At 39.4% G+C, this 45,614-nt stretch carries 39 protein-coding genes and 5 pseudogenes; 28 read left to right on the top strand and 16 right to left on the bottom strand.

Annotated features, from left to right (window positions below):
* Positions 1–1,526: 1,526 nt before the first annotated feature.
* On the bottom strand, positions 1,527–1,910 hold the full coding sequence (locus tag ACFIK6_RS03865) for a cell division protein ZapA (RefSeq protein ID WP_375641847.1): 384 nt from the start codon (positions 1,908–1,910) through the stop codon (positions 1,527–1,529).
* A 12-nt stretch (positions 1,911–1,922) separates the two neighbouring features.
* Positions 1,923–2,198 carry a DUF4164 domain-containing protein gene (locus tag ACFIK6_RS03860; RefSeq protein ID WP_005774573.1) on the bottom strand — a complete coding sequence of 92 codons (276 nt, stop codon included), beginning with the start codon at positions 2,196–2,198 and terminating at the stop codon, positions 1,923–1,925.
* Positions 2,199–2,532: 334 nt separating this feature from the next.
* On the opposite strand from ACFIK6_RS03860, the gene tkt reads away from it, so the two are divergent.
* The 6 genes from tkt (at position 2,533) to ACFIK6_RS03830 (ending at position 10,538) form a co-directional block, all read left to right on the top strand.
* Complete coding sequence (tkt, locus tag ACFIK6_RS03855) at positions 2,533–4,539, top strand: transketolase (protein ID WP_375641846.1); 2,007 nt, start codon at positions 2,533–2,535, stop codon at positions 4,537–4,539.
* A 202-nt stretch (positions 4,540–4,741) separates the two neighbouring features.
* Positions 4,742–5,749 carry a type I glyceraldehyde-3-phosphate dehydrogenase gene (gene gap / locus ACFIK6_RS03850; protein ID WP_375641845.1) on the top strand — a complete coding sequence of 336 codons (1,008 nt, stop codon included), beginning with the start codon at positions 4,742–4,744 and terminating at the stop codon, positions 5,747–5,749.
* Between the two features lie 525 nt (positions 5,750–6,274).
* A complete protein-coding gene (locus tag ACFIK6_RS03845) occupies positions 6,275–7,468 on the top strand; it encodes a phosphoglycerate kinase (RefSeq protein ID WP_375677405.1) in 1,194 nt (397 codons plus the stop codon).
* A 149-nt stretch (positions 7,469–7,617) separates the two neighbouring features.
* Positions 7,618–8,649 carry a class I fructose-bisphosphate aldolase gene (locus tag ACFIK6_RS03840; RefSeq protein ID WP_375641844.1) on the top strand — a complete coding sequence of 344 codons (1,032 nt, stop codon included), beginning with the start codon at positions 7,618–7,620 and terminating at the stop codon, positions 8,647–8,649.
* A gap of 676 nt (positions 8,650–9,325) precedes the next feature.
* Complete coding sequence (locus ACFIK6_RS03835; protein ID WP_375641843.1) at positions 9,326–9,742, top strand: hypothetical protein; 417 nt, start codon at positions 9,326–9,328, stop codon at positions 9,740–9,742.
* A gap of 628 nt (positions 9,743–10,370) precedes the next feature.
* On the top strand, positions 10,371–10,538 hold the full coding sequence (locus ACFIK6_RS03830; protein ID WP_375641842.1) for a hypothetical protein: 168 nt from the start codon (positions 10,371–10,373) through the stop codon (positions 10,536–10,538).
* Positions 10,539–11,729: 1,191 nt separating this feature from the next.
* Here the strand turns inward: ACFIK6_RS03830 and ACFIK6_RS03825 are convergent.
* Complete coding sequence (locus ACFIK6_RS03825; protein WP_375677387.1) at positions 11,730–13,520, bottom strand: ABC transporter transmembrane domain-containing protein; 1,791 nt, start codon at positions 13,518–13,520, stop codon at positions 11,730–11,732.
* Positions 13,521–13,707: 187 nt separating this feature from the next.
* Here ACFIK6_RS03825 and rpmE point away from each other — a divergent pair, with 187 nt between their 5' ends.
* From rpmE to ACFIK6_RS03800, 5 genes and pseudogenes are all read left to right on the top strand, one after another.
* Positions 13,708–13,929 (top strand): 50S ribosomal protein L31, encoded by a 222-nt coding sequence (rpmE, locus tag ACFIK6_RS03820; RefSeq protein WP_015856961.1) that lies wholly within the window; start codon positions 13,708–13,710, stop codon positions 13,927–13,929.
* Between the two features lie 314 nt (positions 13,930–14,243).
* Positions 14,244–14,525: an ATP-binding cassette domain-containing protein gene (locus tag ACFIK6_RS03815; protein WP_375677404.1), complete on the top strand. Its 282-nt coding sequence runs from the start codon at positions 14,244–14,246 to the stop codon at positions 14,523–14,525.
* Positions 14,526–14,622: 97 nt separating this feature from the next.
* Positions 14,623–14,869 (top strand): annotated as a pseudogene (locus tag ACFIK6_RS03810) (ABC transporter); the annotation flags it as partial.
* A 928-nt stretch (positions 14,870–15,797) separates the two neighbouring features.
* Positions 15,798–15,965: a hypothetical protein gene (locus ACFIK6_RS03805; protein WP_273790483.1), complete on the top strand. Its 168-nt coding sequence runs from the start codon at positions 15,798–15,800 to the stop codon at positions 15,963–15,965.
* The gene (locus ACFIK6_RS03800) at positions 15,925–17,616 is read left to right on the top strand and encodes a hypothetical protein (protein WP_375677386.1); all 1,692 of its coding nucleotides are present in this window, start codon (positions 15,925–15,927) and stop codon (positions 17,614–17,616) included. Before ACFIK6_RS03805 ends, ACFIK6_RS03800 begins: the two co-directional genes overlap by 41 nt.
* A 249-nt stretch (positions 17,617–17,865) precedes the next feature.
* Here the strand turns inward: ACFIK6_RS03800 and ACFIK6_RS03795 are convergent.
* The 9 genes and pseudogenes from ACFIK6_RS03795 to ACFIK6_RS03755 form a co-directional block, all read right to left on the bottom strand.
* Positions 17,866–18,480: pseudogene (locus ACFIK6_RS03795) on the bottom strand (inositol monophosphatase family protein); the annotation flags it as partial.
* 8 nt (positions 18,481–18,488) lie between these two features.
* Positions 18,489–19,280, bottom strand: coding sequence for an inositol monophosphatase family protein (locus tag ACFIK6_RS03790; RefSeq protein ID WP_273790481.1), 792 nt, complete (start codon positions 19,278–19,280; stop codon positions 18,489–18,491).
* An 11-nt stretch (positions 19,281–19,291) separates the two neighbouring features.
* Positions 19,292–19,867 (bottom strand): elongation factor P, encoded by a 576-nt coding sequence (efp, locus tag ACFIK6_RS03785; protein ID WP_015856958.1) that lies wholly within the window; start codon positions 19,865–19,867, stop codon positions 19,292–19,294.
* 478 nt (positions 19,868–20,345) lie between these two features.
* Positions 20,346–20,681: pseudogene (locus ACFIK6_RS03780) on the bottom strand (helix-turn-helix domain-containing protein).
* 352 nt (positions 20,682–21,033) lie between these two features.
* Complete coding sequence (locus ACFIK6_RS03775) at positions 21,034–21,432, bottom strand: hypothetical protein (protein WP_375630925.1); 399 nt, start codon at positions 21,430–21,432, stop codon at positions 21,034–21,036.
* 614 nt (positions 21,433–22,046) lie between these two features.
* Positions 22,047–22,415, bottom strand: coding sequence for a helix-turn-helix domain-containing protein (locus ACFIK6_RS03770; protein WP_273790479.1), 369 nt, complete (start codon positions 22,413–22,415; stop codon positions 22,047–22,049).
* A gap of 607 nt (positions 22,416–23,022) precedes the next feature.
* The gene (locus ACFIK6_RS03765; protein WP_375641838.1) at positions 23,023–24,066 is read right to left on the bottom strand and encodes a tetratricopeptide repeat protein; all 1,044 of its coding nucleotides are present in this window, start codon (positions 24,064–24,066) and stop codon (positions 23,023–23,025) included.
* Positions 24,067–24,430: 364 nt separating this feature from the next.
* Positions 24,431–24,796 (bottom strand): helix-turn-helix domain-containing protein, encoded by a 366-nt coding sequence (locus ACFIK6_RS03760; protein ID WP_273790477.1) that lies wholly within the window; start codon positions 24,794–24,796, stop codon positions 24,431–24,433.
* A 371-nt stretch (positions 24,797–25,167) separates the two neighbouring features.
* Entirely contained in the window at positions 25,168–25,533 is a 366-nt protein-coding gene (locus ACFIK6_RS03755; RefSeq protein WP_375641837.1) for a helix-turn-helix domain-containing protein, read from the bottom strand.
* A gap of 500 nt (positions 25,534–26,033) precedes the next feature.
* Here ACFIK6_RS03755 and ACFIK6_RS03750 point away from each other — a divergent pair, with 500 nt between their 5' ends.
* Positions 26,034–26,222, top strand: coding sequence for an antitoxin (locus ACFIK6_RS03750; RefSeq protein ID WP_375641836.1), 189 nt, complete (start codon positions 26,034–26,036; stop codon positions 26,220–26,222).
* The gene (locus tag ACFIK6_RS03745; RefSeq protein ID WP_375641835.1) at positions 26,200–26,508 is read left to right on the top strand and encodes a type II toxin-antitoxin system RelE/ParE family toxin; all 309 of its coding nucleotides are present in this window, start codon (positions 26,200–26,202) and stop codon (positions 26,506–26,508) included. Before ACFIK6_RS03750 ends, ACFIK6_RS03745 begins: the two co-directional genes overlap by 23 nt.
* A gap of 281 nt (positions 26,509–26,789) precedes the next feature.
* Here ACFIK6_RS03745 and ACFIK6_RS03740 read toward each other — a convergent pair whose 3' ends face one another.
* Together ACFIK6_RS03740 and ACFIK6_RS03735 are read right to left on the bottom strand one after the other, a co-directional pair.
* On the bottom strand, positions 26,790–27,530 hold the full coding sequence (locus ACFIK6_RS03740; RefSeq protein ID WP_375641834.1) for a TIR domain-containing protein: 741 nt from the start codon (positions 27,528–27,530) through the stop codon (positions 26,790–26,792).
* Between the two features lie 310 nt (positions 27,531–27,840).
* Positions 27,841–28,503: a thiamine phosphate synthase gene (locus tag ACFIK6_RS03735; RefSeq protein ID WP_375641833.1), complete on the bottom strand. Its 663-nt coding sequence runs from the start codon at positions 28,501–28,503 to the stop codon at positions 27,841–27,843.
* 365 nt (positions 28,504–28,868) lie between these two features.
* Between ACFIK6_RS03735 and ACFIK6_RS03730 the strand changes: the two genes are divergently transcribed.
* The 4 genes and pseudogenes from ACFIK6_RS03730 to ACFIK6_RS03715 form a co-directional block, all read left to right on the top strand.
* Entirely contained in the window at positions 28,869–30,011 is a 1,143-nt protein-coding gene (locus ACFIK6_RS03730) for an OpgC family protein (RefSeq protein ID WP_375677385.1), read from the top strand.
* A gap of 181 nt (positions 30,012–30,192) precedes the next feature.
* Positions 30,193–30,711 (top strand): DUF1465 family protein, encoded by a 519-nt coding sequence (locus tag ACFIK6_RS03725; protein ID WP_375641831.1) that lies wholly within the window; start codon positions 30,193–30,195, stop codon positions 30,709–30,711.
* Positions 30,712–30,740: 29 nt separating this feature from the next.
* Positions 30,741–30,896, top strand: coding sequence for a hypothetical protein (locus ACFIK6_RS03720; RefSeq protein WP_375641830.1), 156 nt, complete (start codon positions 30,741–30,743; stop codon positions 30,894–30,896).
* Positions 30,897–31,023: 127 nt separating this feature from the next.
* Positions 31,024–31,282, top strand: a pseudogene (locus tag ACFIK6_RS03715) (DUF1465 domain-containing protein); the annotation flags it as partial.
* A gap of 523 nt (positions 31,283–31,805) precedes the next feature.
* Here the strand turns inward: ACFIK6_RS03715 and ACFIK6_RS03710 are convergent.
* Positions 31,806–31,928, bottom strand: coding sequence for a hypothetical protein (locus ACFIK6_RS03710; RefSeq protein WP_375641829.1), 123 nt, complete (start codon positions 31,926–31,928; stop codon positions 31,806–31,808).
* 578 nt (positions 31,929–32,506) lie between these two features.
* Between ACFIK6_RS03710 and ruvC the strand changes: the two genes are divergently transcribed.
* The 8 genes from ruvC (at position 32,507) to tolB (ending at position 41,202) form a co-directional block, all read left to right on the top strand.
* Positions 32,507–33,022 carry a crossover junction endodeoxyribonuclease RuvC gene (gene ruvC / locus ACFIK6_RS03705; protein ID WP_375641828.1) on the top strand — a complete coding sequence of 172 codons (516 nt, stop codon included), beginning with the start codon at positions 32,507–32,509 and terminating at the stop codon, positions 33,020–33,022.
* Between the two features lie 13 nt (positions 33,023–33,035).
* Complete coding sequence (gene ruvA, locus ACFIK6_RS03700; RefSeq protein ID WP_375641827.1) at positions 33,036–33,650, top strand: Holliday junction branch migration protein RuvA; 615 nt, start codon at positions 33,036–33,038, stop codon at positions 33,648–33,650.
* A 13-nt stretch (positions 33,651–33,663) separates the two neighbouring features.
* A complete protein-coding gene (ruvB, locus tag ACFIK6_RS03695; protein WP_375641826.1) occupies positions 33,664–34,758 on the top strand; it encodes a Holliday junction branch migration DNA helicase RuvB in 1,095 nt (364 codons plus the stop codon).
* Between the two features lie 218 nt (positions 34,759–34,976).
* Complete coding sequence (gene ybgC, locus ACFIK6_RS03690; RefSeq protein ID WP_375656463.1) at positions 34,977–35,417, top strand: tol-pal system-associated acyl-CoA thioesterase; 441 nt, start codon at positions 34,977–34,979, stop codon at positions 35,415–35,417.
* Between the two features lie 1,681 nt (positions 35,418–37,098).
* Complete coding sequence (gene tolQ, locus ACFIK6_RS03685) at positions 37,099–37,812, top strand: protein TolQ (protein ID WP_375606538.1); 714 nt, start codon at positions 37,099–37,101, stop codon at positions 37,810–37,812.
* A 15-nt stretch (positions 37,813–37,827) separates the two neighbouring features.
* Positions 37,828–38,280, top strand: coding sequence for a protein TolR (tolR, locus tag ACFIK6_RS03680; protein ID WP_375641823.1), 453 nt, complete (start codon positions 37,828–37,830; stop codon positions 38,278–38,280).
* A gap of 94 nt (positions 38,281–38,374) precedes the next feature.
* Positions 38,375–39,838 (top strand): cell envelope biogenesis protein TolA, encoded by a 1,464-nt coding sequence (locus ACFIK6_RS03675; protein WP_375677384.1) that lies wholly within the window; start codon positions 38,375–38,377, stop codon positions 39,836–39,838.
* Between the two features lie 38 nt (positions 39,839–39,876).
* Positions 39,877–41,202 carry a Tol-Pal system beta propeller repeat protein TolB gene (gene tolB, locus ACFIK6_RS03670; protein ID WP_273723811.1) on the top strand — a complete coding sequence of 442 codons (1,326 nt, stop codon included), beginning with the start codon at positions 39,877–39,879 and terminating at the stop codon, positions 41,200–41,202.
* 1,071 nt (positions 41,203–42,273) lie between these two features.
* Here the strand turns inward: tolB and ACFIK6_RS03665 are convergent.
* Complete coding sequence (locus ACFIK6_RS03665; RefSeq protein WP_375677383.1) at positions 42,274–43,020, bottom strand: YebC/PmpR family DNA-binding transcriptional regulator; 747 nt, start codon at positions 43,018–43,020, stop codon at positions 42,274–42,276.
* Between the two features lie 369 nt (positions 43,021–43,389).
* Here ACFIK6_RS03665 and ACFIK6_RS03660 point away from each other — a divergent pair, with 369 nt between their 5' ends.
* The 3 genes and pseudogenes from ACFIK6_RS03660 to ACFIK6_RS03650 all read left to right on the top strand — a co-directional run.
* Positions 43,390–44,085 carry a DUF1013 domain-containing protein gene (locus ACFIK6_RS03660; RefSeq protein WP_375611764.1) on the top strand — a complete coding sequence of 232 codons (696 nt, stop codon included), beginning with the start codon at positions 43,390–43,392 and terminating at the stop codon, positions 44,083–44,085.
* 187 nt (positions 44,086–44,272) lie between these two features.
* Positions 44,273–44,794, top strand: coding sequence for a peptidoglycan-associated lipoprotein Pal (pal, locus tag ACFIK6_RS03655; protein WP_375656460.1), 522 nt, complete (start codon positions 44,273–44,275; stop codon positions 44,792–44,794).
* An 88-nt stretch (positions 44,795–44,882) separates the two neighbouring features.
* Positions 44,883–45,614 (top strand): annotated as a pseudogene (locus tag ACFIK6_RS03650) (tol-pal system protein); the annotation flags it as partial.

Genomic DNA, 45,614 nt, shown 5'->3' with positions numbered 1-45,614 from the left:
AAATCTCTTGCGTATTGCTTCTGTCTCTCAAGATGGAACGAAAGGGATTTGAGCCATTTACGCATGGTGTTTTTTCAATGCACCTTTGAACAGGCTTTAAAACAACGGGTGTGCGCTTCTTGTGAATGCCTCCATAGATCCATTATTCTTTTATTTTTCATCGTAAGATAGCAAGGTGTTGCGTTAGGTCGTCCAGTTTGGTGATGAAAGCAGAGGCGGTGATGTTGTCTGTTGATTTTTGTTTTAGTTCTGAGGAAGCTGCTTTTGCGGTAGGGCATTTAATGAGAGAGCCCCTTTTATTTCATTGAGGCATATTGGGGATTTTTTATTGATGTTTATACGAGCAAGATGTTCATTGATAATGAGAGTTCATTCTTTTGCTTTTTGAAGGAGAGCCTTGAAATTTTTCTCATTTTAAACTTTTGCAAACAGAATTGAATAAAATTAAAGTTATGTGCCTAAAAAATCATGCTGGTATGTCATGAAGAAAATGATGGGTGAATGTGTTTTTAAAAATATGCTTTGTCGGCACATTTAAAGCATATTGATTTATAATGATAATATAGCGTTCTTTATATTCTATCAAAATTCTGAATACCGTAAGATTGTCTTATTTTAAATTTGTGCATGTTTTGTCAATCATGACTATTTGCTTACAAGCGGGTGTGGGGGTATGGGTAAAAAACTGTACAAGAAAGGTGCCCCTCTTATGAATCGTTTTACGAGCCAAGGGGGCGCAATATTGGGGGTGTTCATAATGATGGTACCGGTTTGCTCTTTCTTTTATTAAGCACGGCGTTTTGAGAGCTGAGGAGAGAGTATAAGGATAAAGATGGCGGTAGGGAATGTTTTCAAGAGCTATTATTGTTATTTATGATGTTTGAAGTTGTATGAGATTAACATACTCTTCGGGTTTGGCTTTTTTCCTGCTCTAAAGGATGAAAATACTAAAGTTCACGCTGGTTTATAAACGATACGGCTCTTCTCGGTGGGTTCCCTCTAATGGATATTTCAGGTGCCAAGATTCCATGGTGCTTATATTATTAAATGGCGGTGTTTTACGGTATAATAGATAAGGTTATTTTTTAATATATCTTAAATCTGCTTGATATTATCTAGGGGGGCAAGGACTTTTAGTATGCATTCATAGGGAACATGAATATAGTTCTTTTTCTTGGAGGATGCTTTATTTGTTTGTTGCTGTTGTCATTTATGTGATTTTTTTTACAATGATGTTGGTTTTGGATTTTGGTTTTGTTATCTTGATGCGCTGTTAAAAGACATCTCATTTGAAATGTGGTGATATAAGGTTGCCTTCTTGATATAGGAAGTGTTTGTGCGGAGGTGAAATATGCAGGGTCGGGCTTTCTTGTTGAGGTTTAAGTGAATCCCATACGTCGTGAGTAGCTGGAATCCTCTCTATAAAAAACCGGACTATTTACAGATTGGTGTGGGTTTAAGAATTTTTATCCTGTGAGGTGTGGGCGGAAATTCAAATTTCTGGTTTATTACACGCTAATGTGCTTTTAGAAATCTTCCTGTTCCTGTTCTTGAATGTTTGTACTGTTTTGATCATCTTTGAGCAATTGGTTGGTGAGGTTTTCAATGCGTTGTGTGGTGTCACGCATAATTTTCCCCATGGTGCGGTCTCTTTCGTTGTGGAGTCGTAAAAGAGCATTGTAGTCTTCTTGTAATTTTTTATTTTCTCGTTTTATTTCTTCCATTTCATCGATAATCATTATGCCCGCCATAACCGATAAACGATGGTCGCCAATTTCACCAAAATTGTTCTTTAAATGTGTGATATATTGATCCAATTGAGCAGCAAGCGCAATAAGACGACGTTCTTGTCCTTTATCACAAGCCATGCGATAAATTTTACCATCAATGGTAACGGAAACAGTTTCCATACATTCAAACCTTTATCTATCAATGACGACACGAATTGTTTCCATTGCTTTAATAAGACGTTTGGAAACTTCTTTGTTTACGGACTCTAAGCGTTCAATTTGGGCTTCAGCTTTGTCAAGCGCTTGGGCAAGATGGCTGCGGTCAGCATTCATTCGTTGGATTTCTTCTTCCCATTCGTTATTTTTATCAATAACGGCATTGCGGTTTATTATGGTGATCTCTAAAGTTCTAAGTGCCTTTTCTAGGTGCTCTAGAGCATCTTGTAGAACTGTAGTCTCTTGGTTCATTGCTTTTATCCTTTGGGTAATTATATCCTTTATCAATGTGTTATGCAAAAACGAATCACTTTCACTCTTGTGTTGTGTGCATTTTATTTTTAAGTATGTAGGATATTTTAGCAAGCAAAGCAGGGGTGAGATATAAATTAAAAGCTGGATTTTTTGTGCGTATTGGCATAAATGACATGGATATACAGGACGCGTGAGGGGAATGTTATTAATGCTATTGAAGTGGTGGCAAAAAGTCTCACGCTAATGGTTAGAAAATAGTATTTCTTGAGAATTTTAAGAGAATACGGAAAAAGCAACAGAATAACGTATTTAACGAAATGGTCGATTATTCATGACAAACACCCACCAACAGAATCAGATGGCCAATGCTATCCGTTTTCTTGCTATTGATGCGATTGAAAAAGCAAATTCTGGTCATCCAGGCTTGCCAATGGGAGCAGCCGATATTGCTACGGCTCTTTATACACAATTTCTTGCTCATGACCCCAAAAAACCTCGTTGGCCTAACCGTGATCGTTTTGTATTATCGGCGGGGCATGGGTCTATGTTGCTTTATGCTCTCTTGTATCTTTCTGGTTATGAAGATATTGGCATTGAAGATCTTAAAAACTTTCGCCAATTAGGGGCAAAGCTTGCTGGGCATCCAGAATATGGGCATGTGGCAGGAATCGAAACAACCACTGGTCCTCTTGGACAAGGGTTGGCAAATGCCGTGGGAATGGCTCTTGGGGAGCGTTTGCAAAATGCCCGTTTTGGCGATCTTATCAACCATTACACTTACGCGTTGGTGGGCGATGGGTGCCTTATGGAAGGGATATCTCAAGAAGCGATTTCTCTTGCTGGTCATTTGAAACTCAATAAGCTTATTGTGTTGTGGGACGATAATAATATTTCTATCGATGGAGAGATTTCCCTTGCTGACAGTACTGATCAGATTGCGCGTTTTAAAGCATCTGGTTGGGAGACACATAAAGTCAATGGGCATGATCAAGCAGCAATTGCACGGGCTATTGAGGCGGCACAAAATTCTGATAAACCAACTTTGATCGCTTGTAAAACAACAATTGGTTTTGGAGCGCCAAATAAAGCGGGTACCAATAAAGTTCATGGAGCCCCTTTAGGCGCACGAGAAATCGCTGAAACCCGTATCGCTTTAGGGTGGGATGCTGAGCCTTTCGTTATTCCAGCTGATATTCTGGATAATTGGCGCTTGGCAGGGCTTAATGCTGCTAAAAGGCGGCAAAAGTGGGAAGCAAAATTTGCTGATCTTCCTGTCTCAGAGCGTGTGGAGTTTGAAAGATTGATGCGGGGCGATCTCGTGGGTGGATTTGATGGCGCTATTGATACTTATAAACAGAAACTCGTTGAAGAGTGCCCCGTTGTTGCTACGCGTAAAGCTTCGGAAATGGCTCTTGAAGTTATCAATGGAGTCGTTACTGAGACCATTGGTGGTTCGGCTGATCTAACCGGATCTAATAATACCAAAAGCAGCCAGATGAAAAGTATCTCTGCTGAAGATTTTTCAGGGCGCTATCTGCATTATGGAATTCGCGAACATGCAATGGGAGCTGTGATGAATGGTCTTGCCCTTTATGGCGGCTTTATTCCTTATGGGGGAACCTTTTTATGCTTTTCTGATTATATGCGTCCAGCTATGCGTTTGTCTTCTCTCATGGGGTTGCGGGTGATTTATGTCATGACTCATGATTCTATCGGTCTTGGTGAGGATGGGCCGACGCATCAACCCGTGGAGCATTTAGCTTGCCTGCGCGCAATGCCTAATCATCTTGTGTTCCGCCCTGCTGATGCTATGGAGACAGTGGAATGTTGGCAATTGGCTCTGAAAGCACGCGGGACGCCTTCTACCTTGGCCTTGAGTCGACAAAATCTACCGCTTTTGCGTCAAGAGTATGAAGAAGAAAATCTTTGTATGCTTGGTGCTTATGAATTTCTAACAGCTAGCGATGATGCTCAAGTGACGCTGTTTGCTTCTGGTTCAGAATTGCAAATTGCAGTAAAAGCACATGAAGTCTTAGAAGAAAAAGGCATCCCAACGCGTGTGGTTTCTGTGCCTTGTTTTGAACTCTTTTCTCAACAGTCTCTCTCTTATCAGCGTGCTCTCATTGGAGATGCACCGATTAAAATTGCCATTGAAGCTGCCGTCGCCCAAGGGTGGGACCGTTTTATTGGCTGTGATGGTGTGTTTATCGGTATGGAGGGCTTTGGGGCAAGTGGAACAATTGATGCCCTTTATGCACATTTCGGTATTACTTGTGAGAATGTGGTCGCCACTGTTGAAAAAGAACTTGGAAAGATCAAAGAAGAAAAGACAAAATGACGGTTTGTGTTGTCATGAATGGGGTGGTTTTAGGGCATCATATTCTGTGCAGTTTTGTGGATGATCTTGTGCATTATTGTGGATAAGTGGGTGAGTGATCAAGATATTGACATTGTGGGAATTAATGATTTTGGATTGGTGAAATACCCATTTATTGTTTTTTAAATGTTGTGCTTAAAAAATTGATGAGGAAACATGTGAAATGACAGTTCGTGTTGCAATTAATGGGTTTGGTCGTATTGGTCGCAATATTTTACGTGCACTTGTGGAAAGTGAACGGAAAGATATTGAAGTGGTCGCAATTAATGATTTGGGATCGGTGGAAACAAATGCCCATTTGTTGCGCTATGATTCAGTTCATGGGCGTTTCCCTGGGACCGTTAAGGTGGTAGAGGATGCCATTGACGTGGGGGGTGGTTTAATAAAGGTATGCGCAGAGCGCGATCCTGCTCTATTGCCTTGGAAAGATTTGGATATCGATATTGCTTTGGAATGTACGGGCATTTTTACTGCGCGTGATAAAGCAAGTGCTCATTTGGATGCGGGGGCAAAGCGTGTTCTTGTTTCTGCGCCTTCTGAAGGAGCAGATCTTACGGTCGTCTATGGAGTTAATCATCAATCTTTAAGCAGCGAGCATCGCGTTGTTTCAAATGCTTCTTGTACAACCAATTGTTTGGCGCCTGTAGCACAAGTTTTGCACAACACGGTGGGTATTGAAAAGGGCTTCATGACAACAATCCATTCTTATACGGGTGATCAACCTGTGTTGGATACAATGCATCGTGACCTTTATCGTGCACGTGCAGCAGCCCTTTCTATGATTCCTACTTCAACAGGAGCGGCAAAAGCTGTGGGATTGGTCTTACCAGAATTAAAGGGATTGCTTGATGGTGTATCGATTCGTGTTCCGACCCCTAATGTTTCTGTAGTTGATTTGACATTTATCGCTAAGCGTTCCACAACAATTGAAGAAATTAATACAGCTATTGCTGCTGCTGCACAAGGTTCTTTGAAGGGCGTTTTGGACACTACAGAAGAAAAACTCGTGAGTTGTGATTTTAATCATAATCCTCATTCAGCTATTTTCCACAATGATCAAACAAAAGTGATTGATGGTAAGCTCTGTCGCGTTCTAGTTTGGTATGATAATGAATGGGGCTTTTCTAACCGTATGAGTGATACGGCTGTGGCTTTTGCTAAGACAATATAAGAGGACCTCATGGTCCTCTTTTTATAGGGAAAAGCCTCATTTTTGTACGATTTTGAGAAAACATATAGAGGCTGTTGTTCTCATACGCTAGAGAGAAGAGACTATTGAAAAATTGATGATGTGTTTTGTTTTAATACTGTGTCAATACGTGCTTTTAAAAGCTGCATGAAAGAGTAAACTTTGAAAAAGTAAGATCTGAACGAGATACCCTTTGAGAAAACGTCAGAAAACAGGAGATGTAAACTCTTTTGCCTAGAAAGAAAAGGCAAGCTTTAATAGAGATAAAGTTGAGCCAATGCATTTGTTTGCCACAATTTGTTTGCCACAATGGGATATGAAGATTAAGAGCAATGGTGGGCTTTTGTACATTTGACGATGAAGCTTTGGCTTTTCAAGCAGAGGATGAGAGATAGGCTGTCGTAGATCTCTTGTAAAAGCAAAGAGGGGGATAAGTGGAAAGAAAAGTGGGCAGGGTTGTTGGATGCGTTTTTATTTGAAACAATCGAAAGTGAAGAGGAAGCAGTGATGGTGTTTCGTACACTTGATGATGTTGATGTTTTGGGCAAACGTGTTCTTGTGCGGGTGGATTTTAATGTGCCAATGGCGCAAGGCAAGGTCTGTGATACGATGCGCTTAGAGCGACATAAAGAAACAATCATTGAGCTACAAAAGCGTGGTGCTAAACTTATTCTGCTTTCTCATTGTGGTCGCCCCAAAGGAAAGGTAGAGCAAGAGTTTTCACTCCGTCCTGTTGTGCAAGTGCTGGAAAAGATCATTAATCAGCCGGTTGCTTTTGCTCCTGACTGTATCGGTTCGGCGGTGCAGGTTGCGGTTGAGTCATTACAAAATGGTGGTGTTTTATTGCTTGAAAATGTTCGTTTTTATGCTGGTGAAGAAAAGAATGATTGTTCTTTTGCGGAAGCTTTGGCTCATAATGGGGATCTCTATGTTAATGATGCTTTTTCAGTTTCTCATCGTGCCCATGCTTCGGTGGAGGGAATAACGCATTTGTTGCCTTCTTATGCAGGGCGCTCTTTGCAAGGTGAATTGCAGGCATTAGAAAAAGGACTTGGCAATCCAGCACGTCCTGTGGTTGCCATTGTGGGAGGAGCGAAAGTTTCCAGCAAGCTTTTTGTGCTCAATCATTTGGTGGAAAAAGTTGACTCTTTGATTATTGGTGGGGGGATGGCTAACAGTTTTTTAGCAGCGCAAGGTGTGTCTGTTGGGAAGTCACTGTGTGAACATGCATTGATGGAGACGGTAAAAAAAATTATTAAAAAAGCGCAAGAGTGTCAATGTACGCTTTTGCTCCCCGTAGATGCTGTCGTTGGATTTCGTTTTGAAAAAGATGCACCGCATCGTCTTTATGACATTGAGGATATTCCACAAGATGGCATGATATTGGATATTGGGACGCGCTCTATTGCGCATATCAATGCTGCGATAGATGAAGCTGCTACTCTTGTGTGGAATGGACCCCTTGGTGTTTTTGAGATGTCTCCTTTTGACAAGGGAACCATTGCCGTTGCACGCCATGCGGCAGAACGTAGTTTGACAGGAAAGTTGGTTTCAATTGCGGGAGGGGGCGATACAGTTTTTGCTCTTAATCATGCTGGTGTTGCCAATGATTTTACTTATCTCTCGACTGCTGGAGGAGCTTTTTTGGAATGGATGGAAGGTAAGGTTCTGCCTGGCATTCTTGCCCTTATGCAGGCTTAAAGGGTTTCTTTGAAGAGAAGGTTAAAGAAAAACTATACGGTCGTTTAAGGGTGTTTTGATAGTGTTGCGCATTTTTAGAAATTAAAAAAATATTTTTAGAAGTTTTAAGACAAAATGAAATTTTGAGACAAAATAAAGAGGAATTTTTTATGAATGAACGGCTTGAAGATATTGCACTTGCTTTGGTGCATGCGGGTAAAGGTATTTTGGCGGCAGATGAAAGTACGGCAACCATTGGAAAGCGTTTTGAAAGTATTGGTGTTGAATCCAATGAAGATAGGCGCCGTGCTTATCGTGAAATGCTTTTTAGTACAAAAGAAGCAATGGAAGGCGCTATCTCTGGGGTTATTTTATTTGATGAAACCATTCGGCAAAAAGCATCAACTGGGAAAATGTTGACGGATCTTATTCGGGATGCAGGCGCTTTGCCAGGGATTAAAGTTGATACCGGTGCAAAACCTTTATCCGCTTTTCCTCAAGAGACAATTACTGAAGGGTTGGATGGTCTTCGTGAGCGGCTAAAAGACTATTATGCTTTGGGCGCACGTTTTGCTAAATGGCGTGCGGTAATTGCTATTAATGAACACACTTTGCCAACAAGAGGAGCCATAAGACAAAATGCACAAGCTCTTGCACGCTATGCTGCCTTGTGTCAGGAGTTCAATATTGTGCCGATTGTTGAGCCGGAAGTGTTGATGGATGGATCATCGTGTGGGCATTCCATTGCGCGTTGTTTTGAGGTGACAAAAGCTGTTTTACAGACTGTCTTTAAAGAATTGTTTGAAGCTCGTGTTCTTTTGGAGGGGATGATTTTAAAGCCTAATATGGTGATTGATGGAAAGGATGCGCGCAAGGCTTCTGTTGAAGAAGTTGCTGAAAGGACCGTCCAAGTGCTTAAACAGACTGTTCCTGCCGCTGTTCCTGGAATTGCTTTTCTTTCTGGAGGGCAGTCTGATCAGGAAGCAACGGCGCATTTATCTGCCATGAATTCTTTGGGCGCATTGCCTTGGAAATTGACCTTTTCCTATGGACGAGCATTGCAAGCATCTGCTTTAAAAGCATGGGCTGGAAAAGATGAGAATATTGCTGTTGCACAGAAGGCATTTCGTCATCGGGCTTTGATGAATCATCTTGCGGCTTTGGGACAATGGACAACAGAACAAGAAAAAGCGTGCGCTTGAAGCACAAACCCTATACCTAAATGCGGAGAGGTTTTACATGTTTCTGCGTGTTTTTTTTGTGCCCTCATCATGATAAAAATGGCGAGGGCGTTTTAGGTTTGAAAGCTTTCTCAGAGAGTTTTCTCCTTGGACATTTTCAAATTCTTTAGTGGGTGTCCTCGAGATATAAGATCGCGGGAGAGGTGAGAAGTGTGCGATTTCGGGAAGGGGAGATGGGTTCTTTAAAGGAAATTTGTGAATGCACAGCATCTTAGTGTGTTATCGTTTATGAGGTGGCACTTATTTTGTGAGTGAAATCATAAAGCTAAGGCTGTTTTGAAGAGTTTGATTTTGTGATATTTTTTCTTTTTCATATTATCATTGCTTGTCATCGGTAGAATCCATTTTATTGCAGTTTCAAAGGTAGAAAAGCGGGTATATTGGAGAGTTTTGATGTCTGAGTGGATTTTGATATACAGCTTATGAAGTTTTTGTGCGTCAAGATAGCTTCCTCTGCAATGGGGGTAGTCTTTCTATTGACGAACGAATTGAATAACTCTTGCTAACAAAATAGATTTGCACCTCAATAAAGCACCTATTTTTTCATTAAAATGGATAAATTTTTCTTGTATTTTGTGATGATATAATTACAAATAGCTAATTTCACAGCGTTTTGTCTTAAAATATGGGGGGAGTTGTGGATAGTATATCTTCTAAGAATACAAGCATCAAAAGAAAAAATCGATACGCAGAACAGAGCTTTTCTGTAATTATGATGCGAAAATTGTGCCATATGGTGCGTGGGGTATTCGAAGGGATCTTTACAGTATTTACTTTCATAATTTTTATTATCTTGCTCAGCATACGTGGACCGGTTCATGCCGTACTAAGCTTCTTTGCGGGTGCGAGTGGATTAACGTGCTTTTTCTTTTTTGTCGGATACTACTTACAACGCCGCGAAGCAACAGCAGATGAAGCCGGTATATCGTTCGCATTACTCATGGCAATTGCTGAAGGCGTTTTTTCTATTTGCTGCCTGTCTGCTAGTTGGGGTTACGATGCTCTCTTATTCCGTTTAGCACCTCCTGGGTATGTTCTTATTCTCCCTGAATAAATAGAGTGCAATTCGTTTGCATACAAATCAAGATGAGAGGCTATCTGCCTCTCAAATTCTTAATAATCGCTCTCCAAAATCATAACATCAGACCCGCGTTTAATGAGAGGACTAACAAGCCGTGATCCTTAAGCTCAAGGCAATTCTTTAAAGGTTGCTGCGCCTAACGGCATCCTTGACCTTGAGATACCCAAACGGCTTATTTTGTTTTTCTCATGCGGCTTCTGAAATCATGATATAAGGGGAAAGCTTCTCATGCTGCCTAAATGGTACCTTATCGTGTGTTAAATGGAAAAATAAGAAAAAGCATCTTTATGTAATATAATCCAATTATGATTTTTTGATTTAAACATAAAGGACTTAAAGCCTTCTACAAGACTGATACGATAAAAGGGGGAAGGTCGCCTATACTGAGCAATTAGGGCGTATTTTAGGTGCTCTTGGTATAGCTATATTACCAAATGATTTTGAAGGACTCATCCTTTTAGCTCTATTCACTAAAAGGTTATTTTGAGGGTTCTTGGTTAATGATTGTAAAGGAAAATTAGCACGTAATATTTCGCTTTGCTAGTATAGATGCTGAATGAGTGGATTGTCTAGAGGATCATTGAAGAGGGAGTGCTAAAAAATGATGGAAAATCCTCTGCTCCTCGGTGAATTCATGGTTGAAGATATAATCGTAGAACTTGGCTTATCTGTTGCTAAAACAGCTGAACGGTTTGAAATGGTTAGGGTGTCAGTGCTGCATACGCTTGGCTCGCTATACAAAAAAATTATGATTTGGTGCAAGCTTTAAAACATAAATACCTTCGTCTTTGTACATGTTCCTATCATCGTTAACGTGCCTTCTTAAAGCATGACAAGGGTTGCTATAAAGTTGAGGGCTGTAAATATAATAAATGATGGCGTTGGTGGTGGTGTGAGAAGATGGTGTCCAATTAAAGTACTCTATCCTTATTTTATAGGCTATGACTGGAAGAGAGAGCTGGAGAGACAATTTGTGAGCAAAAAGAACGTGTTTTTAAGGTTGCGTATCTGCAAGAGCAGAGCAGTGGTCGTGGTGATATTTACAAACAATAAATTTGATAAAATTTTACGATTTTGCCAAAAGCCGATTTATTATAAAAGCTGTTGCTTATATGTGCTTACACAAAAGTTATAAGAACCCCAAAAGCGCTGAGAAAGTCTTTGCTCTTTTTCAATAATACGGATCTGCAAACAATATTCAAAAAGTGTTCGTTTTTTTGAAAGAGAATAAAAGGATACTCTTGCAGATGAGAGAAGCCTATTTGTTCATTACAATTTGTCATGATTTTCGGTAAACACTTTTGTTTATGGCAGTGATAGAGGGCATGAAAAATTTTTCATATTCAGTTTTTTTTAAGAATGTGGTCAGTCTTTAGGGTAGAGCTTGTGTCCCTAGAGCCTATCAAATGAGCCGCATAAGGGGCTCTCAGTAATCGAGCACCCAATTATTACTCTTTGTCAACAGCGTATATGCTTTCAGTGTGCCAATGTTGTGACAGCTCTTGGTACTTAAAGGGGTAAGAGAGGTGTTTTATTCCTTTCTTGTACAGTTTCACTCCACACGCCAACTCTGTTTGTGATGTGTAAGCCAAGAGATTTTTTTGACTCACTATAAGGGTTTGGCATGAGAAAATCCTATGCTATTCATGATCTCTCATAAAAAACAATGGATTATCTTTATAAATCAATGCGACGGTGCTGTTATGAAGAGAGCTTCTTGCACATCTTAATAGCTCATAGAGGTTAACTGGGTATCATTTTATACTCTGTACACAGATGAAGTATTTTTATAAAAATGCTCTATCTTGCACAGAAAAAGGAACAGTCCGTTAAGACTTTAAAAAGAAAAACACCTCAATGCTTGTCCCTCTTTTTTCTATAAGAGGTTCAAATTGATAAGCCTGTCTGAAAAGGAACGCTTTTTATGCCCTTAAAGATACTGCTCTTGTATCAAGATCACTTACTCCGGTGAAAATTGGAGTTTTGCGAGGTAAGCATAGACGCCATTTTTTGCCACAAGTTCTGCATGGGTTCCTTCTTCCACAAGAGCTCCTTTATCCATCACGAGAATACGATCAGCTTTTAAAATTGTTGCCAAACGATGTGCAATGACCAAGGTTGTACGATTTTGCATCAATCCTTCTAAGGCATCTTGCACCAACTTTTCACTGTTTGCATCTAAAGCAGATGTTGCTTCATCAAGCAGCAACAGGGGTGCATTTCTTAGAATTGCCCGTGCAATACCAATGCGTTGTTTTTGCCCTCCAGAAAGCATGGTACCACGTTCTCCTACTTGCGTATCCAAGCCATCTGGTAAAGCTTGAATAAATTCAAGTGCATTAGCCGCCTTAGCGGCAGCAAGGATTTCCTCTTCATGGGTATTTTCAGTTCCAAAAATAATATTATCACGCAATGTTCCATCAAAAATGGCGACATCCTGTGGAACATAAGAAATTGCGCTGCGTAAATCTTGTAAAGAAAGGCGATTAATTTCCATGCCATCTAACCGAATTGTTCCACTTATCGGGTCATAAAAACGAAGGATCAAAGAAAAAATGGTGCTTTTTCCTGCTCCTGAAGCCCCAACAAAAGCAACCGTTTCACCTGCTTTCACAGAAAAAGAAAGCGAGCGTAAAATCTTCTCTTGTGGTCTAGAAAGATAGGTAAAATCAACCTGATCAAAAACAAGTTCGCCTCGAACAGGTTGTCCTAATGATAAAGGATTTTTAGGAGCTACAATAGTAGGCTGTTCTTGTAACAATTCGGAAAGCCGCTCAGCGGCGCCTGCTGCTTGGATTAATTCTGCCCCAAGTTCCGATAATTGCGCAAAAGTAGAAGCTCCAAAAACCGCATAAAGGACAAATTGCCCTAATGTCCCGCCTGTCATCGTTCCATTCAAAACATCGCGCGATCCAATCCATAAAACAGCAACCACACTGCTAAAAACCAAAAAAATTGCAACCCCCGTAAAAAAGGAGCGTAAGATCACAGAAGCACGTGCTGTTTGAAAAGCACGTTCTATCAATTGTGAAAAACGTGTTGCAACGAGTTTTTCTGCGGTAAAAGCTTGCACAGTGCGAATAGCACTTACCTGCTCTGTAGCAACAGCATTGGCATCTGCGAGACGATCTTGCGCCGCACGGGTACGAGAGCGAACTTTACGTCCAAACACGACCAAGGGAATGGCCACAACAGGAATAGCAGCCAAAACCAACAAAGACAATTTAGCATTGGTGATCACCATCATCACAACGGCTCCGATCACGATAATCAACTGACGCAAAGCGGTAGAGGCAGTAGAACCCACAGCTAATTTTATTTGTGTGGTATCTGTGAGAAGCCTTGAAACAATCTCTCCTGAATGTGACCGATCAAAAAAAGCAGGAGAAAGTTTCATAATATGAATAAATACATCACGCCGTAAATCGGCAACAATCCGTTCTCCCAAGGTGATAACACAGTAATAACGGGCTGCTGAAGCAAATGCGAGAAACAAGGCTAAGATAAACAAAATTCCGAAGTAAAAATTGATATGTCCATGGCTTGAAGTAGAAAACCCATGATCAAACATTTGGCGGATAGCCACAGGCAAAGCTAATGTGACAAGAGCAGCAACAGATAACGCTAGAAAGGCAAAAATAAACAACCAACGATAGCGCAAAAGATAAGGAAAAAAAATTGCAAGCGAAGAGAATGAAGATTTCTTAGGGGAAGGCTTTGTAGATTTTTCTGAACGATAACGTAATGTCATAAAATTTTGCTCACTGTGTTGGATTTATAACACTTGATACAATGATGTATCTTGAACACTTGTTTTTTGATGCGTGCTCAGCTATAGGAATAAATACTTTAATCAATGTATCAAAAAGACAAAGAAAGCGCACTTAAAAAATCGAGCAAGTGCTATTTCATTCTATAAACGCAAAAGGTTTTTACGCATGAAAGCGAATATTCATCCCAACTATCACACAATTACCGTTGTTATGACGGATGGAACTCAATATAAAACGCGCTCTACTTGGGGAAAAGAAGGCGATACTCTTAATCTAGATATTGACCCAAGAACGCATCCAGCATGGACAGGTGGCTCCCAAACACTCGTAGATCGCGGTGGTCGTCTTTCTAAATTCAAAAATCGTTTTGGTAATATTGGCATGTAAAAGCCTCCTTTTTATGGGGTACAAGGGTTTTAAACAAAACGATTGCAAACGATGAGTTTTTGATCCTATCAAAGAGTGCACTTTAAATATTAATTCAAAAACGCATCCGACATAAACAGATGGGTCTATAAATCATTGTGGTTGCGTTTTTTAAATTCAAAAATCATTTTGAAATATACGCATAAATCCTTTCTTCCCTAGAGTATAAAGACTTGAAATAAAATAATTGCAAACTTTTCTTCTTTTTTGGAACTGAACATACCCACGGAGAGGAAGTATTTTCCGCTTCTAAAGCTGCCAATGCATTTGAATTTATTCAAGCTTTACCAGATGGCTTGGATACGCAAGTAGAAGAACGTGGTACCATGCTTTCTGGGGGGCAAAAACAACGCATTGATATTGCACGGGCGATTTTAAGAAATGCAGCCCTCTTACTGCAATCGAGAACCATCATTATATTTGCCAACTCGTGGATGTTGCTACAGCCCTTGGCACTTGAGACGATTTATTATAGGCATTTTAAGTCCTTTCTTAATAGTTTTTTTTTATTCACGCGGGCTCTCTCCGCTTGTAACGTGCAAAAGACATGGTTTTGATTGGTTCACCATGGAACAGGTTTGAAATGAGAGAATCTTACGGTATTCGGGATTCTCATTCAACATACAAAACAATGAATTATTATTATAAATCAAACTTTTGCTACTTGATGAAGCAAGATTTGCTTTAGATGCAAACAGTGAAAAGTTGGTGCAAAATGCCTTAGAAGGATTGATACAAAATCCTAAATCCTGGTCATTGCGCATCGTTTGGCAACAATTTTAAAAGCTGATCGTATTCTCGTGATGGATAAAGGCGCTTTTGTGGAAGAAGGAACACACAACTCATTATAAAAAATAATGTTTATGCGCATTTGGCTAAACTGCAATTCTCATCTGAGTAAGTGATCTTGATACAAGAGCAGTATTTTTAAGGGCATAAACAGCACTCTTTTCAGACAGGCTTATCAATTTGAAACTCTCATGGAAAAAAGAAAGGCAAGCATTGAGATGTTTTTCTTTTTTAATAGGCTGTTCTTTTTTTTTGCCTGAGATGAAGTATTTTTATAAAGACACTTCTGTGTATAGAATATAAAACGATATCCAGTTAAATCGCTATGGACTATTAAGATGAGCGAGGAGTTCTCTTTATAACAGCACTGTCACGTTGATTTATAATGATAACTCATTGTTTTTCATGAAAGATCTTACATGGAATTTCTCGTTTCAAATTTGATTATGTTGCATTAGTCAAAACCATGTCTCTTGCATATACCAAGCAGAGAGAGCTCGCGTGAAGTAAAAATACTTAAAGAAAGAATAAGTCTTCTTCATGAAGCGTCTCAAGTTTTAGGGGCTGTAGTAATATTGAGGGGATTAGGAAAGTGTATGATGATGTCGCTTTACTAAAAAAGAGCCGATAAATGAGTAGAAAGATGTTTTTTATCAATTTTATAAAACAAGGTGAGCACGCAGCCATGTTTTGCTGTGTTAGGCTTTTGAGTACTTTGAACCAATATTGTGGGAGTGCATTTTAAGAATTATAAAGCTCTTCTTAAAAGTGCATAAATCATTAGAGCAGTACAATTAAATACAAATTGTTTTATTTTACCAGAAAAAATATCTATATTTTGTGTATTGTTTTTATTAAAATATAATATGTAGTGATTTTCAAATCAGATGTACACACAATGATACAATATCGAGGGATCGATAAAAGAGCTGCGTTAAATATTGGTGGGAATAAAAGAGAGCAAGAATGGAAGAAGACATAAAATTGGCAATAGCTTTCATAATAGCTATAATTAAGGTCATTTGGAAATGGGGGAAAAAATGTGGGAGTGTAAGATGCGGCGTTATGATTTTCTGCATCATATGGATGGGGAAGTCGTGGTATTCGGGATACTCAGTGGATTTTTTGTTCGGTTTGGCAATGATAGTGTGTTGTGGGGGAAGCTTAATGCTTGCATTGGCAATTTATCAGAACAAGCATTTAACTGAACAACTTGAGCAAAAAAAGCAAGAGTGCGCTGAACATAAAGATATTATTGCACAAGGGGAACAGAAGTGTCTTCAATTGACTGACCAACTTGAGCAAAAAAAGCAAGAGTGCGCTGAACATAAAGATATTATTGCACAAGGGGAACAGAAGTGTCTTCAATTGACTGACCAACTTGAGCAAAAAGAGCAAGATTGCGTTGGATATCAAGATATTATTGCACAAGGGGAACAGAAGTGTCTTCAATTGACTGACCAACTTGAGCAAAAAAAGCAAGAGTGCGCTGAACATAAAGATATTATTGCACAAGGGGAACAGAAGTGTCTTCAATTGACTGAACGACTTGAGCAAAAAGAGCAAGATTGCGCTGGACATAAAGATATTATTGCACAAGGGGAACAGAAGTGTCTTCAATTGACTGACCAACTTGAGCGAAAAGAGCAAGAATGCGTTGGATATCAAGATATTATTGCACAAGGGGAACAGAAGTGTCTTCAATTGACTGACCAACTTGAGCGAAAAGAGCAAGAGTGCGCTGGATATCAAGATATTATTGCACAAGGGGAACAAAGGCTTGTTAAAAAAACTCAAAAAGTATCGCAGGAATGGTTGAAACAATGGGATGAGGGAGTAAGGCTATGGGAAAGAGACGTACTGGGGATAAAAAATCCTAGGGAAGATATGAAAGTCGGTGGAGATCGGCTTCCATTTGTAAAGGATATTTGTGTTCGAGGGGAGCACGAAGTGCGTTTATTGTACAAGCAAGCACTTGGAAAAAAACTTACTTATGAACATTACAAAAAAATATGTAGTCTCTTGGATACCTCGTATTTTAGGAAATTTTTTATAAAAGCAGTGCGATTAATGAGAAAGAATGGAATAACTCTGCAAAAGTTTGTAGATCCTCTTACGAAAAAAAAACGGAGTCAACCTACGATGTTATTACTTCATTGGTGGTTATATGTTCTTGATGATATGATTACAGCTGAATGCAAACAGCACCAAAAGGAAAACTTTACAGGGGAGGATGAAAAGAAAAAATTTACAGATACTTTGTGGGACAACATATCTATAAGTATAGAACACAAAGAGATAGAGAAAATGCTAAAGCTTTCGGAATCTTGGTCTGGTGAGTGTACTTTATTATTATATTGTAAAAAGAATGTGTTGTTGTTGTTGTGTGATATTTCCAGTGATTATAAGGAGGCAAGAGAAACGTTCATTTACTATAAGAAGCTTATTAAAACAGTGAAAAAAGGCTATGTTGCCTTTGATAATGGTTGCCATTCTGTCACAGTTAGAGATGTAATCAATACTTGTAAAGAGAATGACACAAATAGAGCAAAAGATCTTTCCATAGCTGAGGGGAATCCAACATTTGAAAAAGTTTACAAATTAGGAGCCAGAGAATGGATAAAAGCAGCAAATGAGACATGTGATAACCGATTGATCTTTTGGGAGAAGCTTGTTGAGGAAAAAAAATTAAAAGAAAAATTAAAAATTATCTTCGGTAATGAGAAGATAAAGGCGCTGAAAGAGGTTGTTGAAAAAGATAAAGAGCAGCTTGCAAGTGAAATGCAGAAAGCAATTTTGGAAAACAAAGATTTTTGTTACTATAAATCTCGAGAGTATTTCATAGACTATCTGAGATAATGGTTAAATGAAGGGGGGGGGAATGGCTGTATAAATCAATGGATTTGCTAAAATTTCTGTTGTCATGTAGAGGTGAAAACTATGAGAGGCATATGTGATAGCCCTTAGCAGAGAGGGGATATTTTAATTATAGTCAATCTTTTTTGCTGTGTAGGCGGTGATTTCTTAAGAGAAGTAGGGGAGGATGTTGGCTTCTGATGTCGTTGTTGCTTCTTGGGGCGTTTTGTTGTGATGATATTTTTTTTTGCGAAATATATCGCTGCTGCCTTCTTTATCAGTGACAAAACCACCGGTTTTGCGAAGCATCAGTATGCTGGTAGTTTTATCAAAAATGTGCAGATTATCTTCCCAAAAGCTATCGGTTTTTTCTGCGGCGACATAAGCTAAATTCGAGAGCAGCAGCACCAAAACGGCGAAGTTTGGCAACTTCCATCATTATATTGCGTAATTCAATAAGATAGGTTCCATGATTTGGACGACCAAAATGAGGCATTTCCCGTGGCAATGACACAATCTTCTAGTCTACGCCGTGCAGAAACGCGACAGCGTCGGTCATTGAAAAAAGCACCACATCCGCGTTCTGCGGTGAAGAGTTCATCATTCACGGGATTGTAAATGACACCACCAACGATTTTCCCTTGGCTTTCTAAGGCAATGGAAACAGCAAAAAAGGGAATGCCATGGAGAAAATTTGTGGTGCCATCTCAAAGGGTCAATAATAAAACGGTGTTGTGAATCTTCGCCAATGATTTCTTCTGACTCTTCCATCAGAAAACCAAATTTGAGGCGCGCTTTGCTTAATTCATTGAAAATAATTTTTTCCGCTTTGCGATCTGCTTGGCTGACGTAATCTGCTAGATCTTTTCTGAGGTTTAAATGCCTTTTTTGAGGGTTTTTTCTAATTTTAGGCGAATGTGTTCATTGCCGGCAATGATATTTTTTTTGCGGAATATATCGCTACCGCCTTCTTTATCGGTGACAAAACCACCTGCTTCACGAACCATCAGTATTCCAGCAGCCATATCCCAAATTTGCAGGTTATCTTCCCAAAAGCCATCGGTTCTTCCAGCAGCAACATAAGCTAAATCAAGCGCAGCAGCACCAAAACGGCGAAGTCCGGCAACCTCTGCCATCACATTACGTAATTCAATAAGATAGGCTCCATGATTTGGGCGACCAAAATGAGGCATGCCTGTGGCAATGACACAATCTTCTAGTCTGCGCCGTGCAGAAACGCGACAGCGGCGGTCATTGAAAAAAGCACCACACCCGCGTTCTGCGGTGAAGAGTTCATCATTCACGGGATTGTAAATGACACCACCAACGATTTTCCCTTGGCTTTCTAAGGCAATGGAAACAGCAAAAAAAGGAATGCCATGGAGAAAATTTGTGGTGCCATCTAAAGGGTCAACAATAAAACGGTGTTGTGAATCTTCTCCAATGATTTCTTCTGACTCTTCCATCAGAAAACCAAATTTGGGGCGCGCTTTGCTTAATTCATTGAAAATAATTTTTTCCGCTTTGCGATCTGCTTGGCTGACATAATCTGCTGGTCCTTTCAAAGACACTTGCAAATTTTGCACTTCACCGTAATCACGTACCAACGAGCGTCCTGCTTTCATTGCAGCTTGCACCATGACATTCATGACTGCAGAATGGGCCATTTTTTATTCCTTTATTTATCTTTTTCATTTGCACGACGCAAATAAATCAACTCATTGGTGTCTACAATGATACGTTCACCAGCATTCATAAAGGGGGGAACAAGAATACGAATCCCGTTTTCAAGAATGGCGGGTTTATAAGAGGAGGTAACCGTTTGTCCTTTGATGGCAGGATCGGCTTCCGCAATCGTGACAGCAACTTGATCAGGAAGTGAGATGCCAATAGGCTTTTCTTGATAAAGTTCAACTGTGACAGTCATCCCATCTTGGAGAAACGCAGCACGTTCACCAACAAAATCCTTTTGAAGTTCAAGTTGTTCATAAGATTCTGAATCCATAAAGACCAAAGCATCCCCTTGTTGATAAAGAAATGTGAAATCCTTTTGTTCAAGGCGCACGCGTTCAACGGTCTCAGCAGCGCGAAATCGTTCATTAAGTTTTGTACCATCAATCAAATTTTTCATTTCAACTTGGTTAAATGCACCACCTTTTCCTGGTTTTACAGCGTTGCATTTAACTGCAACCCATAAACTTCCTTGATGTTCGATCACATTACCAGGGCGAATTTCATTGCCATTAATTTTCATCGTTTCTATCCAATTCTATTCTTGCAAAAAGAACTCTCTTGTTGTCTTTATGGCGCTTTTCTTTGCTGCCTTTAACAGTCAAGCTCTTTTGTTATTTTCGGGCTAAAATCCCTTTGATTAACCTTGCGGCTCTCTCATGGTCCTGTGTGCTCTTTATGGGCTTTCTCCTGCTTTTTGCAAAGAGAAAAGCTTAAGTAAAAAAGGACCTTTATGTATTTTTGCTTTTCAGTTCTTTGCAAGACCATAAAAAGCGCTCAGACGCAAGCTTTTTAAAAATTTGCACAAAAATTTTTTAGAATTTTTGGGGAAATTTATCCCGTTGTGTCGTAAAATATCATCATTGATGGCAATGATATAATTGATGGTAATGATATAAGTTCCCTAAACCCATGAGGTGTTTTTAATTAAGAATATGTGAATACGGAGTTTATTATGAGTGTCTCATGGGATAGAGCGTGGTGTGTGTTATCGTATGATGTTAGCTTTCATTTTGATCAGAGAGTAATTGTAAAATGGCTCTTTGTTTTATCGAGATTAGGACTCTAAATTTTTTGAGAAGCAGGTATTTTTCTGTACTTGATGCGATTTCATCATGAGAGTACGGGGGCTGTTGTTTTGTTAAGATATCAGCATAGAAAAAGGAAAGTAGAACATTTGAGATATCGGCCATTTCTTTTAAACGCCCTGCGCTGACACGATTTAATCCGTTTTCATATTTCTGGATTTGTTGGAAAGTGGCACCTAAATGTTAACCTAAAGTTGTTTGAGACATTTTTAGCATTTTTCGTCTCAAACGAATTTTTTGCCAATGAATTTGCCACTGAAAATGTCGTTATAAGGATTTTACCAAGACCCTAGAAAATGCTACACGGGATATAGAAAACTCTTCAGCTGCTTCAATCACAGATAGTCCAAGTTTTGCATTTACATCTTCGCGTAACAATTCACTAGGGTGTGGGGCATTTTCATTATTTTTAGTATTCTTCTTTTCTTAAATCTTAAAGCTATAATTTACACTATTTTGTATTGTCACAATCTATAATAAAATTTATCCACTCTGGCTAAAAATGAGGTTTTTTATTGAGGTGCAAATCTCTTTGCCTTTCGCAAGAGCTTTTAAGTCTTTACGTGTAAAATATAGAGAATGTTTACATTAAATAGCGGGTTCATTTGGGCTGAGTACTTATATGAGCACGTGGTTCTCCGTTCACATTATACTGAAGAAGAGACACTATAACTCTACTATTTAATTGTATTCTATAACTCAAATTCACACCCATGTTTTGCTGCTTTTGAGGTTGATCTGTATAGATCACATTATATCCATTCCGTCGCAACAGATTGATAAATAAAGGAGTAAAGCTGTCTGCTGTATTATTTTTCTTTATAAGAAGTGTGGTTGTAGCTGGTGGTAGAGATCTCTTGATATCGCTAATAAATTTGTTAGCGACTAATTGTGCCTGACGCTTTGTAAGACTTTGATCAACATAATTTGATGAATAATTGCCTACAGATGCGCAACCAGCCACCAACACAACCGGTGACAGCAATAAATATTTTAACATCTTTAATTCCCCTTACTTATTGTTGCTCTTTATTTGCGAAGCTCCTCTTCCAGAAATAAGAGCAACTTTACGCATAGCACATTAACAACATATCGGTATCTAATCAATGAATAATGGTTTCAGCTGTAAAGGCTGTTTGAAGTGCTTCTGGTGGCGTATATTTTAATAAACAGCTGCTTTTAGTGATTATGATAAAAAAGCAATTTTTTGCGTTTGCATGTTAAGATCATGTCCTCCATCTCTATTATAAAATGATGTGTTAAGTGTTATTCCAGATTGATCAAAAAAATTTTCAAGCATTGCTTTTTGAGGGATATCTTTTTTTAAATACGTATGAATGCTTATCCTGTTTGCTGTAAAATACTATCGTTTGAGGTGTGGTGCTATAAGGTATCAAATTTTGCACATGTGATGTTTTTATGAGAGTGTGTGGTGAATATTTGAGGGAGCTTGTCCGGATAATTTTGTGAAATGAACTACATAAAATGGGAAGCTAAAAGAGTTCTGTTCTGAGAAGACGGATTGTTTCCCAACTGGATAGGGAAGGGGCTTCTGTCCTTTGAGGGGTGGGAGGCAAGTTAAGAACAGAGAGTGTAGTGCTCTATGTCATGATGTTAAAAGCTTTCATTTTGATCAGAGAGTAATTGTAAAATGGCTCTTTGTTTTATCGAGGTTAGAACTCTAAATCTTTTGAGCAGCAGGTATTCTTCTGTACTTGATGCGATTTCATCATGAGGGTATGGGGGCTGTTGTTTTGCTGAGGTGTCCGCATAGAAAAAAACAAGTGGAACATTTAAGATATCGGCAATTTCTTTTAAACGCCCTGCGCTGACACGATTTAAGCCGTTTTCATATTTCTGGATTTGTTGGAAAGTAACACCTAAATGTTGACCTAATGTTTTTTGAGACATTTTTAGCATTTTTCGTCTCAAACGAATTTTTTTGCCAATGAAAATGTCATTATCAAGATTTTTGGCTCGCATTTTAAAGTCCCCGCCGGTTGCGAGCGCCCTCGCGTTGGTATTCCGGGAGCTTGAAAATACTGAACTCAAATCAGCCTTTTTGCTTTTAGTGCTGAGAGCACCTGGACATAGCAAAAACTCCCGGAATTCCGGGATACCCACAAAGTGGGGTCAATTCATGTTTGAGTTTTCGGGTTTTCAAGGCCCTATTGGTCGTTGCGTATGCGACCAAAACATCTTTTAATTCATAAAGTAATTTTAGAAAATTTACAATAAAAAATAGCTTTTTACTGAGAGTCGGCGTGTTTTTCGTCCAAGAAAAAAGAATGAAAAAATAGAGCTTTCGGAATTTTCAGGATAGCCTAGCTCTTTTGCTTATTGGATATTGTTTGCTTAAGCAAATGATACCAGTGCGTTTTCTTTACCAATGAAAATGTCGTTATCAAGATTTTTGGCTCGCATTTTAAAGCCTCCGCCGGTTGCGAGCGCCCTCGCGTTGGTATTCCGGGAGTCTAAAAACACTGAACTCAAATCAGCCTTTTTGCTTTTAGTGCTTAAAGCACCTGGACAGAGCAAAATCTCCCGGAATTTCTATAAATTTTATCTTTTTGATGCAGAGAGGAGTATTTTAAAAAACAGGAAGGAGCTTTATTGCTTCTTTGTGCGCTTTTTCTAGTTGTGCCTTATCCATGCCTTGGAGCATTATTTCAAGATCAGGAGCTTGCATTTTTGCCTCCTTTGCGAGCATATACCATGCCGCTGCCATTATTATATCGCCTTTTGTTCCTGTGCCATCTCGATAAAGCCTTGCAAGGGAAATCTGTGCTGGTGCTATCATGTTGATAGCATTTCTTTGAAGTAAATGAAAAGCACGCTGAAAATCTGTTTCTCCTCCACGCCCCTGTACAAGCCATTGTGCTAAATAAAGTTGAGCTTTTAAGTGGTTGTTTTGAGCCGCTACCTCCATGAGCTTGCGGGCATTGCGATCATCCTTTGGTCGTTTTAACGTGCCTAAGGAAAGAATTTTTGCAGCAGAAAAAGCAGCTTCAGCATCTCCAAGAGCAGCACCTTTTAAGTACAATTTTAAGGCTTGCTCGATGGCTTCATTTTCACGACTTTGAGAAGAAACACCGGGGAGAGCTTGTTTTTCCTGTGCGGCTTTATAAAGAAGAAGTTGTCCATAATAAAAATAGGCTTCCTTGACGCCTGCATTGACAGATTTTTGAATGAACTGTTCACCAAGTTCTTGATTTTGTTTTATAAAGTGACCATCAAACAACATAAGTCCATAGCGTAGTTGTGCTTGGGGTTCCCCCTGTTTTGCGGCGCGTTCAAACCATAAAGCAGCACGCGCACCGTCAATAGGAACAGCACATCCTTCCATATAAATTCGGGCAAGAAGAGTTTGTGCAAAAGGATCATTTTTTTCAGCACGTCGGAGTGCTTCACGAAAAGCTTTTAAATAATAACCTTGGATGTAATAGTCATAGGCTTGGTCATAGTCTCCAGCTTTTAAGGGCTGAAAGGGTTCTTGAGTGTTTGAAGCTTCTTGAATCGTATTGAAAGAGCTTTCAGAATTTGAGATTTCTTCAGTGTTTCCCGCTGAAATTACAGCAGAACTTGCAAGCCCAATCACGCCTAAGATAAGCAGCTTCACGCTTCTCTTGATCATGGTGTTTTCTCCTCATTACCGATCAGAATTTTCACATTTTTTTTTTATCATTACAAGCCGTATAAGAATCTCATTTCTATATTACTTTTTATCTCTCAGTTTTTCGTCTTGGTTCAAGGTAGGGTTGGGTAAGTTAAAAAAGTAGCATAAATGTCGACGAGAGACAGACTGTTTAAAACAGTTCTGTTAAAAATAATACAGTCCTGTTAAAAATAATAATGATGAGGGGTTATCGTATGTAAAGATGCTTATCGTCTATTATATCAATGGCTTATCCCCATAAAATGAAAAAATGCTTACAATGGAGGTTGCTTTTTAAAATACGTATGAATGCTTATGAATAGCGTGCGCTATTCGTGTGATGTTAGCTTGCATTCTCATCAGAGATCAGCTGTAAAAAGGCTTTCTTTTTTACCGTTGTTAGAACTCTAAATCTTTTGAGCAGCAGGTATTCCTCTGTGTTTGATGCGATTTCATCATGGTGGTATGGGGGCTGTTGTTTTGTAATGATATCGGCATAAAAAAAGGCAATGGGAACATTCAAAATATCAGAAATTTCCATTAAACGCCCTGCGCTGACACGATTTAAGCCGTTTTCATATTTTTGAATTTGTTGGAAAGTGACACCTAAAGCGTGTCCTAAAGTTGTTTGAGACATTTTTAGCATTTTTCGTCTCAAACGAATTTTTTTGCCAATAAAAAGATCAATATTAAGATTTTGAGATTGCATTTTTCCCCGCCGGTTGCGAGCGCCCTCGCATGAGTATTCCGGGAGCTTGAAAGTACTGAAATCTAATCAGCTTTTTTTGCTTTTAGTGCTTAAAGCACCTGGACATAGCAAAAACTCCCGGAATTCCGGGATACCCACAAAGTGGGGTAAATTCATGTTTAGATTTTCGGGCTTTCAAGACCCTCTTGGTCGTTGCGTATGCGACCAAAACATCTTTTAATTCATAAAGTAATTTTAGGAAATTTACAATAAAAATTAAAATAGTGTCTCTTAACGTGTCGTTTCTTAAAACAGGGAGTTGGCATGTTTTGCATTCAAGCAATAAAGTGTTCACAAAGGGGACTTTGAATAGCACACACTATCGCGTTATGTTAGCTTGCATTCTCATCAGAGATCAGCTGTAAAAAGGCTTTCTTTTTTACCGTTGTTAGAATTCTAAATCTTTTGAGCAGCAGGTATTCCTCTGTGCTTGATGCGATTTCATCATGGTGGTATGGGGACTGCTGTTTTGTTAAGATATCGGCATAAAAAAAGGAAAGTGGAACATTCAAGATATCGGAAATTTTCTTTAATCGCCCTGCGCTGACACGATTTAAGCCTTTTTCATATTTTTGAATTTGTTGGAAGCTTACGCCTAAAGCGTGCCCTAAAGTTGTTTGAGACATTTTTAGCATTTTTCGTCTCAAACGAATTTTTTTGCCAATGAAAATATCATTATCAAGATCTTTGGTTCGCATTTTAAAGCCCCCGCCGGTCGCGAGCGCCCTCGCATGAGTATTCCGGGAGCTTGAAAATACTGAGTTCTAGTCAGCCTTTTTGCTTTTAGTGCTTAAAGCACCTGGACATAGCAAAAACTCCCGGAATTCCGGGATACCCACAAAGTGGGCTCATCTTTACGCTAGAACTTAGGGTTTTCAAGGCCCCTTTTGGTCGTTGCGTATGCGACCAAAACATCTTTTAATTCATAAAGTAATTTCAGGAAATTTACAATAAAAATAGTTTTTTACTTACAAAATTTGTTTTTTATGAGAGGCTATCCGCTTCTTAAATCTCTCTGGAATGATTGTCAAAATCATGACATCAGCCCCCGTGTTTTTTGAGAGGGTTAAAAAGCCTTAAGTTTTAAGATCAAAAGAACTTTGGACGCTTAAAAGTTAAACATTTTCAATTCGCTAATATTGACAACATAGACAAGAGTAATTATCTCCAATATTCAGGAATAGAAAGGACATATATTATGAAGCCCACCCTTTCTCCGCTAATTTCAGAGTTCGAAACCGTTGAACAGGAAAGCAGCTACACTGCATGGCTGCGCGATAAGGTAGCGAGAAGTCTTGCAAATCCATATCCTCCTATTCCGCATGATGAGGTTATGGCTGAAATGGAAGTTATAATCAGTCAGCTTGAAGCTGAACAGGAAAAGTGATGCTTCCGGTTGTTTGGTTGTCTTCGGCGCGCGACGATTTGCGTCAGATGTTACCTATATTGCTCGCGAAAATCCATCCGCTGCGCGCCGAATGAAAAGGTTTTTGGAAGCATCCGTACTGCCATTGGCTGAACATCCATATTTATACAGACAGAGTGAGAAGGTATTAGGATTACGAGAAATTGTAGCGCATCCAAATTACCTTATATTGTATCGAGTAGCTGCAAATCAAATCGAAATTGTAGCTGTAGTACATGCCCGACGTGAATTTCCTATTTTTCTTTAATCTAATCAGAGGCTATCTGCCTCTTAAACCTTTCTGGAACAATTACCAAAATTATGACAACAGCCCCGCGTTTATCAAAGAGACTAAAATGATTTCTTCTACGGTAGTGAATTCACACGCAGTCTCTTCATTTAAATTTGCACAATTGCTTGCTGTTTGAGGAAAGGTGGGGGGTGATCGTTTCTTTGAGCCTATAGGATGTGTGTGTCTGTGGAATGTGGTAGGGTGCCTTGTGGTTTTGGGCGTGCGCTTTAAAAGTTAAAGGGAAGCATTATTCAAATTTAACGTGATGCTGTAGCAAATTTTCTTGCATCTAAATTGTAGCCGGCTTCACATAGTCGATCAAAAAGATCCGGAAGTGTTTCTTTTACGTGTTCATTAAAAGGAGTGTATTTAAGCCCACCAAAATCTGAAGGGAGTTCAAGGTCTTGTTTTTTTAGAATAGCGACATTTTTGCGAGAAAGTGCAGCGGTTAACATGCCCATTTCGAAAATAACGTTTTGTCGTGCACGAAATTGTTCTTTTTTTTCCTTGTCAGATCTAGCATAGCCTATATCATCGGGAGTAAATAGCACAATACCAAATCCTATAGAATCGTTACAAGCTTCTTTTTCCAAAATTTCAATGAGGGTTAAACCATTACCACCAGTATTTTTTAAGATGTATGGTTCGAGACCAAGCCTGCGAAGAATAAGTTCAAGTTGCTCTAGAGCAATAAGGTCATGGCCATGAACGATAAAGATTTTTTTATTTGAGGTGTTGGAGGCAGTTTTTGAGAAAGGAATCGTTGATGTTTCATCTATATGCTTTGCTAAATCTTCTGTTAGCTTTTGTTTTATGTTTGCGCTGCCTTGAACTTGAAGTTTTCCTGTGCTTTTAAACCAATTAATAGTGCCTCCTTCGGAGGTTTTGATCTGATATCCTTCAGGGGATGGATGTGATAGAGGTTTAGTTTCTTTGATTTGATATCCAGCTTTGCAAATTATGTTTGTAAGATCTTCAAGTGTTCCGCTATATTGCATTTTTATGTCCCCTGCATATTTGTATCGTCAGCTATTGGTATTTAGTACCAATATTGAAAATGACCATTTTCCCCAATCATAATGCTTTGTCTTTATAAGACATTGAACGAGAAAGTTTTTATGATCCTTTTTTCTATATATTATATGAAAAAAAGACGCTAGTTTTTTCATCTCATTTGATTGAATTATTAAGCAGTTTTATTGAGTTTCGAGGTATCCTCTTTTCTGTTATTGTGTGTTCTATATAAGTAATATAGTGGTGAGTGTTTGGATTTTTATTAACCCTTTATTTATAAATTCTCCTCCTATATTACAAGGGGGTGTTTTCACATTTTTCTTGCATTGTTTTAAGCAGTATTAAGGGGTTGTCGTTCCCAAAAATCACTTCTTCTACAGCAATGAATTCACATCCAGTCTTTAAGGCTTCATCAAAGGTTGAAAAATCGCTTCCTGCTTGGATAATGGCGGGGGTTTGCATAATTTCTGCCCACCATGTTGCTAACTGGAGATTGCGGGGGTGCGCATGGGGTTTTTTATCAGCACCGAGTTTTCCAAAAAATAGATAATCAACACCTGTTTCTGCTGCAAGCATAGCACTATGGCGATTGCGTAGATTGCCAAAGCCTATGATTTTTTGTTCCTTTTGCTGATTTTTGAAGCTTTCAAGAGCGTTAAGATCATCTTCTATGTGCAATCCATCAGCCTTTATGCGCCCAGCAATGCGGCTGTCATCAGCGATGAGAAGGGCTGCGTCATGATGTTGAATATCTTCTGCGTAAGTTTGCGCTTGTTGTTGTAAAAAAGAGCTATCATCTTTCAATTTTTCAGAATCATAGAGGATGACGCATGCAAAAGACTTTGTTTGAAAAATTTGCTGCAAAAATGTGTGTGGGGTGTTGCGCCGAACATCAAGTGTTAAAATTAACTGAGGGAAAAGAGGCGGATCAATTGGTTTATTTTTTTGTTCTGTCATGTCAAATCCCTGTTTCTTAGAAAAAAATAATGCTTAAAATGAAAGTTTCATTCTATTATGCTTATTTGCGATGAAAGTGACCACCATTTTCACGTAATTTAAAGAATTTGTGGGTGCGTGGGAGCCTGCTTATGAGAAAGGAGAATGTTTTTAAGCATAATATGTCGCCTTTTTGCTGTGATACACGTATGGACGCTTTTCGTTCTTTTGCCTTTAAAAAACTTTTACCTTTTAAAAAATAAACGCTTAAAATGAAACTTGACTCTTAAAAATTAAAATTTCATCCTGTTCATGCTTGTTGGCAATAAGGGTAAGCACCATTTTTATGGGACTTCAAGGGGTTTTTGGCGTGTGGGAGTCCACTGATGAAATACCAAGGTATTCGTGAGCATAATACTCAACCTTTTCGCCGTGATACACGTATTGATGTTTTTCGTTCTTTAGCCTTATTGACGATTTTCATCAACCATATTCCCAGAACGATCTATGAGTCTTTTACTCATAGAAATTTCGGTTTTTCTGATTGTGCAGAAGTGTTTGTTTTGCTTTCAGGGATTGCTCTTGGGTTAAGCTTTCATGGACGGTTACAGCAAAAATCCTTTGCTTTTATTATCCGAAAACTTTGGTACAGAGCTCTGCAGCTCTATGGTGCATATCTTTTTACTACTTTTGTCACGTTAAGTCTTTTTTTTGCTGCCTTTTTATTATGGAAAACAGAAAAACTTTTATCGATGAACAATGTGGGACTCTTTTTTAAAGAGCCTAGTATCGCATTTTTGAGTACCTTAAGCTTTGGGCATCAATTGGGATATAATAATATTCTTCCACTTTATATCGTTTTGATGTTTTTTGCGCCTTTTATCCTTTATTTGAGTTGTAAGCAGACAAAGTGGCTGCTGTTGGGCTCCTTTACACTGTATCTTATCTGCGGATTTTATAAAATTGCTCCTCCTTCTTATCCTTTAAAGGGAAAGTGGTTTTTAAACCCTTTGTCTTGGCAATTCTTATTTGTCATAGGATTGACCAGTACTTTAGCGCTTAAACAAGGAAAAAAAATCGCTTTTCAGTCTTTTTGGATTGTTTGTGCGGCAGCGTATCTCTTGTTGGCACTGTTATGGGTTCGCTTAAACTGGTGGGGCATTTTGGGGTGGCTTGGCTGGTCTTCCCCATTGTTGAACTTTAATAAAACCTTTTTAAGCTTGCCACGTTTACTCCATGTTCTTGCATTAGCCTTTTTTATTCTTTCTTTGCCGCGCATCAATAAATGGTTTTATGTCTCTCAGAAACATCCTTTAGCAATTTTAGGAAAACATAGTTTACCGGTCTTTGTAACGGGAACCATTTTTGCGATGTTTGGACAAATTATAAAAACAGTGATGACAGAAACGTTTTTTTCCGATACCCTCTTAATAATAACGGGTATTGCTTTGCAATTTGGAGTCGCCTATTATTGTGAAAAACGGCAATCTTGGCAGGGATCCTTTTCGAGGAAACTGATCCGTTTATAGGAAACGTTCCTATAGTGTTTGTTGGGTGCGTTAACCTTAGTATAAAAAGCGCGTTGCACAAAAAAATTAAAAGAGGTAGCAGTTTTAAAAAAAAAGCGTTCTATACAGCAACAAAAGAAACTTTTTAATACTCTGTTCGTTGAGGAGTATAATTTTGTGCTGATACTTGGAGTATAAAAGCGTGAGTGTACATAAACGTCCATATGATGACCCTATTATCATGATTGAGCATAATGCTTTTGAAAATGCTTTTAATCGTCTCTATGAAGAAACAATGGCGCTGATTGAAAAAACCGCAGCGTATATTGACTCAGAAGGGAAATTAGTAGCACGCTCTCTTTCGGCAGAGGTTTCTGCAATCTATGCAAAAGAGGCTATGTATTTAAGTACACGACTTATGCAAATCGCTTCTCAACTCCTTCTTCTTCGCGCAGAGCGTGAAGGGGAAATGTCATCAGAACAAATAAAAAAAGAAATTGTAAAAGTGTCTGTTCATACACCGACATTGGAACTTGAAACCCCTCATTGGCATGAATTGCCAGAAATTTTCCGCCAATTTGTTTCTCATTCATTGCGTTTGGAAGCGCGCATACAGTATATGCGTGCTGGGTGGGAAACTGCAGCCTCCTGTGCCTTAGAAGATGATAATCCAGTAGGAAAACAAATCGAATTGCTCAAAACAGCCTTTGGGCGTTCTTAGAGGTATTTCCTTGCTCTGCGCGAAGGAAAATGTCATCAGAACAAATAAAAAAAGAAATTGTAAAAGTGTCCGTTCATACACCAATATTGGAACTTGAAACCCCTCATTGGCATGAATTGCCAGAAATTTTCCGCCAATTTGTTTCTCATTCATTGCGTTTAGAAGCGCACATTTTTTTCATTTAGAGATGCTGCTGTAGTTTAAGCGCGCTGGTCAATAAGGGGCGGTTGTAGTTTAAGAGATGATAATTTAGTGTGAAAACAAATCGAATGACTGAAAACAGCTTTTGGGCGTTCTTAGAGGTATTTCCTTGCTTTGCGTGAAGGGGAAATGTCATCAGAACAAATAAAAAAAGAAATTGTAAAAGTGTCTGTTCATACACCGACATTGGAACTTGAAACCCCTCATTGGTATGAATTGCCAGAAATTTTCCGCCAATTTGTTTCACATTCATTGCGTTTAGAAGCGTGCATTTTTTCGTAGATATGCGGCTGTAGTTTAAGCGCTCTGGTCAATAAGGGGCGGTTTTAGTTTAAGAGATGATAATTTCGTGGGAAAACAAATCGAATGACTGAAAACAGCTTTTGGGTGTTCTGAGAAAAATAGCTCCTTGCTTCTTTCGGGCGATATTTAGAGCAGTATACCCATTTTTTACAACCGAAATTTCACAACTAAAACTAATCTAGAGTGCTTTTTTCTGCCTAATTTCTATTTGAGCGTAGGAAATATCTTGAGCTTATAGCTGAAGGGTATAGGTATTGATTGCGAATTATGGCATGAGATGTGGGTATGGTTGGTCTTGTGAAATCGGCTTTGGTTGATTGCAGCTGGAACACTTTCTGTTGATATATTCTGTGATTTTGTTTTGGCTATGATAATAATCAGACGCTAGATAGAGCAGGGGCTTGTACATCAATTTATTTATGCTCTGTAATTTATGCCTATAAAGTTGCTGTGCGTAAAATAAAACATCCAAAATAAAGTACCATATAATGAATGCCCCATGGGTTCTCTGTGCACCCATGCAATGTCCCTCTCTATGCAATGACATTGTGGTGTGATGGGCATATTCAAAAACACCTCTCAGTTCTTGTTTACATCCATTGAGCCCTCTCATCTTTACGCTTGCAACGGAGCAAGCCGGCACGATCATCATCTTTGCCAGTCCCCAATGTTGCGACAAGCCCTTGGCATTTGAGACGGTTCATGAGAGGCATTTTTATTCCTTTCTTATACAGTTTTACTCCACACGGAAATTCCACGTTTCATATGTAAGCGAATGGTTTTGATTGCTTCAATATAAAGAGGTTTGTAATGAGAAAATCTTACGATATTCGGGATTCTTATTCAACATACAAAATAATGAATTATCTCTATAAATCAATGTGTTGAATTATTGTGGTAACAACATGTTATAACGTAAAAAGTTTCCGTAAAGTGTATACTATCTATTGCATAGTCTCTTTACACTTAATGAATGTACAATCCAGCACTGATCTATTTGCTCGCTTGCGATGTTTAACTGTTATGGCATTGGAAATGATACAGAAAGGGAATTTTTATGCTTTATAGGGTGTTTGCTTGTGATGTGTGAATGGTTTTGATTGATTTCAGTGATGCTTCATAAAGTATGTTCTATAAAGATGCTGTTCGTTGCGTGTTATAGTTATAATTGTATAAATTGGGGGCATGATCATCTTTTGACTGGTTTTGTCTTGTACTGCTGTTTTCTTTGTGGTCTTGTCTTTATTCACATCTTTATTCACAGGGGGGAAAAGTGTATAGACTGTAGTTTATGGCAGAGGCGATTCGTATTATAGGCATTGATCCGGGATTACGGCGTACAGGGTGGGGCGTTATCGATGTTGCGGGTAATCGTCTTCAGTTTATTGCAGCGGGGACGGTTCCTTCTGATGTAAAGTGTGAGCTGGCTTCCAGACTATGTCAGATCCACAAAGGTCTTTCAGAGGTTGTGCATCAATTTATGCCCCATGAGGCCGCTGTAGAACATGTGTTTGTCAACAAAGATGCTACAGCAACTTTAAAACTTGGGCAAGCACGTGCAATTGCATTGCTGGTTCCTGCGCAAGCCAATCTTCCTGTTTTTGAATATGCGCCCAACAAAGTGAAAAAATCGGTTATTGGTGTTGGGCATGGGGCTAAGGAACAAATCCATATGATGGTCAAAGTTCTCCTCCCACGGGCTGAATTTGATAGCAGTGATGCGGCTGATGCTCTTGCTCTTGCTCTTTGTCATAGTATGCATCGTAAGAGTATTGACCGATCTTATCAGGCAAGGATGGCGGTATGATTGGGGTGGAAGCATGATTGGCAAATTAAAGGGCACTCTTGAACATATCTTTGATGATCATATCCTTCTTGATGTTCACGGTGTGGGTTATGTTGTTTTTGTTTCAAATCGGCTCCGTCCTTCTTTACCCTCTGTTGGGGAGGCGTTAAGCCTTTTTATTGAAACGCATGTTCGGGAAGACGCAATCCGCCTTTTTGGTTTTGCTACAAGAGCTGAACAGGAGTGGTTTTGTCTTCTACAAAATGTTCCTGGAGTAGGGGCAAAGGTTGCTTTGGCAATCTTGGGTACTTTATCGCCAGATGAGCTTGCACAGGCTATTGCCTTAAACGATGTTGCGATGATTAGTCGAGCGCCGGGCGTTGGTAAAAAAGTCAGTGAAAGAATTGTGGGTGAGTTGAAAAGTAAAACACTCCCCTTTGAACAAGCGATCAAGACTGTTTCGGTTCCTCAGCGTGAGATGACCAATCAACCTGCGCATGATGCGCTTTCCGCGTTGATGAAGCTAGGGTTTGAACGCGAGCATGCATCCCGTGCTCTTGCTCTTGCGATGAACGCTCTTGAGGGGGAAACTGTTTCTTCTGCCCTGCTGATCCGCCATAGTCTCAAATTGCTTTCTTCTCCTACTTAAAATCAAGGTAACAATGCATAAAGATGAAGATAAACGCCTTCTGGGTTCCGCCCCCCTTCCTAACGATCCAGATCGTTCCTTAAGACCACAAGTTCTCGATGATTTTATTGGTCAAGAAGCGGCGCGGGCTAATTTAAAAATATTTATTGAAGCAGCAAAAACGCGACAAGAAGCGCTGGATCATGTTTTGTTTGTAGGACCTCCGGGACTGGGAAAAACAACGCTTTCACAGATTATGGCAAAAGAATTAGGCGTTAATTTTCGCTCTACTTCAGGACCGGTCATCGCTAAAGCAGGAGATTTAGCCGCTCTCTTGACCAATCTCGAAGAACGTGATGTCTTGTTTATTGATGAAATTCATCGCTTAAATCCGGCGATTGAGGAAATTCTTTATCCAGCCATGGAAGATTATCAACTTGATTTGATCATTGGAGAGGGGCCGGCGGCACGCTCAGTGAAAATTGATCTGGCTAAATTTACTTTGGTAGCGGCAACCACACGTTTGGGGCTTTTGACCACACCGCTGAGAGACCGTTTTGGCATCCCAATTCGTCTCAATTTTTATACTATAGAAGAATTGGAATATATTGTGCAGCGTAATGCGCGGCTTTTTGCCGTCAAGATCAGTGATGATGGTGCTCATGAAATTGCACGCCGAGCACGGGGGACTCCTCGTATTGCTGGGCGGCTTTTGCGGCGTGTTTGTGATTTTGCTTTGGTTAAACAGGCAAAACAAATTGACCAAAAAATCGCTGATGAGGCGCTTTCGCGCCTTGAGGTCGATCATCTTGGTCTTGATCCGCTTGACCGTCGCTACTTGCTCCTGATTGCGGAAACTTTTTTAGGGGGACCGGTGGGGATTGAAACGATTGCTGCTGCTTTATCAGAACCACGCGATGCCATTGAAGATATTGTTGAGCCGTATTTGCTCCAACAAGGTTTTATTCAAAGAACCGCTCGTGGACGCATTCTCACTGAAAAGGCTTGGAGCCATTTAGGGCTTTCTGCTCCTGCCTCTACAACGTCTATACAAAGGCGTTCTCAACTTTCTGATGCTCAAGACAATTCATCACTTCAGGCGTCTTTATGGGAGGGGGAAGATGATTAAGACACTCTCTTTATTAAAAGAAATTATGTGAATATTTTATAGCAAGGTCATAAAATACAAGAGACGCACTTCTTTTTGCATATTCTGACCAAAAGGGTCTTGCACTATTAAGGGGGGCTTTTTCTTTTCACAACTTCAACACAAAAATGTGTTCAATCTTTTGATCTATAAACAACTTGCTATATTAATATTAAATGATTTTATGGGATATGAAGTCGATGACAGAAATAACACCTTTTAAGAGCAATCATACAAATGCTTTTCATAATTTTCAGGTCCGCGTTTATGTTGCGGATACAGATTTTTCCGGTGTGGTTTATCATGCGCGTTATCTTGAGTTTTTTGAACGAGGACGTTCAGAGTTTTTACGGGATACCGGTTTTAATAATAAGATGTTAGCAGCTGGGGGTGAGGGGGAAAAACTGTTTTTTGTTGTTCGTCATATGGAAATTAACTTTTTAAGACCAGCTAAAATTGATAATCTTTTAGTCGTTAAAACACGTGTTACTCATATCCAAGGGGCACGCTTTTTTATGGAGCAATCTATTTTGCATGAGGCGACCACGTTGGTAACAGCTAAAGTTGAAATTGCTCTGATTAATGAAGAGGCAAAACCACGACGTTTACCCAAAGAACTTTTTGAAAAAATACTAGGTTAAAAGTGTTATTCATTGAACGAGCAGCTTTAGGAGATATGAAGTAATCTATAATCTAAGACATATATTTATTATAGCTTAAATATTTTCCAACAAGGTCATACGATACATCAAAAGAAAGCTCCTCTGCTACAATAAATTGAAGATGATATTTCACAAAATTAAACACGTCTCATCCATGTTATGATTCAAAATCAATGTCTTATTATCCATTTTCTGCTATAAACTGAAGATACTTTTCTTTTGAAGAAAGGTTCGTTGGCATAAGAAAACAGCAGAAAAGTACAAAACAAAAAAAGAAATAAAAATGCACATATCCAGCAAAATATTGCAATAAAGTGATAATAAGCTATTAGGTCGAAAATTCTCTCAAAACACTTAAAGGGTGTTTTAAGCGATTTGATTTTTTTACTGGGTTGTCATTTGGCATCACAAGAGCGCGTGTTCCATCCATTTTCATCTATCATGCATGACTGTATCTGCACTTCTAAAAGCAGTGAATGAGTGAGAAATCAATGTATACAAAGCAGAAATGCATTTTTGATTTAAAGTTTTAACAGCATATTATTATATAATAGATTGACTTAGAAAGATAAATTATCACTTCTTATGGGCACAAATTCCAATAGAGTAATGAGAGTAAAATACTTTCATTACAAATCTGTTCATGTTGAAGCAATTAAAATCATGTGCTTACACATCATCATAAGATGAGCAATGTAAATTATTGAAAAAATTGTAAAAATATTCCTTATGGGTTATTCTCAGTGCAATAACGATCAAATATCGCAAGTGAGCAAAGAGAACGAAAAAGCCGGTTTTCATGAAGTAAAGATGTGAAAAGGCTTTTTCACGTCACAGAAGCTTTTACGTTATACCATGGTGCCAGAGAGATGAAGGGCATCGAAAGGGGTTAATTCACAACAAAATGAGATTATATGAGACTTACCCTAGATTATAGGGGACTTACATTAGGGGTGCATGGGTGAGACGCATTGTTGTGAGGCATTTTATGGTGGTTTATTGTTGTTTTTTGTGCCCGATGGTGTCCTCGTATTAAATTTGATGGAAAATGAGAGAAACAATAGCTTGAGATAAAGCGCAATCTTTCATGATTATAACATATTTATTTATAATGATAATTCATTGCGTTGTCATTTTCAGATAATTCTGAAACTTGTAAGATGTTTTCTTTTCAAGCTCTATTGCTGCCAATTAATCAAAAACATTTTCTTACATGTCACAAGCGGGCTTGGTGAGTGGGGACAAAAACACTTAAGATAAGGAATAAAAATGCCTCTTATGAATGTTTTCAAGTGCTAAGACTTATCGCTGCATTTTAAGCTTAAAACGTGTATTGAGGGTTTAGCTTTCTTTTCATGAGTGTAAAGATGGTGGTGCATAATAGATTTGATATCATGCATTTTTATATCGTTTATTTTTATAGCATTTATGGGGAAGGCTTTATGGTTATATTATTTCATAAATGCCGTTTTGAAATGAGAGAGGGCGTGAGTTGAGGGATGTCTCTCGTCATCACTTTTTAAGAAAATTAAGAAATAAGTCTTGTTTTAGCGCATGGATTTATGTGAAACTGAGGTTTTTTACTTAAATTTAGAAACTATAAAATAATCTGTTTTATAGAATTTTAAAAATACACCTTTTATTTAGAGGGACAAAAATTATGCCGCATGGTGAACTAACGAATCCGGAAACAATTGGAATGTTACATTTATTTATGCAAGCGAGTTGGATCGTGAAAGGTGTTATGATCGGGTTGCTTCTCGCTTCCATATGGAGTTGGGCAATTATTTTTGATAAAATTTTTACGTATCGGAGAATACGGCGTGAAATAAAGCAGTTTGAACGTACATTTTGGTCAGGCAAAGCGCTAGAAGATCTTTATGCATCATGTAAAAGTCAACGCACCAATAGTATATCCGCCGTTTTTATGGCAGCAATGGTTGAATGGAAAAAATCTCTTGAAAAAGGGACCCATACATCGAAAAGTTTGCAGAGCAGAATTGATAAGGCTATGGATTTGACGTTGGGACGTGAAAGTGAAAAAATAGAATCGAAATTAAGTTTTCTTGCAACACTGGGATCCGCGGGCCCCTTTATTGGACTTTTTGGAACAGTTATTGGTATTATGGAGTCTTTTCTTTCTATTTCAGCTTCTCAAAATACATCACTTGCCATTGTTGCGCCAGGGATTGCAGAAGCGCTTTTGGCAACCGCTATTGGTTTGTTTGCAGCAATTCCAGCCGTTATTGCTTATAACAAGTTGACTCATGAAAGTGCGCGCATCATTGCACAAATAGAAAATTTTGCCGATGAATTCTCAACAATTGTATCGCGGCGTATTGATGAAACACGCACAGCACCTTCCTCTTTATAAAAAGGAGCTTATCCCATGGGAATTTCTGTTGCTTCTTCTTCTCGAAAAAATACACGTAGGCGCCATCATTCACGAAGCCAATTGATGAGTGAGATCAATGTCACTCCTTTTGTGGATGTTATGCTGGTCTTGTTGATTATTTTTATGGTCTCTGCCCCCCTTTTAGTGAACGGTGTTCCTCTAGATTTGCCTCGTAGTCAAGCGGGGCCCGTACGAGCTCAAAAAACGCCCCTTACGGTTTCACTTGACGCGCAAGGGCGCTTTGCCGTTAATCAAGATTATTATGAAACATCACAAGCACTGATTGCACACCTTAAAACTCTTCTGGAAGAAGATGCTACACAAAAAGATCAACGGGTTTTTGTACGGGTTGCTAAAACTGTTGAATATCAGCAAGTATTAAAACTGCTGGCGGATATTCAAAAAGCGGGGTTTTCTCAAGTTGCGTTAGCAAGTCTAGCACAATAAATAATAAGTAATAAATCCGCATAAATGATTGTTTTTAAAAGAGTGTAGAGTGATTTAAAATGAAAAAATGTAAGGCATAAATAAGGCATAAAGAATGAACAAAGACTCCTATCATAGCATGAAACGAGGCTTGGCTTTATCCCTTATGGTCCATGTCATTTTTCTCAGTTGGGGAGCCATTCAGTTTACAAGCTCTGTCTCTTTACCACAACCATTGGAAGCAATTCCCATTACTCTTGCTCCTTTAGTGGATGAGTTGTCCTCTCAACAAGGAGCCGTAAAGGCTCCTATTCGTGCAATCCCTGCCGTAAAACCAACTATGCAACCACAAGAAAAAGAAGATGCACGCCATATTGGAGAGGGACAAGTAGATAGTCTAGCACCGTTTCAACCAAAGGAAAAACTGCGCCCTGTTGAAACAGCATCGCTACCACCAAGCAAGAACACTTCAGAAACATTGACACCCGAACTTACAAAACCAGAATTATTAGAAGCAAAAACAGAGGATGCGCCCAAAATTGCGCCGGAGATGCCTTTGGAAGCGCCGGAGGAGGTGCCCAAGCTTGCGCCGGAGATGCCTTTGAAAGCGCCGGAGGAGGTGCCCAAGGTTGCACCTGAGATGCCTTTGAAAGCGCCGGAGGAGGTACCCAAGGTTGCACCTGAGATGCCTTTGGAAGCGCCGGAGGAAGCGCCCAAGGTTGCACCTGAGATGCCTTTGAAAGCGCCGGAGGAGGTGCCCAAGCCTGCACCGGAGATGCCTTTGGAAGCACCGGAGGAAGAGCCCAAGCCTGCACCAGAGATGCCTTTGGAAGCACCGGAGGAAGTGCCCAAGGTTGCACCTGAGATGCCTTTGAAAGCACCGGAGGATGCCTCTAAGGATGCGCTCAAGCCTGCGCACAAAAATGAAAAGATGATATCGCCAAAAGAATTGGCTCCAACGGTACAGAAGGCACCAGCAGAGCAGATTGTTCATCAAGCGCCAAAAATTACACTTCCAGAAAAATTTTTTCTTCCACAGTTTAAACCAAAATTTGATGAAGATGTTCTAGGGAAGAATGCGGCTACATTGAATCAAAAGACGCCAAAGCTTAACAAAAAAAACCAAGAGAAACAGACCATTGAAGATATTTTAGCACTGGAGGAAAATAATTTGCTCAATCGTGCGCGGTCACAAGGAGGGGGAGCAAAACGTTCTCATACACCAGAAGCTTTGGGGGCAAGAAAAAATATTAATAATACCACAAAAATGGCACAAACATTGGTCAACATTGCGGGGGGATGTATTCAACAGAAGCTTAAACTTGTGGCACTTGGTGGCGATTTAAAAAATCGTCCGGTTGTGCGGTTGCGATTTTACTTAGACCGTGAAGGGATGGTTGTGGGTGATCCTATCATTGATCCGGTAAGCGGTCTTGAGAGTCAACAGGCTATTATGATGAGGCAGGTGTACGCCGCTGTCTTTTCATGCCAACCTTATGCAGATCTCCCACGTGATCAATATGATCTATGGGGGCAAGGTTTTGACTTTAATGTTGATCCCCTCCAAGAAATAAGATGATAAATGAGAAAAAAGTGCTTAACGAAAGGACACATTCCATGACGACTATAACGAGACATAAAGTTTTTGCTTGGTTTATTGTCACTTGTGGATTGTGGCTTTCAAGTATTTCATCGGGTTATGCGCAATTGAAAGGAACTATTTCAAGCGCTGATTTTAATCCCATTCCCATTGCAATTACAGACTTTATTTCCAACGATTCGATTGGGTTGAAAATATCTGCTGTGGTGACAGCTGATCTTGAACGGTCGGGGCTTTTTTTACCGCTTGATAAAACAAACTTTTTTGAAAACATTTCTAATCCTAATAAACAACCGCATTTTGCGTCTTGGCAGAAAATAAAAGCGCAAGGTTTAGTTACGGGGCAAGTCATGAGAGAAATCGATGGACGTTTGAGGGTCGATTTTCGTTTATGGGATGTTTTTGGACAAAGACAATTGAAAGGACGGCGTTTTTATACCGCGACAGAACGTTGGCGGCGTGTGGCACATATGATCGCAGATGAGATCTATAGCGAGATGACAGGAGAAAGTGGTTATTTTGATACACGAATTGTTTTTATCGATGAAACAGGCCCCCAAAATGCACGCATTAAGCGCTTAGCAATGATGGATCAAGATGGCGCAAATTTGATTTATATGTCTGATGGAAGTGAATTGGTGCTTACACCGCGGTTTTCCCCAAAAAGACAAGAAATGACCTATATGGCTTATGAGGACAATCAAGTCCCTCATGTTTATCTTCAACAAATTGAAATGGGACAAAGAGAGTTGATCGGAACGTTTAATAACATGACAATTGCTCCGCGTTTTTCTTCTGATGGACAAAAGGTCATTATGAGTTTGTTACAAAATGATGGCAGTGCAAATCTTTACACCATGGATTTACGAACCCGTACGATGACGCGACTTACAACAACTTCTGCTATCGATACTTCTGCTTCTTATTCACCGGATGGAAAACAAATTGTCTTTTCCTCAGATCGTAGTGGAAAGCCGCAAATCTATAAAATGAATGCGGATGGAAGTGATATTCAGCGTATTTCTTCAAATGAAGGGAGTTATTCGACACCTATTTGGTCACCACGGGGTGATTATATTGCCTTTACAAAACAATTAAGTGGACAATTTTCTATCGGTGTTATGCGCCCTGATGGACAAGGAGAACGAATTTTAACCACAGGTTTTCACAATGAAGGACCAACTTGGGCACCCAATGGTCGTGTGCTGATGTTTTTTCGCAAAAATCCCGGTATGGGACCCAAAATTTATACGATTGACATTACAGGACGCAATGAACGACAACTCCCTACACCCAATGATGCTTCGGATCCAGCATGGTCGCCTTTGCTCAATATACAGTAAAACAAAATGCTTAAAAACAGAACATAGAAGGAATATAGCCTATACAGTCTCAAGTTTACACAATCTCAATTGTCTTTCATTCTTTAAAAGAAGGAACTGATTATAGTGAGCATGGAGAGTTATGTAGATTTCATCCATTATCTACGGTTGTTTATCGATAATGGAATTTCCTTGGGGGAAAATGCTTAAAAAAATTCAAAAATAATTCCTTGAAAAAATAGAGTCAAAAATTCTGAGGTCTCTAGATTTCAATTTTTTATTCAAAGTATTGCTATATATATTTAAACTTCCTTTTCGATTTGGTTTGCGAAGAGTTTGGACTCCAAGGGTGTTTTTTCTGTTGCTCTGTGATGTGTCTTATTCAAGTGCGCTGTTGTTTTAGGTCTGAATATTGGTTGATCGGTAATAGAAAAAGGACAGATTTTTAAGATAAATGACGTTATTTTATGAAACATACGATGCCATAAAGTTAATGCCATAAAGTCAAAAATTTATCCGCAACGGATTAGAGAGATGTACCAGCTTTTTATACAATACTTTGCTAAACAATCCGCTCTGGCTTTCCATTTGCTTATTTTATTCTGTGATATTGTAAAATACTGTCATTTGAGATGTGGGGATATAAGGCATATAAAACTCCTTGAGATATTTTAAGTGTTTTTTAAGTGCGTGGCGAATATTTAGAGGAGTGCAGGTGTATAGAGCCTTAAGTTTCAAGTGAATTTCAAGGGTGATTCGTCATAGAAGCACGTTAAGAAAATCCGAATTATTTACAGATCGGATCATCTTCATTCCTTGAAGGTGGCGAGGTTAATCTTAAAGAACAAAAAGATCGAATAGAGGGCTATAGGGATAATCTTTGGGGCATGTAAGAAAGGCGTGAGGCTACAGAGTTTTGTATGCTTTCTTTTTTTGGTTATGTTTTCTGGAATGAATGGCAGTTTTCTTGTTGCACCAATGGTTATCCCCGCTATTGACGCGGGGCTTTTATATATGCGGATAAAGAGGAGAGGTAACAGATGCTTTTGAAGCCCTCATGAATGAAGAGAGGGCTTATGCAAATGATAGGAATTATACAGACAGTTTTGCCAAAATCTCATCGCTGACATCAAAATTGGCATAAACATTTTGTACATCATCATCATCTTCTAATGTTGAAATCAGTCGCAAAACGGACAAAGCTTTTTCTTCATCTATTGGTGCAAGGGTGGTGGCTTTCCAAATCGTTTTAATCGATTCTGCTTCACCAAGTTTTGCTTCAAGTGTTTTGGAAACTTCACCAATATCTTCAAATGCGCAGGTAATATGATGTCCGGTTTCTTCTGATTGTACATCTTCGGCACCGGCTTCAATTGCTGCATCCATGATGTTATCGGCTGTTCCTGCTTCTGGTTTATAGATTATTTCACCAATCCGATTAAACATGAAACTGACCGATCCTGTTTCCCCTAAGGCTCCTCCTGATTTTGTGAAGGCAGCGCGCACATTTGAAGCGGTGCGGTTGCGGTTATCAGTTAAAGCTTCAACAATGACGGCAACGCCGCCTGGTCCATAGCCTTCATAGCGTACTTCATCATAATTTTCGACATCAGTGCCTGAAGCTTTTTTAATCGCGCGTTCAATATTATCTTTCGGCATCGATTGTGCTTTGGCATTTTGAACAGCCAGCCTTAAACGTGGATTCATGGCTGGATCAGGAGCACCTTGTTTTGCTGCTACGGTAATTTCGCGCGCAAGCTTAGAAAATATTTTCGAGCGCATTGCATCTTGACGCCCTTTACGGTGCATAATATTTTTAAATTGTGAATGGCCTGCCATAGTTTTCCTTCCTATTTAAGGGCTTTCTTTCCAGTTGGATACTCTTTAGAATTTAAGGCGATAAAGCATGCATCCCACCAGAATAAATGTGCCACAGCATGAGGTGAAATAATCGAATAAACCCTTTATAAGAAAATTCATCTTAAAGGTAAAGAGACCTTAGTTGAGGATCATTACAAGAGAGATCTCTTGTCGTTGAGCAAAAATAACGCTATAACAGAATGTAATCTCATAGCAAAATGGTTTATTCCGTACCTCGCTTTGTTTTAGGAGTGGTTGGAGAGACCTAGTAACATATAAAAAGTTTCAGTGCTCTTGAGTGGGCGGTAACCGGCCTCATAGAAGAGGCGCAGAAGAGGATTTATAAAAATGGCAACGCAACTTTTGATGCCCAAAGCAACAGCTGTTTGGTTGGTTGATAATACAGCTCTTTCTTTTGATCAGATTGCAGAATTTTGTAAATTGCATGTCTTGGAAGTAAAAGCTATCGCCGATGGTGATGCGGCTTATGGTATTAAAGGTTTAGATCCAATTAGTTCTGGGCAATTGACACGCAGTGAAATTGCACGGGTGGAGGCTGATCAAAACGCACGCTTAAAAATTTCTCAATCTAGGGTGCATATTCCTGAAAAAAAACGTAAAGGGGCGCGCTATATCCCTCTTTCTCGACGTCAAGATCGTCCTAATGGTATCCTATGGTTGGTCACAAATCATCCCGAATTGAAAGATGCACAAATTGCACGGTTGATTGGGACAACAAAAGCGACAATTGAACAAATCCGCCTTAGAACCCATTGGAATAGTGCAAATTTGGTTCCTCTTGATCCTGTAGGACTTGGTTTGTGTTCGCAAATCGATTTAGATTTTGAGCTCCAGCGTGCGGCGAAAAATCGTCCTGTTGCTGCAGAAGAAGATAGGTCGTTGCTTCCCGCTTCTGTGACGGAAAACGCTGCTCTAGAGGAAAATGAGAGTGAAGAAAATCTGCATAAGACTTTTGATGCTGATAAAGTTTTTGCAAAGCTGAACGCACTGCAAAAAAATCGTCAAGATCAAGATGATGCATAAGGGAAACATTTCTTATGGCAATGTGAGAGGAACGGCTGAAAAGAAGAAAAATTGGCAGAGACTCAAAAATAAAAATGATGACCAAAAAAAACAGAAAAAATTTCGTCTTCATTAGGAATTAACGGTTATTCTTAAAAATATTTTTAAGAATTTATCCTTCTTTACGACACTCAAGGAGAAACGGACTATGCGCTCTACCAAAAAAAACTTCTCTCATTCCTTAGCTATCCTCTTTTTTTTCTCACTATGCTTGGGTGGTTGTGGTAAAAAAAATGTCGGTGCACTTAACGGTATGAACGGCGCTTATATGAATGATGCTGGTTTGAACCAGGTGTCACCAGGTTCAGGACAAGAATTTACGGTTAATGTGGGTGATCGCGTATTTTTTAGTCTCGATTCTTCTTCACTTGATGCTGATGCCGAACGTATTTTAACGCGCCAAGCAGAATGGTTGCTTCATTATCCTTATTATTCTATTATGATCGAAGGTCATGCTGATGAGAGGGGAACACGTGAATATAACTTGGCACTTGGACAGCGCCGTGCTGTTGCTGTGCGAAACTATTTGGTGTCTCTAGGCGTGTCTGAACAACGGATTCAAACAATTTCTTACGGAAAAGAAAGACCTGTAGCAGTATGTGATGATATTTCCTGTTGGAATCAAAATCGACGTGCTGTGACAACGTTGAGTGACATGAAGAGTCATTAAAAAGGAGATTGTTTGTTTCAACTATTCAATAAGCTCTTAAGGGGAAAAAAGAATGTATCGTAAAATCAATTGGAAAACACTCTTTTATATGGGGGTTTTCATAGCTTGTTCTACTTCATTTGTTCAAAGTGCGGCACGAAAGGCTTCCGAATATCCTGCACATGATACGGATAAAGTTGATGCAGTTGATAAGGCAACTGATGATGTAAAGAAAGCACCTGAAGCAGCTGATAAAGCAGCATCTGGAGCGGAGGAAAAAGCCACTGATGCTGTTGATAAGGCTGTCGATGCTGTGAAGAACGCACCTGAAGCAGCTGATAAAGCAGCATCTAGTGTGGTGGAAAAAGCCACTGACGCTGTTAATAAGGCTGTCGATGCTGTGAAGAACGCACCTGAAGCAGCTGATAAAGCAGCGTCTAGCGTGGTGGAAAAAGCCACTGACGCTGTTAATAAGGCTGTCGATGCTGTGAAGAACGCACCTGAAGCAGCTGATAAAGCAGCGTCTAGCGTGGTGGAAAAAGCCACTGATGCTGTTGATAAGGCTGTCGATGCTGTGAAGAACGCACCTGAAGCAGCTGATAAAGCAGCCTCTAGCATGGTGGAAAAAGCCACTGACGCCGTTGATAAGGCTATCGATGCTGTGAAGAAAGCGCCTGAAGCAGCTGATAAAGCAGCATCTAGCGTGGTGGAAAAAGCCACTGACGCTGTTGATAAGGCTGTCGATGCTGTGAAGAACGCACCTGAAGCAGCTGATAAAGCAGCGTCTAGCGTGGTGGAAAAAGCCACTGACGCTGTTGATAAGGCTGTCGATGCAGTGAAG

This window comes from Bartonella sp. AS69XJJH (genome assembly GCF_042195585.1).
Taxonomy (GTDB): Bacteria; Pseudomonadota; Alphaproteobacteria; order Rhizobiales; family Rhizobiaceae; genus Bartonella.
This window is presented reverse-complemented; position numbering and strand designations above follow the sequence as displayed.

What these genes read in the sequence shown, in the direction of transcription:
- gap (WP_375641845.1), top strand. Translation starts at nt 4,742, where the DNA reads ATGACAGTTCGTGTTGCAATTAATGGGTTTGGTCGTATTGGTCGCAAT.
- ACFIK6_RS03750 (WP_375641836.1), top strand. Translation starts at nt 26,034, where the DNA reads ATGAAGCCCACCCTTTCTCCGCTAATTTCAGAGTTCGAAACCGTTGAA.
- ACFIK6_RS03860 (WP_005774573.1), bottom strand. Translation starts at nt 2,198, where the DNA reads ATGAACCAAGAGACTACAGTTCTACAAGATGCTCTAGAGCACCTAGAA.
- ACFIK6_RS03765 (WP_375641838.1), bottom strand. Translation starts at nt 24,066, where the DNA reads ATGATCAAGAGAAGCGTGAAGCTGCTTATCTTAGGCGTGATTGGGCTT.
- ACFIK6_RS03825 (WP_375677387.1), bottom strand. Translation starts at nt 13,520, where the DNA reads ATGACATTACGTTATCGTTCAGAAAAATCTACAAAGCCTTCCCCTAAG.
- ruvA (WP_375641827.1), top strand. Translation starts at nt 33,036, where the DNA reads ATGATTGGCAAATTAAAGGGCACTCTTGAACATATCTTTGATGATCAT.
- ACFIK6_RS03730 (WP_375677385.1), top strand. Translation starts at nt 28,869, where the DNA reads ATGAAATACCAAGGTATTCGTGAGCATAATACTCAACCTTTTCGCCGT.
- ACFIK6_RS03665 (WP_375677383.1), bottom strand. Translation starts at nt 43,020, where the DNA reads ATGGCAGGCCATTCACAATTTAAAAATATTATGCACCGTAAAGGGCGT.
- ACFIK6_RS03660 (WP_375611764.1), top strand. Translation starts at nt 43,390, where the DNA reads ATGGCAACGCAACTTTTGATGCCCAAAGCAACAGCTGTTTGGTTGGTT.
- ACFIK6_RS03735 (WP_375641833.1), bottom strand. Translation starts at nt 28,503, where the DNA reads ATGACAGAACAAAAAAATAAACCAATTGATCCGCCTCTTTTCCCTCAG.
- tolQ (WP_375606538.1), top strand. Translation starts at nt 37,099, where the DNA reads ATGCCGCATGGTGAACTAACGAATCCGGAAACAATTGGAATGTTACAT.
- ruvC (WP_375641828.1), top strand. Translation starts at nt 32,507, where the DNA reads ATGGCAGAGGCGATTCGTATTATAGGCATTGATCCGGGATTACGGCGT.
- ACFIK6_RS03675 (WP_375677384.1), top strand. Translation starts at nt 38,375, where the DNA reads ATGAACAAAGACTCCTATCATAGCATGAAACGAGGCTTGGCTTTATCC.
- ACFIK6_RS03710 (WP_375641829.1), bottom strand. Translation starts at nt 31,928, where the DNA reads ATGCCTCTCATGAACCGTCTCAAATGCCAAGGGCTTGTCGCAACATTG.
- ACFIK6_RS03720 (WP_375641830.1), top strand. Translation starts at nt 30,741, where the DNA reads ATGTCATCAGAACAAATAAAAAAAGAAATTGTAAAAGTGTCCGTTCAT.
- ACFIK6_RS03865 (WP_375641847.1), bottom strand. Translation starts at nt 1,910, where the DNA reads ATGGAAACTGTTTCCGTTACCATTGATGGTAAAATTTATCGCATGGCT.
- ACFIK6_RS03840 (WP_375641844.1), top strand. Translation starts at nt 7,618, where the DNA reads ATGAATGAACGGCTTGAAGATATTGCACTTGCTTTGGTGCATGCGGGT.
- ACFIK6_RS03760 (WP_273790477.1), bottom strand. Translation starts at nt 24,796, where the DNA reads ATGCAATCTCAAAATCTTAATATTGATCTTTTTATTGGCAAAAAAATT.
- ACFIK6_RS03845 (WP_375677405.1), top strand. Translation starts at nt 6,275, where the DNA reads ATGGTGTTTCGTACACTTGATGATGTTGATGTTTTGGGCAAACGTGTT.
- ACFIK6_RS03830 (WP_375641842.1), top strand. Translation starts at nt 10,371, where the DNA reads ATGATGGAAAATCCTCTGCTCCTCGGTGAATTCATGGTTGAAGATATA.
- tolR (WP_375641823.1), top strand. Translation starts at nt 37,828, where the DNA reads ATGGGAATTTCTGTTGCTTCTTCTTCTCGAAAAAATACACGTAGGCGC.
- ACFIK6_RS03740 (WP_375641834.1), bottom strand. Translation starts at nt 27,530, where the DNA reads ATGCAATATAGCGGAACACTTGAAGATCTTACAAACATAATTTGCAAA.
- ACFIK6_RS03755 (WP_375641837.1), bottom strand. Translation starts at nt 25,533, where the DNA reads ATGCGAACCAAAGATCTTGATAATGATATTTTCATTGGCAAAAAAATT.
- ACFIK6_RS03770 (WP_273790479.1), bottom strand. Translation starts at nt 22,415, where the DNA reads ATGCGAGCCAAAAATCTTGATAATGACATTTTCATTGGCAAAAAAATT.
- tkt (WP_375641846.1), top strand. Translation starts at nt 2,533, where the DNA reads ATGACAAACACCCACCAACAGAATCAGATGGCCAATGCTATCCGTTTT.
- ybgC (WP_375656463.1), top strand. Translation starts at nt 34,977, where the DNA reads ATGACAGAAATAACACCTTTTAAGAGCAATCATACAAATGCTTTTCAT.
- rpmE (WP_015856961.1), top strand. Translation starts at nt 13,708, where the DNA reads ATGAAAGCGAATATTCATCCCAACTATCACACAATTACCGTTGTTATG.
- pal (WP_375656460.1), top strand. Translation starts at nt 44,273, where the DNA reads ATGCGCTCTACCAAAAAAAACTTCTCTCATTCCTTAGCTATCCTCTTT.
- ACFIK6_RS03800 (WP_375677386.1), top strand. Translation starts at nt 15,925, where the DNA reads ATGCTTGCATTGGCAATTTATCAGAACAAGCATTTAACTGAACAACTT.
- tolB (WP_273723811.1), top strand. Translation starts at nt 39,877, where the DNA reads ATGACGACTATAACGAGACATAAAGTTTTTGCTTGGTTTATTGTCACT.
- ACFIK6_RS03805 (WP_273790483.1), top strand. Translation starts at nt 15,798, where the DNA reads ATGTGGGAGTGTAAGATGCGGCGTTATGATTTTCTGCATCATATGGAT.
- efp (WP_015856958.1), bottom strand. Translation starts at nt 19,867, where the DNA reads ATGAAAATTAATGGCAATGAAATTCGCCCTGGTAATGTGATCGAACAT.
- ruvB (WP_375641826.1), top strand. Translation starts at nt 33,664, where the DNA reads ATGCATAAAGATGAAGATAAACGCCTTCTGGGTTCCGCCCCCCTTCCT.
- ACFIK6_RS03775 (WP_375630925.1), bottom strand. Translation starts at nt 21,432, where the DNA reads ATGTTAAAATATTTATTGCTGTCACCGGTTGTGTTGGTGGCTGGTTGC.
- ACFIK6_RS03790 (WP_273790481.1), bottom strand. Translation starts at nt 19,280, where the DNA reads ATGGCCCATTCTGCAGTCATGAATGTCATGGTGCAAGCTGCAATGAAA.